The 57,241-nt window shown below is 70.7% G+C and carries 51 protein-coding genes (2 of these 51 running past the window's edge); 24 read left to right on the plus strand and 27 right to left on the minus strand.

Annotation, left to right across the window (positions count from 1 at the left end; genetic code table 11):
* The 3 genes from A6A29_RS02270 to A6A29_RS02280 all read left to right on the plus strand — a co-directional run.
* A protein-coding gene (locus A6A29_RS02270; protein WP_385731289.1) for a hypothetical protein crosses the window boundary here: on the plus strand, positions 1–9 show its final stretch. The gene continues 642 nt to the left of window position 1, outside the view; only the last 9 of its 651 coding nucleotides appear in the window; the start codon falls outside the window, past its left edge; its stop codon occupies positions 7–9.
* A 165-nt stretch (positions 10–174) separates the two neighbouring features.
* Positions 175–729, plus strand: a complete 555-nt coding sequence (locus A6A29_RS02275) for a VanZ family protein (protein WP_073718201.1) — start codon at positions 175–177, stop codon at positions 727–729.
* 90 nt (positions 730–819) lie between these two features.
* Positions 820–1,026 carry a PspC domain-containing protein gene (locus A6A29_RS02280; RefSeq protein ID WP_073718202.1) on the plus strand — a complete coding sequence of 69 codons (207 nt, stop codon included), beginning with the start codon at positions 820–822 and terminating at the stop codon, positions 1,024–1,026.
* Between the two features lie 95 nt (positions 1,027–1,121).
* On the opposite strand, the gene A6A29_RS02285 is transcribed toward A6A29_RS02280, so the two are convergent.
* Both A6A29_RS02285 and A6A29_RS02290 read right to left on the minus strand, forming a co-directional pair.
* Positions 1,122–1,415, minus strand: coding sequence for a hypothetical protein (locus A6A29_RS02285; protein WP_073718203.1), 294 nt, complete (start codon positions 1,413–1,415; stop codon positions 1,122–1,124).
* 133 nt (positions 1,416–1,548) lie between these two features.
* A complete protein-coding gene (locus A6A29_RS02290; RefSeq protein ID WP_073718204.1) occupies positions 1,549–2,703 on the minus strand; it encodes an adenosine deaminase in 1,155 nt (384 codons plus the stop codon).
* Between the two features lie 101 nt (positions 2,704–2,804).
* On the opposite strand from A6A29_RS02290, the gene A6A29_RS02295 reads away from it, so the two are divergent.
* Positions 2,805–3,569: an alpha/beta hydrolase gene (locus A6A29_RS02295; RefSeq protein WP_073718205.1), complete on the plus strand. Its 765-nt coding sequence runs from the start codon at positions 2,805–2,807 to the stop codon at positions 3,567–3,569.
* A gap of 74 nt (positions 3,570–3,643) precedes the next feature.
* Here the strand turns inward: A6A29_RS02295 and A6A29_RS02300 are convergent, their stop codons facing one another.
* The gene (locus A6A29_RS02300) at positions 3,644–4,597 is read right to left on the minus strand and encodes a LysR family transcriptional regulator (RefSeq protein WP_073718206.1); all 954 of its coding nucleotides are present in this window, start codon (positions 4,595–4,597) and stop codon (positions 3,644–3,646) included.
* A 62-nt stretch (positions 4,598–4,659) separates the two neighbouring features.
* Between A6A29_RS02300 and A6A29_RS02305 the strand changes: the two genes are divergently transcribed.
* The 3 genes from A6A29_RS02305 (at position 4,660) to A6A29_RS02315 (ending at position 7,933) form a co-directional block, all read left to right on the plus strand.
* Positions 4,660–5,955, plus strand: a complete 1,296-nt coding sequence (locus tag A6A29_RS02305) for an MFS transporter (RefSeq protein WP_073718207.1) — start codon at positions 4,660–4,662, stop codon at positions 5,953–5,955.
* 172 nt (positions 5,956–6,127) lie between these two features.
* Positions 6,128–6,844: a L,D-transpeptidase family protein gene (locus A6A29_RS02310; RefSeq protein ID WP_073718208.1), complete on the plus strand. Its 717-nt coding sequence runs from the start codon at positions 6,128–6,130 to the stop codon at positions 6,842–6,844.
* Positions 6,845–6,937: 93 nt separating this feature from the next.
* Positions 6,938–7,933, plus strand: coding sequence for a sigma-70 family RNA polymerase sigma factor (locus tag A6A29_RS02315; protein ID WP_073718209.1), 996 nt, complete (start codon positions 6,938–6,940; stop codon positions 7,931–7,933).
* A gap of 309 nt (positions 7,934–8,242) precedes the next feature.
* Here A6A29_RS02315 and A6A29_RS02320 read toward each other — a convergent pair whose 3' ends face one another.
* On the minus strand, positions 8,243–8,632 hold the full coding sequence (locus tag A6A29_RS02320; protein WP_073718210.1) for an STAS domain-containing protein: 390 nt from the start codon (positions 8,630–8,632) through the stop codon (positions 8,243–8,245).
* 299 nt (positions 8,633–8,931) lie between these two features.
* Here A6A29_RS02320 and A6A29_RS02325 point away from each other — a divergent pair, with 299 nt between their 5' ends.
* A complete protein-coding gene (locus A6A29_RS02325; RefSeq protein ID WP_198952997.1) occupies positions 8,932–12,210 on the plus strand; it encodes a S8 family peptidase in 3,279 nt (1,092 codons plus the stop codon).
* Positions 12,211–12,339: 129 nt separating this feature from the next.
* Here A6A29_RS02325 and A6A29_RS02330 read toward each other — a convergent pair whose 3' ends face one another.
* From A6A29_RS02330 to A6A29_RS02360, 7 genes are all read right to left on the minus strand, one after another.
* Entirely contained in the window at positions 12,340–13,617 is a 1,278-nt protein-coding gene (locus A6A29_RS02330; protein ID WP_073718212.1) for a thymidine phosphorylase, read from the minus strand.
* An 85-nt stretch (positions 13,618–13,702) separates the two neighbouring features.
* A complete protein-coding gene (locus tag A6A29_RS02335) occupies positions 13,703–14,128 on the minus strand; it encodes a cytidine deaminase (protein WP_073718213.1) in 426 nt (141 codons plus the stop codon).
* Positions 14,125–15,390, minus strand: coding sequence for an ABC transporter permease (locus tag A6A29_RS02340; RefSeq protein WP_073718214.1), 1,266 nt, complete (start codon positions 15,388–15,390; stop codon positions 14,125–14,127). Before A6A29_RS02340 ends, A6A29_RS02335 begins: the two co-directional genes overlap by 4 nt.
* Complete coding sequence (locus A6A29_RS02345; RefSeq protein WP_073718215.1) at positions 15,387–16,505, minus strand: ABC transporter permease; 1,119 nt, start codon at positions 16,503–16,505, stop codon at positions 15,387–15,389. The genes A6A29_RS02340 and A6A29_RS02345 overlap by 4 nt, the downstream gene beginning before the upstream one ends.
* Entirely contained in the window at positions 16,502–18,085 is a 1,584-nt protein-coding gene (locus A6A29_RS02350; RefSeq protein WP_073718954.1) for an ABC transporter ATP-binding protein, read from the minus strand. The genes A6A29_RS02345 and A6A29_RS02350 overlap by 4 nt, the downstream gene beginning before the upstream one ends.
* A gap of 253 nt (positions 18,086–18,338) precedes the next feature.
* Entirely contained in the window at positions 18,339–19,388 is a 1,050-nt protein-coding gene (locus A6A29_RS02355) for a BMP family lipoprotein (protein WP_073718216.1), read from the minus strand.
* A gap of 160 nt (positions 19,389–19,548) precedes the next feature.
* Positions 19,549–20,787, minus strand: a complete 1,239-nt coding sequence (locus tag A6A29_RS02360; protein ID WP_073718217.1) for an amidohydrolase — start codon at positions 20,785–20,787, stop codon at positions 19,549–19,551.
* Positions 20,788–21,182: 395 nt separating this feature from the next.
* Here A6A29_RS02360 and A6A29_RS02365 point away from each other — a divergent pair, with 395 nt between their 5' ends.
* Positions 21,183–22,532 (plus strand): FG-GAP repeat domain-containing protein, encoded by a 1,350-nt coding sequence (locus A6A29_RS02365; protein ID WP_107468121.1) that lies wholly within the window; start codon positions 21,183–21,185, stop codon positions 22,530–22,532.
* A 108-nt stretch (positions 22,533–22,640) separates the two neighbouring features.
* On the opposite strand, the gene A6A29_RS02370 is transcribed toward A6A29_RS02365, so the two are convergent.
* Genes A6A29_RS02370 through A6A29_RS02385 form a run of 4 tightly spaced genes read right to left on the minus strand, consistent with a single transcriptional unit; the run spans position 22,641 to position 27,396 of the window.
* On the minus strand, positions 22,641–23,690 hold the full coding sequence (locus A6A29_RS02370; RefSeq protein ID WP_073718219.1) for a hypothetical protein: 1,050 nt from the start codon (positions 23,688–23,690) through the stop codon (positions 22,641–22,643).
* A gap of 10 nt (positions 23,691–23,700) precedes the next feature.
* Positions 23,701–24,627, minus strand: a complete 927-nt coding sequence (locus tag A6A29_RS02375; protein ID WP_073718220.1) for an N-acetylneuraminate synthase family protein — start codon at positions 24,625–24,627, stop codon at positions 23,701–23,703.
* A gap of 13 nt (positions 24,628–24,640) precedes the next feature.
* Positions 24,641–25,996, minus strand: coding sequence for an acylneuraminate cytidylyltransferase (locus A6A29_RS02380; protein WP_079182540.1), 1,356 nt, complete (start codon positions 25,994–25,996; stop codon positions 24,641–24,643).
* 20 nt (positions 25,997–26,016) lie between these two features.
* Entirely contained in the window at positions 26,017–27,396 is a 1,380-nt protein-coding gene (locus tag A6A29_RS02385) for a DUF6716 putative glycosyltransferase (RefSeq protein WP_073718221.1), read from the minus strand.
* Positions 27,397–27,583: 187 nt separating this feature from the next.
* Here A6A29_RS02385 and A6A29_RS02390 point away from each other — a divergent pair, with 187 nt between their 5' ends.
* A complete protein-coding gene (locus A6A29_RS02390; RefSeq protein ID WP_073718956.1) occupies positions 27,584–28,567 on the plus strand; it encodes a glycosyltransferase family 2 protein in 984 nt (327 codons plus the stop codon).
* Positions 28,564–29,937: a polysialyltransferase family glycosyltransferase gene (locus A6A29_RS02395; protein ID WP_073718222.1), complete on the plus strand. Its 1,374-nt coding sequence runs from the start codon at positions 28,564–28,566 to the stop codon at positions 29,935–29,937. Before A6A29_RS02390 ends, A6A29_RS02395 begins: the two co-directional genes overlap by 4 nt.
* Positions 29,938–30,156: 219 nt before the next feature.
* Here the strand turns inward: A6A29_RS02395 and A6A29_RS02400 are convergent, their stop codons facing one another.
* Together A6A29_RS02400 and A6A29_RS02405 are read right to left on the minus strand one after the other, a co-directional pair.
* Complete coding sequence (locus tag A6A29_RS02400; RefSeq protein ID WP_073718223.1) at positions 30,157–32,538, minus strand: glycosyltransferase; 2,382 nt, start codon at positions 32,536–32,538, stop codon at positions 30,157–30,159.
* Positions 32,535–34,163, minus strand: coding sequence for a hypothetical protein (locus tag A6A29_RS02405; RefSeq protein WP_073718224.1), 1,629 nt, complete (start codon positions 34,161–34,163; stop codon positions 32,535–32,537). The genes A6A29_RS02400 and A6A29_RS02405 overlap by 4 nt, the downstream gene beginning before the upstream one ends.
* A 262-nt stretch (positions 34,164–34,425) precedes the next feature.
* Between A6A29_RS02405 and A6A29_RS02410 the strand changes: the two genes are divergently transcribed.
* Complete coding sequence (locus A6A29_RS02410) at positions 34,426–35,634, plus strand: acyltransferase family protein (RefSeq protein WP_073718225.1); 1,209 nt, start codon at positions 34,426–34,428, stop codon at positions 35,632–35,634.
* 18 nt (positions 35,635–35,652) lie between these two features.
* A complete protein-coding gene (locus A6A29_RS02415) occupies positions 35,653–36,111 on the plus strand; it encodes a MarR family winged helix-turn-helix transcriptional regulator (protein WP_073718226.1) in 459 nt (152 codons plus the stop codon).
* Between the two features lie 57 nt (positions 36,112–36,168).
* Here A6A29_RS02415 and leuE read toward each other — a convergent pair whose 3' ends face one another.
* Complete coding sequence (gene leuE, locus A6A29_RS02420; protein WP_073718227.1) at positions 36,169–36,834, minus strand: leucine efflux protein LeuE; 666 nt, start codon at positions 36,832–36,834, stop codon at positions 36,169–36,171.
* Positions 36,835–36,913: 79 nt separating this feature from the next.
* A complete protein-coding gene (locus A6A29_RS02425) occupies positions 36,914–38,494 on the minus strand; it encodes an acyl-CoA mutase large subunit family protein (protein WP_073718228.1) in 1,581 nt (526 codons plus the stop codon).
* Between the two features lie 249 nt (positions 38,495–38,743).
* Between A6A29_RS02425 and A6A29_RS02430 the strand changes: the two genes are divergently transcribed.
* The gene (locus tag A6A29_RS02430) at positions 38,744–39,751 is read left to right on the plus strand and encodes a L,D-transpeptidase family protein (RefSeq protein ID WP_385730735.1); all 1,008 of its coding nucleotides are present in this window, start codon (positions 38,744–38,746) and stop codon (positions 39,749–39,751) included.
* A gap of 274 nt (positions 39,752–40,025) precedes the next feature.
* On the opposite strand, the gene A6A29_RS02435 is transcribed toward A6A29_RS02430, so the two are convergent.
* The 5 genes from A6A29_RS02435 to A6A29_RS02455 form a co-directional block, all read right to left on the minus strand.
* Complete coding sequence (locus tag A6A29_RS02435) at positions 40,026–41,171, minus strand: hypothetical protein (protein WP_073718229.1); 1,146 nt, start codon at positions 41,169–41,171, stop codon at positions 40,026–40,028.
* Complete coding sequence (locus tag A6A29_RS02440; protein WP_073718230.1) at positions 41,171–41,902, minus strand: RNA polymerase sigma factor; 732 nt, start codon at positions 41,900–41,902, stop codon at positions 41,171–41,173. The genes A6A29_RS02435 and A6A29_RS02440 overlap by 1 nt, the downstream gene beginning before the upstream one ends.
* Positions 41,903–42,185: 283 nt before the next feature.
* A complete protein-coding gene (locus A6A29_RS02445) occupies positions 42,186–42,779 on the minus strand; it encodes a hypothetical protein (protein WP_073718231.1) in 594 nt (197 codons plus the stop codon).
* A 91-nt stretch (positions 42,780–42,870) separates the two neighbouring features.
* Positions 42,871–43,701 (minus strand): DUF4328 domain-containing protein, encoded by an 831-nt coding sequence (locus A6A29_RS02450; RefSeq protein WP_073718232.1) that lies wholly within the window; start codon positions 43,699–43,701, stop codon positions 42,871–42,873.
* Between the two features lie 136 nt (positions 43,702–43,837).
* Positions 43,838–45,460, minus strand: coding sequence for a beta-N-acetylhexosaminidase (locus A6A29_RS02455; protein WP_073718233.1), 1,623 nt, complete (start codon positions 45,458–45,460; stop codon positions 43,838–43,840).
* Positions 45,461–45,939: 479 nt separating this feature from the next.
* Between A6A29_RS02455 and A6A29_RS02460 the strand changes: the two genes are divergently transcribed.
* From A6A29_RS02460 to A6A29_RS02485, 6 genes are all read left to right on the plus strand, one after another.
* Complete coding sequence (locus tag A6A29_RS02460) at positions 45,940–46,488, plus strand: 2-oxo-4-hydroxy-4-carboxy-5-ureidoimidazoline decarboxylase (RefSeq protein WP_073718234.1); 549 nt, start codon at positions 45,940–45,942, stop codon at positions 46,486–46,488.
* A 249-nt stretch (positions 46,489–46,737) separates the two neighbouring features.
* The gene (sdhC, locus tag A6A29_RS02465; RefSeq protein ID WP_073718235.1) at positions 46,738–47,118 is read left to right on the plus strand and encodes a succinate dehydrogenase, cytochrome b556 subunit; all 381 of its coding nucleotides are present in this window, start codon (positions 46,738–46,740) and stop codon (positions 47,116–47,118) included.
* Between the two features lie 5 nt (positions 47,119–47,123).
* Entirely contained in the window at positions 47,124–47,600 is a 477-nt protein-coding gene (locus tag A6A29_RS02470) for a succinate dehydrogenase hydrophobic membrane anchor subunit (RefSeq protein WP_073718236.1), read from the plus strand.
* 30 nt (positions 47,601–47,630) lie between these two features.
* Positions 47,631–49,385, plus strand: coding sequence for a succinate dehydrogenase flavoprotein subunit (sdhA, locus tag A6A29_RS02475; RefSeq protein WP_073718237.1), 1,755 nt, complete (start codon positions 47,631–47,633; stop codon positions 49,383–49,385).
* Entirely contained in the window at positions 49,385–50,161 is a 777-nt protein-coding gene (locus A6A29_RS02480) for a succinate dehydrogenase iron-sulfur subunit (protein WP_073718238.1), read from the plus strand. Before sdhA ends, A6A29_RS02480 begins: the two co-directional genes overlap by 1 nt.
* Positions 50,162–50,300: 139 nt before the next feature.
* Complete coding sequence (locus A6A29_RS02485) at positions 50,301–50,894, plus strand: hypothetical protein (protein ID WP_073718239.1); 594 nt, start codon at positions 50,301–50,303, stop codon at positions 50,892–50,894.
* 45 nt (positions 50,895–50,939) lie between these two features.
* Here the strand turns inward: A6A29_RS02485 and A6A29_RS02490 are convergent, their stop codons facing one another.
* Complete coding sequence (locus A6A29_RS02490) at positions 50,940–51,449, minus strand: MarR family winged helix-turn-helix transcriptional regulator (protein ID WP_073718240.1); 510 nt, start codon at positions 51,447–51,449, stop codon at positions 50,940–50,942.
* 107 nt (positions 51,450–51,556) lie between these two features.
* On the opposite strand from A6A29_RS02490, the gene A6A29_RS02495 reads away from it, so the two are divergent.
* The 4 genes from A6A29_RS02495 to A6A29_RS02510 all read left to right on the plus strand — a co-directional run bounded on the left by A6A29_RS02495 (position 51,557) and on the right by A6A29_RS02510 (position 54,652).
* The gene (locus A6A29_RS02495; protein ID WP_079182542.1) at positions 51,557–52,939 is read left to right on the plus strand and encodes an MFS transporter; all 1,383 of its coding nucleotides are present in this window, start codon (positions 51,557–51,559) and stop codon (positions 52,937–52,939) included.
* Positions 52,940–53,005: 66 nt separating this feature from the next.
* Complete coding sequence (locus A6A29_RS02500) at positions 53,006–53,440, plus strand: hypothetical protein (RefSeq protein WP_073718241.1); 435 nt, start codon at positions 53,006–53,008, stop codon at positions 53,438–53,440.
* Between the two features lie 5 nt (positions 53,441–53,445).
* A complete protein-coding gene (locus A6A29_RS02505) occupies positions 53,446–53,880 on the plus strand; it encodes a thiol-disulfide oxidoreductase DCC family protein (RefSeq protein ID WP_073718958.1) in 435 nt (144 codons plus the stop codon).
* A gap of 40 nt (positions 53,881–53,920) precedes the next feature.
* Positions 53,921–54,652 (plus strand): TetR/AcrR family transcriptional regulator, encoded by a 732-nt coding sequence (locus tag A6A29_RS02510; RefSeq protein ID WP_241838343.1) that lies wholly within the window; start codon positions 53,921–53,923, stop codon positions 54,650–54,652.
* A 61-nt stretch (positions 54,653–54,713) separates the two neighbouring features.
* On the opposite strand, the gene A6A29_RS02515 is transcribed toward A6A29_RS02510, so the two are convergent.
* Entirely contained in the window at positions 54,714–56,267 is a 1,554-nt protein-coding gene (locus A6A29_RS02515; RefSeq protein ID WP_073718243.1) for an ABC transporter substrate-binding protein, read from the minus strand.
* A gap of 331 nt (positions 56,268–56,598) precedes the next feature.
* Positions 56,599–57,241, minus strand: the 3' portion of a protein-coding gene (locus A6A29_RS02520; protein ID WP_198952999.1) for a metallophosphoesterase. Its footprint extends 707 nt past the window's final position; 643 of the gene's 1,350 nt are visible here — the last part of the coding sequence; its start codon lies off the right edge, out of view; its stop codon occupies positions 56,599–56,601.

Genomic DNA, 57,241 nt, shown 5'->3' on the forward strand with positions numbered 1-57,241 from the left:
CTGCGCTGAGCCACCTCCGGCCGAGCGCCCCGAGCGGACGCGTCGGAGCTGACCGAGCCCGGTGCGGTCGAGCGGGCGCGGTCGGGGCGATCGGGGGCGCGGACCGCTCGCCGTCGCGCCGGGCGCACCTTCCTGCGGTCGCGCGGAACCGATCCTGCCGGTCGTGGCGTCTTGGTGGACGTGCGTCAAGGTTCGGGCGGCCAGACCGTCATCCGCTTCCGCGCGTCGGGGGTCTCTCTCCTCTTCGCGCATCTGCTGCTCGTCGCGTGGCTGACTCTGCGCCCGCTGGATGTGCCCTGGATGACGGCCGCGAATTTCGAGCCGTTGGCCGGTATCAGGGCAGATCTGGCTCTCGGCCCGGTCGAGGCGGCCCGCCGTATCGGTGAGGGGCTGCTCCTGCTGGCCCCACTGGGTGTGCTGCTGCCGTTGGCCGGGGGGCGGCTCTTCGTCTCCCCGTGGGTCTCGCTGGTGCGCACGGTCGCCGCCGGTGCCCTGATCTCGCTGGCCATCGAGCTGGCGCAGACCGCCGTGCCCGGACAGGTGGTGGACATCGACTCGCTGCTGCTGAACACCGCCGGGGTGGGACTGGCCCATCTGCTGGTCGTCCCGGTGTGCCGGGCCCGGCTGCGCCGCCGCGAACAGCCGGGGGTACGAGACGCCCCCCGCCTCAGGGACGAGGCCCCTGGGGGCCCGACCCCGACGATTCCCAGGGTCGGCATCGCACCGTAGAGCGATGCTCCGTACCGCTTCGCCGAGCCACTATGGATACATCGGGAGCCACCCACCGCTCCCCCGGAACGGTTCACGAAGGAGCCCACCATGGCCGCACTTGCCCGCCCCCGCGAAGGACGCATGATCGGTGGAGTGTGCGCAGCGCTGGCACGGCGCTTCGGCATCTCCGCAGGGACGATGCGCATCATCTTCGTCGCCTCGTGTCTGCTCCCCGGCCCGCAGTTCCTGCTGTACCTGGCGCTGTGGGCGCTACTGCCGTCGGAGAAGTCCGCCACGTCCGCGACGGCCTGGTGACGCGCGGACCACGGGGAGCACGCGCAGTGGGGCACACACCCGGACCGGGTGGGTGCCCCACTGGCATGTGCGGTGGTGTGCCGCGGGGGTGGTGATCAGCCGCCGAGCGGGATCCCGTTCGCCGACAGGCCCTTGGTGGGCAGGCCGCCGAGCAGGCCGGTGACGGGGGCGACGGCGTCGGTGGCCTCGCCGCCGAGGACCTTGTTCGCGGTCTCCTGGACCAGCAGGGACTTGGCGACGGTGTCCAGGGCGCTGGTGGAGACGGGGAGCGCACCGGCGACGGCGTCGACCGGCAGCGCGGTGACGGCGGAGGCACTGCCGGCGGCGGCAGCGGCGAAAGCGGCACCGAGGGCGGCGACGCCGAGAGTCCTGGCAGCAGACTTCTTCATGAGAATTCGTCCTTGGGGAAGGGGATGTGAGCGGCTTCGCAACGTAGCCAGCTCATTACCTGTTCCGCAAACATGGCGACACACGAAAAACGGCCGGGACACGAAGACCCCGGCCGTTCCCCCTGAGCTGCTCTCAGCCCACCGGGGACGAAGAACCGCTGGTCGCGGCGGTCTGCCGGAACAGCCATTCGGACTTCAGTTCCGCGTATCCGGGCTTGACGACGTCGTTGATCATCGCCAGACGTTCATCGAAAGGAATGAACGCTGATTTCATCGCATTGACTGTGAACCACTGCATGTCGTCGAGCGTGTATCCGAAAGTCTCGATCAGCCTCTCGAATTCCCCGCTCATGCTCGTCCCGCTCATCAGCCGGTTGTCCGTATTCACCGTGGCGCGGAAATGCAGCTTCCGCAGCAGCCCGATGGGGTGCTCGGCGTAGGAGTCGGCGGCGCCGGTCTGGAGGTTGGAGGTCGGGCACAGCTCCAGCGGGATGCGCTTGTCGCGTACGTAGGAGGCGAGCCGGCCCAGCGTCACGGTGCCGTCATCGGCGACCTCGATGTCGTCGATGATGCGGACGCCGTGACCGAGGCGGTCGGCGCCGCACCACTGGAGGGCCTGCCAGATCGACGGGAGCCCGAACGCCTCGCCCGCGTGGATGGTGAAGTGGTTGTTCTCGCGCTTGAGGTACTCGAACGCGTCGAGGTGCCGGGTGGGCGGGTAGCCCGCCTCGGCGCCCGCGATGTCGAAGCCGGCGACGCCCAGGTCGCGGTAGCGGTTGGCGAGTTCGGCGATCTCCAGGGCGCGGGCGGCGTGCCGCATCGCGGTGAGGAGCGCGCCGACGCGGATGCGGTGGCCGTTCGCGCGGGCCCGGCGCTCGCCCTCGCGGAAGCCCTCGTTGACCGCTTCGACGACCTCTTCGAGGGTCAGTCCGCCGGTCAGGTGCTGCTCGGGGGCGTAGCGCACCTCGGCGTAGACGACGCCGTCCTCGGCGAGGTCCTCGGCGCACTCGGCGGCCACCCGGAACAGGGCCTCACGGGTCTGCATGACGGCGCAGGTGTGGGCGAATGTCTCCAGGTAGCGCTCCAGCGAACCGGAGTCGGCCGCCTCGCGGAACCAGACGCCGAGCTTGTCGGGCTCGGTCTCGGGAAGGTCGTCGTAGCCCTGCTCGCGCGCCAGGTCCACGATCGTGCCGGGGCGCAGGCCACCGTCGAGGTGGTCGTGGAGGAGCACCTTGGGGGCACGCCGGATCTGGTCGGAATCAGGGACATTCAGGGTCTGGCTCGTCATCTTGGCACTCTAGCGCCTACGCGCGTAGAGCGCTTCGTCGATGCGTAACAGTGACCGCGAAGTCGGGTGGAGTACACCTCTCCTTCTGAGACTGTTCTGTCATGGCACAGCGCGCACTTCCCCTGCCTGCTGCGAGGCTGGGACGGGCCGTCCTCACGGCCGGAGCACCACCCGAGGTCAGCGGCGTCGTTCTGCTGCTCCCGGACGGCAGGGCGGACTCGCCCCGCCGTCCTTCCGCCTGGTCGTACGCGGTCCAGCTGCCGTTCGCCCGGACCCTGGCCCGCGCGGGCCGGGACGACGGTCTCGCGGTGCATGTCCTGCGCTACCGCGCGCGCGGCTGGAACGGTGACGCGGCCCCGGCAGCGGACGCCGAGTGGGCGGCCGACGAGGCCGTACGGCGCTACGGCGACGTCCCCGTCTGCCTCGTCGGCCACGGCATGGGCGGCCGGGCCGCGCTGCGGGCCGGCGGGCACACCGCCGTGACGTCCGTGCTGGCGATGGCCCCCTGGCTGCCGGAGCACGCCCCGGACGAGCCCGATCCGGAGCCGGTGAAGCAACTGGTGGGGCGGCGGGTGCTGATCGTGCACGGCACGAACGACGCGCACACGGACCCGGAGCTGTCGTACCGGCTGGCCGAGCGGGCCAAGAAGTCCAACCGGGACACCTGCCGCTTCGAGGTCCACTCCGACGGGCACGCGCTGCGCCAGCACCGGTCCGAAGTGGAGGCACTGGCCGCCGACTTCGTCCGGGGATCGCTGTTCGCCCGGTCCTACGCCCGGCCGGTGGCCGACGCGCTGGCGGCCCCGCCGCCGCTGGGGCTGCGGATGCCGCTGGCCGCCGGGTTCGGCCGCTCGCTGCGCCCGTAGCGCCGGTCGGTCCGGGAGCCGCCCGCGCCCGTAGCGCCGCCCGGTCCGGGAGCCGGCCGCGCCCGCCCTGCCGGTCAGTCCGGGAGCAGGTGGCCCCGACGGGAGAGCAGGAAGCGCTTGAAGGCGGCGACGGGCGGGGTGTCCGGGTGGCCGTCCAGCCAGGCGACGCCGATCTCCCGGGCCGCCCGCGGGGCGGTGACGGTCAGCTCGACGACACCGGGCCGGGCCACCGCGGGGGGCGGCAGGAGAGCCACCCCGAGTCCCGCCGCGACCAGACCGCGCAGGGTCTCGGCCTCCTCGCCCTCGAAGGCGACCCGCGGGGTGAAGCCCGCCTCCGCGCAGAGGTCGTCGGTGATCCGCCGCAGGCCGTAGCCCGGTTCGAGGGTGACGAAGAATTCGTCGGCGGCCTCCGCGAGGCGGACGCGGCGGCGGCCCGCGAGGCGGTGGTCGTCGGGGACCACCAGGCGCAGCCGCTGCTCGTCGAGGCGGCGGGCGACCAGGTCCGGGGCGTCGGGGACGGGTGAGGTGAGGCAGAGGTCGAGGCCGCCCGCGCGCAGGCGCTCGATCATCGCCTCGCCGTAGTTCTGGACGAGCTGGAAGCGGACCTTGGGGTGGTCGACGCGGAAGGCCCGGATCAGGGCGGGCACGGTCTCGGAGCCCATGGTGTGCAGGAAGCCGAAGGCGACCTTGCCCGCGCTGGGGTCGGCGTCCGCCCGTACGGAGTCGGCGGCCTTCTCCACCTCGGCCAGCGCCCGCTCCGCCGAGCCCAGGAAGGTGCGGCCCGCCGGGGTGAGCGAGACGGTACGGCCCCTGCGGGCGAACAGGGCGACGCCCAGATCCTGTTCGAGTCTGACCATGGCCCGCGAGAGCGTCGACTGCGGGACTCCCAGCTCGTGCGCGGCGCGGGTGACGTGCTCGTGACGGGCCACCGCCGCGAAGTACGCGAGCCTCGGCGCGAGTACCGCGCGGATGTCTTCTTCGTAACTGCTCGGTGACAGCCGAGGCTGTGAGCTGCGTTCATGCACCATGGGAACGATTATGACGAGTTCGTGCATTGGACGCATGAAACGCGGAAGCCTACTTTCGACGTATGCCTCCTGCCAGTACCGGGGCATCCACCCTCGCCGTGGATGCCTCAGCCGCGCCGTCCCCCCTCTCCACCACCGACGCCACCACGCGTCTTGAGCCCGGCCGCCCCGGCTACCGCCGGATGAGCTTCGCGCTCTTCGCCGCCGGGATCGCGACGTTCGCCCTCCTCTACTCCACCCAGGCACTGCTGCCCGCCGTCTCCGCCTCCTTCGGCGCCACGGCGGGACAGGCGAGCTGGACGGTCTCCGCGGCGACCGGGGCGCTGGCCCTGTGCGTCCTGCCGCTGAGCGCGCTCTCCGAGCGGTTCGGGCGGCGGCAGATGATGACCGCCTCGCTGACGGTCGCCGTACTGGTGGGTCTGCTCATCCCGTTCGCCCCGTCGCTCGGCTGGCTGATCGCGCTGCGGGCCGTGCAGGGAGCCGCGCTCGCCGGGCTGCCGGCCTCCGCGATGGCGTATCTGGCCGAGGAGGTGCGGCCCAAGGCGCTGGTCGCCGCGATCGGGCTGTTCGTGGCGGGCAACAGCATCGGCGGCATGAGCGGCCGCATCCTCACCGGCTGGGTCGCCCAGCTGTGGGGCTGGCGGGCCGCGCTCTTCTCCGTGGGGCTGCTCGCCGTGGCCTGCGCGGTCGTCTTCCACTTCATGATCCCCAAGGCCCGGCACTTCACGCCCGGCTCGCTGAACCCGAAGGCCCTGGCGAAGACCGTCGGCGGGCACCTCGCCGATCCGCTGCTGCGCCGCCTGTACGCGATCGGCGCCCTGTTCATGACGGTGTTCGGCGCGGTCTACACCGTGATCGGCTACCGGCTGGTCGAGGCCCCGTTCAGCCTCCCGCAGGGCATCGTCGGCTCGATCTTCCTGGTCTACCTGGTCGGCACGGTCTCCTCCGCCGCGGCCGGACAACTGGTCGCCCGGCTCGGCCGCCGGGGAGCGCTCTACCTCGCCGTCTCCACCACGGCCGCCGGTCTGCTGCTCTCGCTGGCCGGCCAACTGCCCGCCGTGCTGCTGGGCCTGGTGCTGATCACGGCCGGGTTCTTCGCCGGGCACGCGGTCGCCTCGTCCTCGGTGAGCCGTACGGCCACCACGGGCCGCGCCCAGGCATCCGCGCTCTACCAGTCCGCGTACTACCTGGGCTCCAGCGCGGGCGGCACGCTCGGTGCGGTCGCCTTCCACGCCGGGGGCTGGGCGGGGACGGTGGCGCTGGGGCTGCTCGCGGTCCTCGGCGTCGTATCGATCACGCTGTACGGGACCCGGGTCGCGCGGGCCGAGCGGCGCGCGCTCGTCCCCGCCACGCGCTGAGCGGCCCGTCGAACCCGCAGAACCCGCTGACCCCGCTGAACCAAGGGCGGCGCGAACCGGCCGGACCCGAACCGGTACGCGATCGCGAGGTCACCCCGCGCAACCTCCACTCCCCTTCGCGCGTCCTAGCAGACGAGACCGACGTACTGCCTGCGAAGGGGAGTTGGCGTACATGAGAGTCACACCGAAGATGCCTGCCGTGCGGCTGCGGCGCGGGGTCGCGCTGTCCGTCGCCGGACTGGTGGCGGCGCCCGCGCTGGTCCTGGGCACCGGCACCGCCGCCCAGGCGGCGTCCTGCACGAAGTCCACCGGGCCGTACCAGAAGAAGGTGGAGAAGTTTCTGAAGCGGCCCGTCGACGGCAAGCAGTCGACGGCCGACTGCAAGGCCACCCAGAAGTTCCAGAAGGCCCACGGGATCACGCCCACCATCGGGTACGCGGGGCCGCTCACCTGGCGCACCATGAACACGATGCTCGACCAGAAGGCCGCCGGGAAGAATCCCAACAAGGCGAAGAAGTGTCCCACCGACAAGGGGCGCGTCGCGTGCGTGGACCTGACGCGGCAGCTGAGCTGGATCCAGGACGGCAAGAAGCTGAAGTTCGGTCCGGTGCCGGTGCGGACCGGGCGCGACGGAGCGGAGACGCGTACCGGCGCGAGCAAGGTGTACTGGCGCGACATCAAGCACTGGTCGACGATCTACAAGGTCTGGATGCCGTACTCCCAGTTCTTCGACGGCGGCCAGGCGTTCCACTCGGTCACCAAGTCCATGTACAACCCTCCGGGCTCGGGCGGCTGCGTCAACATGCGGCCCGCGGACGCGAAGTCGTACTGGAAGCTGCTGAAGAAGGGCGACGACGTCTTCGTGTACGGACGCAAGCCCGGAACGTGAGGGGCTTTGGTGCTTCCCACCCGATTGTCAGTGGCCTGCGGTAGCTTCCAGAGTGCTGGATGAGTGGTGTCACAGCGCAACAGGGGTGGAGCGATGAGCGATCTGACGAAGACGGCCACGGCGAGCGTCGACAGCCGTCTGGAAGGGCACCGGGTCGAGCTGACCGGCTACTGCTACCGGATGCTCGGCTCGGCCTTCGAGGCCGAGGACGCGGTCCAGGACACCCTGGTGAGGGCCTGGCGCAATTTCGACAAGTTCGAGGGCCGTTCCTCGCTGCGGTCCTGGCTCTACCGGATCGCGACGAACGTCTGTCTGGACATGCTGAACGCGGGCAACAAGCGGGCCAGGCCGGTGGATCTGAGCGGACCCACCCCGCTGGCCCGGGCGGCGCTCAACCCGCTGCCCGAGAACACCTGGCTGGAGCCGATGCCGGACGGCCGGATCCTGCCGTCGGTGGAAGATCCCGCGGAGGCCGCCGTGGCCCGGGAGTCGGTGCGCCTCGCGTTCGTCGCCGCGCTTCAGCATCTGCCCCCCAAGCAGCGGGCCGTGCTGATCCTGCGCGAGGTCCTCGCCTGGAAGGCGAGTGAGGTCGCCGAACTGCTCGACACCTCGGTCGCCTCGGTCAACAGCGCCCTCCAGCGGGCGCGGGCCACACTCACGGAGACCGAGGACCGGGCCGCGGACACCGCGAACCCGCTCGACGCGGAGCAGCAGAAGCTCCTCGAACGGTACGTGACGGCGTTCGAGGGCTACGACATGACGGCACTGACCGCGCTGCTCCACGAGGACGCCGTGATGACGATGCCGCCGTTCGATCTCTGGCTGAAGGGGCACGAGGACATCACGGGCTTCATGCTCTCCTTCGGCGCGAGCTGCGCGGGCTCCCGTCTGGTGGCGACCGAGGCCAACGGGACACCGGCGTTCGCGCACTACAAGCCGAACCCCGAGGGGCCCGGTTTCGTGCCGTGGGCGTTGCAGGTCATCGACATCACGGACGGCGCGATCTCCGGGATGCACTGCTTCCTGGACACCCCGCGCTGGTTCCCGCTGTTCGGGCTGCCCGACCACCTCCCCGCCGCTACGGCGTGAGCCGGCGCTCCGGCCGGGTGCGGCGGTACGGCCGGGGAGGGCGATACGCCCTGGTGGGCGGCTGGGCCGTGCTGGCGGCGGGCGGGTGGGGGCTGACCCAGTGGGTGGGTGAGCCGGCCGCGACGGGCGGGCCGGCCCCCCGGCCCTCCGCCGGTGCGGGCGCGGAACCGGGGCCGCAGCCGGAGCACTGGTACGACCACCTCTGCGACGACCCCGCCGCCGTCACCGCTGCCGACGCCGCCCGGCGACAGCGGGACCGCCTACGCGGTGACATGCGTGAGCACCGCCCCGGACTGAGCAGGAGACTCCTCAGGGCACGGACGGTCGGTGTGGCCCTGGAACCCGTTGCTCCGGGTCGTCCAGGGCCACCACATCGGCCAGCCCCACCAGGTGCAGCAGGGTCCGGACCTCCGGCGGTACCCGGCGCAGCCGTAGCCGTCTGCCGCCCGCCCTGCGTGCGACGAGCCCCAGCCGGGCCACCGCCTCGACCAGGGCCAGATCCGGCTGGACGACCCCGCCCACATCGCATTCCACCGCCTCGGCGGGGTCGAGGGAGGCGGCCTGCGGGCTCCGCAGCAGCGACTCCAGTTCCGCGCAGAGCCCCGGCACGGCGGACCGGGTGACGCGGCCCGCGACGACAAGAACGATCGGGTTCATGGCATCCACACCAAGCAGACCGGTGCGGCCGCCGAAACTCATCTGCGGCTGTCGAGAAATCGACGCTGCCGGACCGTGATTCCGCCCGTCCGCCCGCAGTTCCGCGCACTCACCCGCACATTTTTCGTCAACTCCTCACTCATGCACCACTTTCGTGAACCTGTGCGCACGGTTTCCCCTCTTGTTCCCTGAACCTGTGGGCATCGGCAGCACAGCGGTGCCCACAGACCAACGGTTCCCAGGAACCGCCTCATTCTCCAGGGGGAGAGTTGCGCAGACACGTGAAGAGCGCGTGTGTTTCGACGATCGCCGCGGCAGCAGCCGTGGCCATCGCGGCGGGGATGACCACGCCCGCCGCGGCACAGCCGGACAGGGCCGGTCCCGCCGGCTCCCGAGCCGGTGCCGCGGCCAGGGCGACGCACCATCTGACGCTCATCACCGGCGACCGGGTCACGGTCGACGCCAAGGGACGGGTCGTGGGCTTCGAGCCCGCGAAGGGGCGTGCCGGGATACCGGTCCAGAAGCGGATACGCGACGGGCACACGCTCGTCATACCCGCCGACGCCCACCGGCTGATCGCCTCCGGAAAGCTGGACCGACGGCTCTTCGACATCACGGAGCTGAACCGCCCCGAGAACCGCCGCGCCCAGCAGAAGGGCCTGCGGCTGATCGTCGGCTACCGGGGAGCGCAGGCGGCGGCCGCGAAGGCCGACGTGCGTGACGCGGGTGCCACCCGGGTCGGCCGGAGCCTGAAGTCGCTGAACGCGGAGTCGGTGACCACACCGAAGGGGGACGCCAAGGACATCTGGCAGGCCCTCACCAGCAAGCAGGCCCACAGCCCCCAGCGCACCACGGCGGCGGGCGTCGACCGGGTCTGGCTGGACGGGGTGCGCCGGGCGAGCCTGGACAAGAGCGTCGCCCAGATCGGCGCACCGGCCGCCTGGCAGGCCGGGTACACCGGCAAGGGCGTGAAGATCGCGGTCCTGGACACGGGTGTGGACCCCACGCACCCCGACCTCAAGAACCAGATCCTCGCGTCGAAGAACTTCACCGCTTCGCCCGACACCAAGGACCGGGTCGGGCACGGCACGCATGTGTCCTCGATCGCGGCCGGTACGGGCGCCAGGTCCGGCGGAAAGTTCAAGGGCGTGGCCCCGGACGCCAAGCTGCTCGAAGGCAAGGTCCTCGACGACGACGGCTTCGGCGACGACTCCGGCATCCTGGCCGGCATGGAGTGGGCGGTCGCGCAGGGCGCCGACATCGTCAACCTGAGCCTCGGCGGCGGCGACACCCCCGAGATCGACCCGCTCGAAGCGGCGGTCAACAAGCTGTCGGCCGAGAAGGGCGTCCTGTTCGCCATCGCGGCGGGCAACGAGGGCGACGGGGCGGGCACGGTGGGTTCGCCGGGCAGTGCGGACGCCGCGCTGACCGTCGGTGCCGTCGACGACAAGAACATGCTGGCGGACTTCTCCAGCCGCGGTCCGCGCATCGGCGACGGTGCCATCAAGCCCGATGTGACCGCCCCCGGAGTGGACATCACGGCGGCTGCCGCCCCCGGTTCGGCCATCGACCAGGAGGTCGGCCAGAACCCGCCCGGCTACCTGAGCATTTCCGGTACGTCGATGGCGACCCCGCATGTCGCGGGCGCCGCGGCGCTTCTCAAGCAGCAGCACCCGCAGTGGACGTACACCGAGCTGAAGGGCGCGCTGACGGCCTCCACGAAGCCGGGCGCGTACAACGCGTTCCAGCAGGGCTCGGGTCGGATCGCCGTCGACAAGGCGCTCGGCCAGAGCATCGTCGCCGACCCGGTCTCGGTGAGTTTCGGTGTGCAGGAGTGGCCGCACACCGATGACACCCCGGCCACGAAGAAGGTGACGTACCGCAACCTCGGTACGAGCGATGTCACGCTCGATCTGACGGTGGCGGGCACCGGGCCGAAGGGCAAGCCCGCTCCGGCCGGCTTCTTCGTCCTGGGCGCCGACAAGGTCACCGTCCCCGCGGGCGGCACCGCCGACGTGGAGCTGACGGCCGACACCCGGCTCGGCGGCGCGGAGAACGGCGCGTACTCCGCGTATGTCGTGGGCACCGGTGGCGGGCAGAGCGTCCGCACCGCGGCCGCGGTCGAGCGTGAGGGCGAGGCGTACGACGTCACGCTGAAGACCATCGGCCGCACCGGCGGGGCCCCCGCCTTCGCGGAGGTCGCTCTGGACGCGCTCGACGGCCTGGGGGCCTCGGTCGCCCCCGTGGTCACCGACGGAGTGGCCAAGGTGCGGCTGCCCAAGGGCACGTACGCGCTGAACGCCAACATCTACGCGAGCGAGAACCCCGAGGCCGGCGTCGACTGGCTCGCTCAGCCGAAGCTGAACGTCACCGGTGCCACCGCGGTCACGCTGGACGCCCGCACGGCGAAGCCGGTCTCCTTCACGCTGCCGGAGAAGGGCACCAAGGCCCAGGGCCTGTTGACCGAGTACACGGTCTCGACCAAGAACAGCGAGGCGAGCTTCGGCTGGATCCTGGGCGACACGAAGGGCTTCGGCACCGCCCACGTCGGTCCGCAGATCACCGACGGTTCGCTCTCCCAGAGCTGGACGGGCAACTGGACCAAGGGCGCGTCGAGCGAGTACAACATCGCGCTCGGCGGAAAGGTGAAGCAGCTCGCGACGGGCTACAGCCGTAAGTTCACGGCCGGTCAGTTCGCTACGCTGAAGGTGTCCATGGGGGTCGGCGCGGTCTCCAGGAAGACCGGCCAGATCTACGCGTGGGCCTCGCTGCCCGACAGTGAGCAGTTCTTCGGCAAAGCGGCCGAGCAGAAGCTGCCCGGTACCCGCACGGTCCGCGTCTCCACCCTCGACAAGGCCCGTTGGAGCTTCGACTTCCAGCAGGTCGGCGGGCACACCCCGGAAGACTTCCCGCTGACCGAGGCGTACTACATGGTCGGCGACGAGGCCGCGTACAAGGGCGGCAAGAGCTACACGAAGACCGTGAACACCGGGGTCTTCGGTCCCCTGCTGTCCTCGGAGTCGGGCATCTTCCGCAGCGGCAACGACATCGCCGCCGCCCTGCCGGTCCTGGCCGACGGCAAGGGCAACTACGGTTCGCCGGAGCTCTCCTCGGTGAAGACGGTCCTCTACCGCAACGGCAAGAAGATCGCCCAGAACGAGGACCCGCTGACGGGCGGCGAGTTCTTCAAGGTCCCCTCGGCCGCCGCCGACTACAGGCTCACCACCTCGGTGCGGCACAGCGCGAAGATCGGTGCGCTGTCCACCCGGATCGACGCGAGCTGGTCGTTCCGCTCCAAGAAGACGCCGGGCGCCCAGCTCCCGGCGTCCACCGTCCGCTTCAGCCCCGCGCTGGGCACGGACGGCCGGGCCAAGGCGGGCAAGGCCGTCCCGGTGCCGGTGAAGGTGCAGGGCTCGGCCGCCGGAAAGAACCTCAAGTCGCTCACGGTGTACGTGAGTTACAACGACGGCAAGACCTGGAAGAAGGTCACCGTCAAGAAGGGCAAGATCTCCGTGAAGAACCCGGCGAAGGGGAAGGCCATCTCCTTCAAGGCCAATGTCACGGACAAGAAGGGCAACAAGTCATCGGTGACGATCCACAGCGCGTACCTGGGCAAGTGACCCCGGACCGCAGGCGCTGAGGCCCCGCAGGGGCTGAGGCCCCGCAGGGGCTGACGCCCCGTACGACAGCGGCCCGCCGCACGGATCCTCAAGATCCGTGCGGCGGGCCGCGCGTGTTGTCCCGCCCGGTTACGCGATGCGCTCGCGCACCACGGGCAGCGGGGCGAACTCCGTACCGGCCGGGGCGATGTCGTACGCGTCGGGCAGGGCCTTCAGCGCGTAGTCGAACTTCTCCGGGGTGTCCGTGTGCAGCGTCAGCAGCGGCTGCCCCTCGGTCACGGTGTCGCCGGGCCTGGCGTGCAGCTCCACGCCCGCGCCCGCCTGCACCGGGTCCTCCTTGCGGGCCCGGCCAGCGCCGAGGCGCCAGGCGGCGACGCCGATGTCGTACGCGTCCAGGCGGGTCAGTACGCCGGTGGAGCGTGCGGTCACCACATGCTGCTCGCGGGCGACGGGGAGCGCGGCGTCCGGGTCGCCGCCCTGGGCGGAGATCATGCGGCGCCACACGTCCATCGCGGAGCCGTCGGCCAGGGCCTTCTCCGGGTCGGCGTCCTTGAGCCCGGCCGCGTCCAGCATCTCGCGGGCGAGCGCCAGGGTGAGGTCGATGACGTCCTGCGGACCGCCGCCGGCCAGGACCTCCACCGACTCCCGGACCTCCAGGGCGTTGCCCGCGGTGAGGCCGAGCGGGGTGGCCATGTCCGTGAGCAGCGCGACCGTCCGTACGCCGCTGTCGGTGCCGAGCGCGACCATGGTGGAGGCCAGCTCGCGGGCGTCCTCGATGGTCTTCATGAAGGCGCCGGAGCCGACCTTGACGTCCAGGACGAGGGCGCCGGTGCCCTCGGCGATCTTCTTGGACATGATCGAGCTGGCGATCAGCGGGATGGCCTCGACGGTGCCGGTGACATCGCGCAGCGCGTACAGCTTCTTGTCTGCGGGGGCGAGCCCGTCACCGGCGGCGCAGATGACCGCGCCGGTGGTGTCCAGGACGTGCCGCATCTCCTCGTTCGAGAGGTGGGCGCGCCAGCCGGGGATGGACTCCAGCTTGTCGAGGGTGCCGCCGGTGTGGCCGAGACCGCGACCGCTGAGCTGCGGTACGGCGGCGCCGCAGGCGGCGACCAGCGGGGCGAGCGGCAGCGTGATCTTGTCGCCGACGCCACCGGTGGAGTGCTTGTCGGTGGTGGGGCGGGAGAGTTCGGCGAAGCTCATCCGCTCGCCGGAGGCGATCATCGCGGCGGTCCAGCGGGCGATCTCGGTGCGGTTCATGCCGTTCAGCAGGATCGCCATGGCCAGCGCGGACATCTGCTCGTCGGCGACCGCGCCGCGGGTGTACGCGTCGATGACCCAGTCGATCTGCTCGGGGGTCAGCTCGCCTCGGTCCCGCTTGGTGCGGATGACGGAGATGGCGTCCATGGTCTGGAGTCCTTCCGGCCGTGTTGCTCGTACATGAGGGTGAGGGTGGGGCCGGGCACCCGGTGCGGGGGGTGCCCGGCGGGGGTCAGCCGAGGTTCTGCGGCCCGAACGCCTGCGGCAGCATCTCGTCGAGCGTACGGAGGCCGTCCGGGGTCTCCAGGACGAGTTCCGGCCCCCCGAACTCGTACAGCAGCTGCCTGCACCTGCCGCACGGGACCAGGATCGCCCCGGTCCCGTCCACGCAGGTGAAGTGGGTCAGCCGGCCGCCGCCGGTGGCGTGCAGCCGGGAGACCAGGCCGCACTCGGCGCACAGCGAGAGGCCGTACGAGGCGTTCTCGACGTTGCAGCCGACGATCGTGCGGCCGTCGTCCACCAGGGCCGCGACGCCGACCGGGTAACCCGAGTAGGGCGCGTACGCACGGGACATGGCCTCCCGTGCGGCGGTGCGCAGGGCCGCCCAGTCGACCGGCGGCGCCTCGACGGGCGCCGCGGCGTCCGCGGGCGGTGTCACTTGCCTTCGCCCTTGCGATAGGTCACGCCGTCCGCCTTCGGCATGCGCAGCCGTTGCGCGGAGAGCGAGAGGACCAGCAGCGTCGTGACGTACGGAGCGGCGTCGACGAACTGGCTCGGTACCTGGTCGGTCAGCGCGTACCAGGTGAACAGCAGCGCGGAGATGGCCGCCGAGATCACCGCGGCCACGTACTTCTTGCGGTACAGCTGCCAGAACACCACGATCACCAGCAGGATCGCCAGCAACAGCAGCATCGCGTGCACGTTCTCGGCGCCGCCGCGCAGCTTGAGGCTGTCGGTGAAGCCGAAGAGGCCCGCGCCCAGCGCCATGCCGCCCGGCATCCAGTTGCCGAAGATCATGGCGGCGAGACCGATGTAACCGCGTCCGCCGGTCTGGTTCTCCTGGTAGATGCCGGTGGCGACGATCGCCAGGAAGGCCCCGCCGAGTCCCGCCAGACCGCCGGAGACCGTGACGGCGATGTACTTGTACTTGTAGACGTTGACGCCGAGCGTCTCGGCGGCCACCGGGCTCTCACCGCAGGAACGCAGCCGCAGACCGAACGCCGTGCGCCACAGGATCCACCAGGTGGCGGGGATCAGCAGCAGGGCGACGACCGTCAGCAGGGACAGGCCGGTGACGAGTCCGCCGATGATGCCCGCGATGTCGGAGATCAGGAACCAGTGGTGTTGTTGCAGATCCTGCATCCAGTCGGACAACCCTGGAATGGTGATCTTGTCGATCGGATCGATGCGCGGCGACTGCTTGGACGAACCGCCCTCGACGCCGTCGAAGGCGAAGTTGGAGAGGTAGCGGGTGAGGCCGACGGCGAGGATGTTGATGGCCACACCGGAGACGATGTGGTTCACGCCGAAGGTGACGGTGATGACCGCGTGCAGCAGCCCGCCGAGCGCGCCGCCGAGGATGCCGAACAGCACGCCGACCCAGGGGCCCCACTGGAATCCGGCCCAGGCACCGAACCAGGTACCCAGCACCATCATGCCTTCGAGGCCGATGTTGACGACGCCGGCGCGTTCGGCCCACAGGCCGCCGAGCCCGGCCAGGCCGATCGGAACGGCCAGTTCCAGCGCGCCCGCGACCTGACCCACGGAGGTCACGTCGTCGGCGCCGCTGATCAGACGGACCAGGGAGACCAGGGCGAGCGCACCCGCGATGATCAGGAGGACGACGGGCAGGGAGAGCTTGCGGCGCCCGGTGCCCTTCTTGGGGGCGGCGGTTGCGGCGGAGACCTTGCTGGTACTCACAGTGCCGCCTCCTTCTCGGTCGTGAGGGCGTTCCCGGCGGCGAGTTCCTCGCCGACCTTCTGCTGCTGGCGCTTGATGCCGTACCGGCGGACCAGTTCGTAGCTGACGACGACCGAGATCACGATCAGGCCCTGCATGATCGTGGCGATCTCCTTCTCGTACCCGAACTGGTCGAGAGAGGCCGACGACTTGTCCAGGAACGCGATCAGCAGGGCGCTGAAGGCGATGCCCAGCGGGTTGTTCCGGCCCAGCAGCGCGATGGTGATGCCGGTGAAGCCGATGCCGGTCGGGAAGTCGAGGCTGTAGGTGTGCGTGTCGCCGAGCAGGGTCGGCATTCCGGCGAGACCGGCGACCGCCCCGGAGATCAGCATCGAGGTGAGGATCATCTTCTTGGCGTCCACACCGGATGCCTGGGCGGCGCTCTCGCTGGCGCCCGTGGCCCGCAGGTCGAAGCCGAACCGGGTGCGGTTGAGCACGAACCAGTAGACGAGGCCGCAGCCCGCGGCGACGAAGGTGAACCCGTAGATCTCACCGGCTTCGGCGCCCATGGACAGGCCGGGGAACCAGCCGGACTCCGGGAGGTCGCCGGTGGTCAGGTTGTTGGAGCCCGGCGGCTGCTCACCGAAGTTCTTCGGCAGGATGAGCCAGGCGACCAGAGCGGTGGCGATGGAGTTGAGCATGATCGTCGAGACGACCTCGCTGACTCCGCGGGTGGTCTTCAGGAAGCCCGCGATGCCCGCCCAGAAGGCACCGACCAGCATCGCGACGATGACGATCAGCGCGATCTGGAGCGGCCCCGGCAGGCTGACGCTGGCCCCGACGAGCGCGGCCATCATCGCGGCGAGGCGGTACTGACCGTCGACCCCGATGTTGAAGAGGTTCATCCGGAAGCCGATGGCGACGGCGAGGGCGGCGAGGTAGTACGTACCGGCCTGGTTGACGATCAGGACCTGTACGTCGACGTACGACGCCGACTCGAACATCAGCCGGTACGGCTCGAAGGGGTTACGGCCGGAGGCCAGCAGCACCACCGTGGTGAGTGCGATGGCGACGATCAGGGCGAGGACCGGGCCCGCGAAGCCCAGAATCAGCCGGTCCTTGTCGATTTTCTTCATCGGGCCTCGTCCTCCGGGCTTTCGAGGTGACCGGTAGCGGCGCCGGTCATGGCCGAGCCCAGTTCCTCCGGGGTGATGGTGGCCGGGTCGGCGTCGGCGACCAGTCGGCCGCGGTACATGACGCGCAGGGTGTCGGAGAGCCCGATCAGCTCGTCCAGGTCCGCGGAGATGAGCAGGACGGCCAGCCCTTCGCGGCGCGCCTCGCGGATCTGGTCCCAGATCTGCGCCTGGGCGCCGACGTCCACGCCCCGGGTGGGGTGCGCGGCGATCAGCAGCTTCGGGGCGTGGCTCATCTCGCGGCCGACGATCAGCTTCTGCTGGTTGCCGCCGGAGAGCGATCCCGCGGTGACCTCGATGCCGGGGGTGCGCACGTCGTACTCGCGCACGATGCGCTCGGTGTCGACGCGGGCCGCCTTCGGCTCCAGCAGCCAGCCCCGGCTGTTGGGCTTCTCGGTGACATGGCCGAGGATGCGGTTCTCCCAGAGCGGCGCGTCCAGCAGGACGCCGTGCCGGTGGCGGTCCTCGGGGATGTATCCGATGCCGCTCTCCCGCCGCTTGCGCGTGGGGGCGTGCGAGATGTCGTCGGTGTCGAGGGTGATCACCCCGCCGTCCGGGTTCCGCATCCCCATCAGGGTCTCGATCAGCTCGGTCTGGCCGTTGCCCTCGACCCCGGCGATCCCGAGGACCTCGCCCTTGTGAATGGTGAAGCCGACGCCGGCGAGCACGTCGCGGACGGCTCCGTCGGGGTCGGTCACGCTGAGCGCGAGGTCCTCGACACGGAGCATCGGGACGTCGGTCACCGTGGACTCACGGGTCTCGGGCGAGGGGAGCTCGCTGCCGACCATCAGCTCGGCGAGCTGCTTGGTGGTGGTGTTCGCCGGGTCGGCGGTGCCCACCGTCGTACCGCGGCGGATCACCGTGATGTCGTCGGCGACCGACAGGACCTCGCCCAGCTTGTGCGAGATGAAGATGACGGTCAGGCCCTCGGCCTTGAGCTCGCGGAGGTTGTCGAAGAGCGCGTCGACCTCCTGCGGCACGAGCACGGCGGTCGGTTCGTCCAGGATGAGGATGCGGGCGCCGCGGTAGAGGACCTTGAGGATCTCCACGCGCTGGCGGTCGGCGACTCCGAGGTCCTCGACGAGCGCGTCGGGCCGGACCCCCAGACCGTAGGCGTCGGAGATCTCCTTGATCTTCTTACGGGCGGCGGCGCCGATGCCGTACAGCTTCTCGCCGCCGAGAACGACGTTCTCCAGGACGGTGAAGTTGTCGGCGAGCATGAAGTGCTGGTGCACCATGCCGATGCCGCGGGCGATCGCCTCGCCGGGGTTGCTGAACGTGACCTCGTCGCCGTCGATCGCGATGGTGCCCTCGTCCGGCTTCTGCATGCCGTAGAGGATCTTCATCAGGGTGGACTTGCCGGCCCCGTTCTCACCGACGAGCGCGTGAACCGTGCCCTTGCCGATGGTGATGTCGATGTTGTGATTGGCGACGACGCCGGGGAAACGCTTGGTGATGCCGTGCAGTTCTACGGCGGGGGGGCTGCTGGACGCGTTGATGACGCACTCTCCTTGGCCGGACAGGAGCGGGGGCGGAGGGGCTGAGGGGCGGGGTGAAGTTATCGCGCCGGAGGGCTGTCTACACGCGTAGCGCTGCCGAATCGTAAAACACAGGTGCACAGCACGGCCCGGACGCTTCGTTCCGGGCGGGTACGGAGGAGCACTGCGAGAGGCGGATCTTCTTCGAGGTCTTCGTGGTGGGGTACTCCGCAGGCCCGGAGCGGCGGCATCGCGCACGCTCCGGGCCCACAGGAAACCAGCCTGACGGCAGGAACCGTTACGGGGTGGTCTTGACGGTGATCTTGCCGTCGATGATGGCCTTCTTCGCCGTGTCCACGGCGGCGATGACCTCGGTCATCTTGGTGAAGGCCGGGTTGGACGTCGACAGGCCGACGCCGTCCTTGTCCAGGCCGTAGCGGATCTCACCGGTCTCCGGCTTGCCGTCCTTGACCGACTTGATCAAGTTGAAGACCGAGTCCTCGACGTCCTTGGTGACCGAGGTCAGAATGCTCGCCTTGTAGGCGGCGAGGCCCTTCTGCTGGTACTGGTCGGAGTCGACGCCGATGTTCCACTTGCCGGCCTTGGAGACGGCCTCGATCGCACCGGAACCAGCCAGACCGGCCGCCGAGTAGATCACGTCGGCCTTCTTGTCGAGCTGGCCCTGGGCGGCGGCCTTGCCGAGGTCGGGCTTGGAGAAGCCGTCGAAGTTCGGCGGCTGGGTCAGGTACTGCGACTGGACCTTGACCGAGGGGTCGGTGTCCTTGACGCCCTGCTCGTAGCCGGCCTGGAACTTCTTGATCAGCGGGGTCTCGACACCACCGATGAAGCCGACCGTCTTCGTCTTGGTGACCTTGGCGGCGGCGACACCGGCGAGGTAGGAGCCCTGCTCCTCGTTGAAGACGATGTTGGCGATGTTCTTGCCGGTCACCGAGGCGTCGTCGATGATCCCGAAGGTGATCTTCGGGAACTTCGGCGCGACCTTCTTGATGGCGGGCGCGTAGGCGAAGCCGACGCCGATCACCGGGTTGTTGCCGGCGCGGGCCAGCTCGGTGAGGCGCTGCACCTTGTCGGCGTCCGACTCACCGTCGGAGGGCTCCGCCTCGGTGCCCTTGATGCCGAGTTCCTTCTCGGCCTTGGCCAGACCGGCGTAGGCGGCATCATTGAACGACTGGTCGCCGCGGCCACCGATGTCGTACGCGATGGCGGTCTTGGCGTCCTTGGAGTCGGAACCCGCATCCGACGACGATTTTCCGCCACACGCGGTGGCGCTGAGTGCAAGCGCCGCGGACGCAACGCCCACGGTGGCAATCCTGGTGATCCGGCGCAAGGGAAGGCTCCTTCAAACCTGACCGAAGCGCCTCTTCCGGCGCTGGTTTCGCGGCGATCGTAACGCGCGTAGATGTCAGATAAGGACCTGTACGGAAGCCGTTATCGGATCGTCGCGAACAGAAGCGGTCCCACCCGTCCACGAATGGCCCCCGAACAGCTCACGAACGGTTGCCGTCGAGCAGCGCGGCGGCGGTGAAGAGTTCTACACCCACGGTGATCGCTTCCTCGTCCACGTCGAAGTTCCCCCGGTGCAGGTCAAGCCCCCGGGTGTCCCCGGGGGTCCGTACGCCGAGCCGGGCCATGGCCCCCGGCACGTGCTCCAGGTACCAGGAGAAGTCCTCCCCGCCGAGGCTCTGTTCGGTGTCCTCGACCGTGTAGGAACCGCGGCGCTCGGTCATCGCGGCGTCGAGCAGTGCGATGGTCTCGGCGTCGTTCACCACGGGCGGCACCCCGCGCACGTAATTGATCACGGTCTTGGCCCCGTGCATGCCCGCCACCTCGTCGATGGCCGCGTGCACCAGATCGGGCGCCCCCCGCCAGGCGGCCAGATCCAGGCAGCGAACAGTTCCGGACAATTCCGCGTGCTGCGGAATGACATTGCAGATGTGGCCGGTCTCCAGCCGCCCCCAGGTGACGGCGAGCCCCGAGCGGGCGTCGGTCCGGCGGGCGAGCAGCGCGGGCACGTCGGTGGCCACCCGGGCGGCGGCGGTGACCAGGTCGGTGGTCAGATGTGGCCGGGCGGTGTGCCCGCCGGGCCCGTCGAGGGACACCTCCAGCCGGTCGCAGGCGGAGGTGATGGCCCCGATCCGCAGCCCGATCCGCCCGACGTCCACCTTCGGGTCGCAGTGCACCCCGATGATCCGCCCGACACCCTCCAGCACCCCGGCCTCGATCGCGTCGGCGGCCCCGCCCGGCAGGACCTCCTCGGCGGGCTGGAAGATCAGCCGCACCGCGTGCGGCAGCAGCCCCTGCCGCGCCAGCCCGGCCAGCACGAGCCCGGCGCCCAGCACGGTGGCGGTGTGCACGTCATGCCCACAGGCGTGCGCCCGGTCGGGCACGGTGGACCGGTAGGAAACCCCCGCCTTGGTGTCCGGGATCGGCAGCGCGTCGATGTCGGCCCGCAACGCCAGCAGGGGCGTCACCCCGTCCCACTCCCCCACGTCACAGATCAGCCCGGTCCCGATGGAGAGCACCCGCGGCTTCAGCCCGGCCTTCTCCAACCGGTCCTTGATGGCCGCGGTGGTGCGGAACTCCTGGTTGCCGAGCTCGGGGTGCATATGCAGATCACGGCGGAAGGCGATCAGCTCGGCACGGAGCTCCTCGGACAACGTGCCGGGCAGAGCGGCGCCCTCGGGCAGCTCGGCAAGGGCATCGGTGCGGGACGCGCGGGACTTCAACTGGTTCACCTGTTGAAGGGTAGGGCCCCCGCACCCTCAACTGGCCACAGATCAACAAAACTTCAGCCGCTCAGGCGAACAAAAGTTGGCGCGGGCGCGTGTGGTGTGCGTACGCCATGGGTACACTCCGCCGCTTCCTGGTGCCTGGCCGGCCCGCCCCTGCCGCACCGGCCCGGGGTCCGGCCGGACCCGGTCTCCACGAGAAGGGCATCGATCCTCCTCACTTCTGTCCGGCATACCGGAATATGAGGCCTGACAGTCGGTTATCAGCTGGAATGTTTCGCCTTTCGCCTCTAAAGACCTTGATATCGACCATGAAGAAATAACCGGTTCCGGCCCTACCAGGGATCTGCCTAAGATCGCGAAGAATTGATGAACTTTTCGTAAGGAGATCCATGAACAGCTCGCCGGAACCGAGAAGACGGAGCCGGACTCTTTACCGGTCCGTTCTCATCACCGTCGCTGCAGCCATGGGCGCCACCGGCGCCCTCGCCCCCCACCCCGCCGCGGCGTCCCCGGTGAGCGACGCGCCTTCCACCGCGTTCTCCGTGGACCGCGTCCGCCCGGACAAGCCGCCCGTGGTTTCTTCGGAGGAATTCCCCGACGGCGACAACGGCTGGCCCGAGAACACCGGAAACGCGCGGACCCCGGGGACCTTCACTCTGGGGGCCAACGGCGTCGATGACGTCGTCACATACGTCTGGTACACGGATTCCGAACCGCAACTGCGCCAGGTCTCCGTGCCCGCCGGCAGCGAAGCGGCTATTACATACACCCCGCTCAATAAGGGGCTCAGTCGTCTGTACGCCTACAGCATTGACGCAGCCGGCAACCACTCCGACACCATGACCTACCGCTTCTACGCGAACGGCGCCACCGCACCCGATGCCCCCGGGGATCTCAACGGCGACGGGAACAAGGACATCTGGAGCCTCGACTCCGACGGGAACCTGCTCACCTACGCGGGCCGGGGGGACGGTTCCTTCTCGCCGCCCACCAGCGGCGGGCAGACTCTGGCGGACGCGTCGATCGCCTATCGCGGCGACTGGGGGCAGGACGGCTATGTCGACCTCGTGACGCTTGAGTACAGTCCGACTCAGCTGCGCAAGGAGCTGTGGGTCTACTCCAACAGCGGGCTCGGCGTCGCGAGCACCACAGCGAATGTCGGCAAGCAGCCGGTGACCGTCAAGTGCCCGTTCCCGGACGAGGACTCCGGCTGCTTCGGCGGACCCGGCTCCGGGAACGACCACTGGCACGACGCCGATGCGATCGTCGCGCCGGGTGACGTCAACGGTGACGACAAGCACGACCTGCTCGTCCAGGAGGGGTCGCGTCTCTGGGTCTACTACAGAGTGGGATCGACACGTGTGGGCGTGCCCGTCCTCGTCGAAGGCATCGACTGGGACGACTACACCATCCTCGCGCCCGGCGACATCGACGGCGACGGCCTGGCGGACCTGTGGCTGCGCGACAAAGCCACCGGCAATGTCCTGGGCGTGCGCGGCGGCGCGGGCGCCGACGGCAAACTCGACCCCGCCACCTGGGGCGACCCCGCGAACCAGGTCACGATCGCCGAGGGGTTCACCACTGCGGCTCATCCCGCCCTCGGTACCGTCGGGGATTTCGACGGCGACGCAGTGGCCGACCTGTGGGGCCGGGCGCCGGACGGCACCATGACGCTGTGGTCCGGACGGGTCGCGGACGACCAGAGCTTCGGCTTCGCCGAAGGCCGGCCGATCGGCTGATCCGCGCAAGGGCGTGGCGCGCGGTGGCCGGTGACACCCGAAAGGGTGTCTTCGGTCGCCGAGCCGCGCCGCGGGAAGTGACGGGGTGGCTTCCTCAGTCCTCCGTTCTCATGCCTCCGTCACCGCCGTGGCCCGCCACGGTGCCAGGCGTTGTACGTCGCGGGCCGTCTCCGTGACTCCGCTCAGGAAGCCCTGCGCGCGCGGGGACGCCGTGTCGCGGAGCCATTCCGGGGCGATGTCGCAGACCGCGACCTTGACGCCCGTGCCGGCCAGGGCCAGCGGGAGGGTGTGGACGACCGTGGAGGGGAAGCTCAGGACCGTGCGGCCGATGGGGCCCCGGCGGGCGATGAGTTCCAGGGGGAGGTCCGGGCGGACGATCTCCAGGCCGGTGGCGGCTTCCAGGGCGTGGAGCTTCTCCGCGGACTCGCGGCGGTGGGCGAAGTAGCGGGTCGCGCCGTGGGTGCGGGCCAGGGCGGCGACCGCCTCCTGGTACGGGACCGGGTCGATGACGCCCGTCTCGACCAGGGAAGTGCCCACCAGGTCGGCGCCCTTGCTTATGCGGGGCGGGCCGAAGCGGCTGCGGGTCCAGGAGAAGTCGTTGGCGCTGACCGTGATGCCCGGCGGAGCCTCGACCGGCATCGCGGTGAACACCTCGACCGTGCGGTTCGCCGATGGGGTGAAGCGGCGGCGGGCGGTGGCCGTGACCGGGGCCAGGACCAGTTCGCGCGGGCCCTTCCTGCCCCGGCGGTGCCAGCGCACCAGGCGCTCGCCGCGGGCCAGTTGGGCGACGAACTCCATGGTGGCCGTGCCGTCGTCGACCACCGTGAGGCGGGGGGCGCGGACCAGGGTGAGCAGGAGTTGTACGTACCGTGAGAACGGGTCACCGATCACGATGTGGTCCGCCCGCCTGACCAGTCCGGTCAGGGCGCGCAGGGCCTTCAGAGGCGCGCCGGACTCGCCGCGCGCCTCCTGCCAGCGGACGGTGATGCCCTCGTCGCGGGCCAGCTCCGCCATCCTGCGCAGCTGGCCGCGCGACATCGGGTCGACCGGGGGGAGGACGACGACCGTGGTGGCGGCCGGGTCCTGTCCCCCCATGCTGTGGGTCCACTCCAGGACGTTCAGGAGCTGGACCGGGCTCTCGACGAAGGCGAGGTTCACCGGTCGGCGCTCAGACCGCGACCGGCTCGGGGGCCGCGTCGCTCTCGGCGACGACGCCCGCGACGCGGCGGAGCTTCTTCATCGGGCCGAGCTCCGACTCGTAGACCTTCTTCACGCCGTCGCCGAGGGATGCCTCGATGGTGCGGATGTCGCGGACCAGGCGGGTCAGGCCCTGCGGCTCGACGGAGGCGGCCTGGTCGGAGCCCCACATGGCGCGGTCGAGGGTGATGTGGCGCTCGACGAAGGTGGCGCCGAGCGCGACGGCCGCCAGCGTGGTCTGGAGGCCCGTCTCGTGGCCGCTGTAGCCGATCGGCACGTTGGGGTACTCCTGCTGGAGGGTGTTGATGACCCGCAGGTTGAGCTCCTCGGCCTTCGCCGGGTACGTCGACGTGGCGTGGCAGAGCAGGATGTTGTCCGAGCCGAGGACCTCCACCGCGTGGCGGATCTGGCGCGGGGTCGACATGCCGGTGGAGAGGATGACGGTGCGGCCGGTGCCGCGCAGCGCGCGCAGCAGCTCGTCGTCGGTGAGGGAGGCCGAGGCCACCTTGTGCGCGGGGACGTCGAACTTCTCCAGGAACGCGACGGCCTCGGTGTCCCACGGGGAGGCGAACCAGTCGATGCCGCGCTTGGCGCAGTGCTCGGCGATGGTGCGGTACTCGTCCTCGCCGAACTCGACGCGGTGGCGGTAGTCGATGTACGTCATCCGGCCCCAGGGGGTGTCGCGCTCGATGTCCCACTGGTCGCGCGGGGTGCAGATCTCCGGGGTGCGCTTCTGGAACTTGACGGCGTCGCAGCCGGCTTCGGCGGCCACGTCGATCAGCGCGAGGGCGTTGTCGAGGTCACCGTTGTGGTTGATGCCGATCTCGCCGGTGATGTAGACGGGCCGGCCGGGGCCGGCGGTGCGGGTACCGAACGTGCGCAGACGGGAGGTGTTCATGGTGGTGCGTTCCTTACTTGGTGGGGACGGTGGGGACGGTGGGGACGGTGGGGACAGAGGTGGCGGGGACGCCGGTGGGGACCGAGGTGGCAGGGAGGCCCGTGCCGGTGAGCGTGGGGCCCAGCAGCCACGCCGCGATCTCGCGGATGGCGCCGAACCCGCCGGGGGTGGTCGTGACGGCGCGCGCCGCCGCGCGCACCGAGTCATGGGCACTGGCGACCGCGACGGGCCAGCCCGCCAGGTCGAAGCAGGGCAGGTCGTTGACGTCGTTGCCGACGTAGAGGACGCGTTCGGGCGCGATGGACTGCTCGTCGCACCACTGCTTGAGCGCCTCGTCCTTGCGGTCGATGCCGTGCAGGACGGGGACCTTGAGCTTGCGTGCGCGGGCGGCGACGACCGGGTTCCGCTCCGTGGACAGGATCAGGAGCGGCAGGCCCGACCTGCGCAGCGCGGCGATGCCCAGGCCGTCGCCCCGGTGCACGGCGACGGTCTCGCGGCCCTCGGAGTCGATCATGACCCGGTCGTCGGTCTGGGTGCCGTCGAAGTCGAGGACGACGGCGTCGATGTCCGCGCGGGTGGGCAGCGGGGCCGGGTCCAGGAGCGGGGCGAGGGCGCGGGCGCGGGCCAGGTCGTGCGGGTCGTCGACCTCCAGCACCCGGGCCGGGTCGGTGCGCACCAGGGCGGTGTGGCCGAAGAAGCGGTGGCGGTGGGTACGGAAGCCCGCCACGTCCATGGCGTACGCGGCGCCGGTCTCCAGCAGGTCCTGCGGACGGGCCTGGCGCATGGGGCGGACGGCCTTGTCGTGGTTGACGCCGTAGCTGCCCTCCTCCACCGCGGAGCCGTCGCGCCACACGAAGCCGTGGAACGGGGCGACGGTGACGGCCGTGTCGGCGCCTTCGTGGGCGACCGCCCTGGCGACGCCGTCGATGTCCTCGCGGGCGACGAACGGGCTGGTGCACTGGACCAGCAGCACCACGTCGACGCTCCGGCCGCGCAGGGCCTCGTACGCGTCGAGGGCGTGCAGGACGGCCGCTTCACTGGTGGCGGTGTCCCCGGCGATGGCCTCGGGGCGCCGGACGCAGTGCAGCCGGTGGGCGGCGCCGTACGCCTCGGCCGCCGTCCGGGCCGCCTCCGCGATGGCCGCGTCGTCGGTCGTGACGACGACGTCGGTGACCTCGGGGGCGCCGAGGCAGGCGTGGACCGCGCGGGCGACCAGCGGTACGCCGCCGACCGGGGCGAGGTTCTTGGCGGGGACGCCCTTGGATCCGCCGCGGGCGGGGATCACGGCGAGCACGGTGGGCTTCGAGGGGGTCCGGGCGGGCGTCCGCGCGGGGGCCGGGGTGGTCGGGGGGGTCTGGGGCGGCGTCATCGATGCTCCTGGGGTGGTGGTCACAGCTCGCCCATCCGGCGGATCACGGGGGCGACCCGCTGGACGCCCTGGCGGTAGGCGCCGCGCGCCGCGTTGCGTACGGTCTCGCGCACCGCGCCCCGTACCCGGCCGGTCTCCTGGGGGGCCGCCGCGCCGGGCAGCGGGTGACCGTCGGGGGCCAGGTGGTGGCGGGCGAGGATGCCGGGGAGGTAGCCGGGGGCGGTGGCGGGCGTGTAGTAGGGGGACAGGGTGGGGAGCGGGCCGCGGTTCAGCAGGGCGTCGACCCGGGCGCGGGCCCGGTCGTAGGAGCCCGCGTACGTGCCGTCGGCGGCGACGCCCTGGCCGGCCAGCCACTCCTCGTCGGGCCTCGGGCGGATGCCGCCGTCGAGCCGGTCCCAGGAGGTGAGCAGTCCGGAGCCGATGAAGTGGTGGTTACCGAGGGTTTCGCGGACGCCCAGGTCGGTCAGGACGGCGGTCGGGATGCGCCGGTGCAGGGACTCCAGCGCGGCCGTCGAGGAGACGGTGACCAGCAGGTCGGTACGGTCCAGGACCTCACCCATGTGCCCGTACACCAGGCGGAAGTTGGGCGGGAGGCCGCCGGGCAGCTTCTCCGCGAGGCGCTGGTAGGGCAGCTCCTCGATGTGCGTGGTGTGCTCGCCCGGCTTGGAGCGCAGCTTCAGCAGCACCTCGCGGCGCGGGTGCAGCCGGGCGTGCTCGACGAGCCTGCGCAGCAGGTACGTGCGGTCGGCGCGGGAGGCCGGTACGGAGGGCTGGGCGGCGAACACCACGGTGTCGCGGCCCTCCTGGGGCCGGTGCGGCTCGCCGCCGAGGAACGGCAGCGCGGCCTCCGTGACGGCCGAGGCGTCGGCGCCCACTCCCTCGTACACGGCCCGGAACCGCTCCGCGTCGTGGCGGGAGTTGGCGAGGACGACATCGGCGCCGTGCCGCAGCAGGAGTCCGTCGGCCAGCTTCTCGTAGACGACCCCGACATAGCCGGTGACGACCACGGGCCTGCGGTCCAGCCGCAGGGCGGCGAGTCCGTGCAGCATGGCCTGGACGCCGCCGCCGACGAGGGAGAGCACGACGAGGTCGTACGCCTCCTCCCGTACCGTGCGCAGGAACTCGACGGCGGTCACCTCACGCACCCGGTCGGCGTCGATGCCGACCTCGCCGACCTCGGCGAGCTGCCGGGGCGTCGGGGTGGCCCGGCCGCGCAGCAGCAGTCCGCTGATCTCGACGGGGCGCCCGCCGGTTGCGGATGCGGCGGTCAGCCGGCGCGCGGTGAGCGCGCCCCATTTCCACCGGGTGTCGGAGTCGGCGAGGACGGCTACCCGCAGCGCCGCGGGGTCCGCGGCGACGGTTTCAGCCGGATCGGCCGTATTGCTGGTACGTGGGGGCACGTCGTAGAAGTTAGGAAGGCATTTCGATGGGCGGCCCAACGGAGCGGCAACAAAGGGTTAACAGCCCGCCGACGATTGGCGAATCGGCCCCGGAATCGGCCTGATTCATCATTCCGACATTCGCCGTTCACCGACCGTCCCCCGTGGGGACAAGGCAAATGCCGGGGCTCGCCCTAGCGTGATGCGGGTGGTTAAGCTCTCCGTCATCGTGCCGTTCTTCAACGTGCAGACATACGCGCCCGACACCCTCAGAAGCCTACGGGCCAATGCCCGCGAGGACTTCGAGTTCATCCTTGTCGACGACTGCTCGACCGACGGGACGGCGGACATCCTGCGCCGTGCCCAGGACGACATCCCGGGGGTGGTCGTGCTCAGACACGAACGGAACGGGGGGCTGGCCACCGCCCGCAACACGGGGCTGGACTCGGCGCGCGGCCAGTACCTCGCCTTCCTGGACGGGGACGACTGGCTGGCCCCCGGTTTCTACGCCGAACTGCTCGCCCGCACCGAGGCGTTGGGGTGCGACTTCGTCCGCACCGACCATGTCCAGGTGGAGGGCGCGAGCCGTACGGTGCACCGCGTCCCGCACGGCAGGCGCGACAGCGTGACGGACCCGCGCGAGGCGATCCTGCCCGCCGGCCGGTCCACCTCGGTGGACTATCCGTACGCCTGGGCGGGGCTCTACCACCGCAGGCTGCTGGACCGCGGACTGCTGCATTTCACGGACGGGCTGCGCACCGCCGAGGACCGGCCGTGGATCTGGCGGCTGCACCGCAGCGCGGATTCCTTCGCGGTGCTCGGAATGCTGGGAATTTTCTACCGGCGCGGAGTGGCTTCCTCGCTGACCCAGATCGGTGATGTGCGTCAGCTCGATTTCATTCGCTCATTCGACCAGGTCATCCGGGAAACGGCCGAGGACCGCGACGCGAATCTGCTGCTGCCGAAAGCGGTACGTACGTACTGCGCGATCATTTCCCATCACATGGCCTCGATCGAGAGGTTCGAACCGTCCGTGGCCCGCACACTGAAATCGCTCAGCTCGGCGGCGCTCAAGCGCATGCCGCAGCCGGTGCTGGACGAAGCGCTCGACTCCATGGACGTCCAGCGCGCGACCCTGCTGCGCCGGCTGCGGCGGCGGCCCGCCGCCGCGAAGGAGGCGACGGCAGCATGAGCTTCCCCTCGACGCGCCGCACGACGCAGATCTTCGCCGCCTCCACCCTGTACGGCGCGGCCACACTCGCCGCCGCGCTGGACACCGACTGCTTCGGTCCGGCCGACCGCCGCATCCTGCTCGTCTGCAACAACGCCGCGATCCCGGAGACCACCCCGGCCCTCGACGCGATGCCGGGCTTCGAGCTGCTGCGCGGCCGTTTCGACGACGTGGTGTCGTGGAACGAGACGATCGCCCCGTTCCACCCAAGCCATTGGTCCCCGCGCCCCGACGACGTACCCCTGTGGGAACGGCATCTGCGGCTCGTCTGGGGGCTCGGCGACGACGCCGTGGAGCTGACGGTCGAGTCGATCCAGGTCAACCCCGCCATGGCGATCGCCCAGATCTTCACCGGGGTGCCGATCGATGTGTACGCCGACGGGCTGATGAGCTACGGGCCCACCCGCAACAAGATAGATCCGCTGGTGGGGACGCGGGTGCGGCGGCTGCTGCACCTGGATCTGGTGCCGGGTCTGAAGCCGTTGCTGCTCACCGAGTTCGGGGTACTGCCGCAGATCGTGCGGACCGAGGGCTTCCGCAGGGTGCTGGGTGAGCTGGCCGTCGTACCGGCCGGTCTGCCGTCCGTCGAGGCGCCCGCGCTGCTGCTCGGCCAGTACCTCTCCGCGCTGGGGCTGATCTCCGCCGCCGAGGAGGAGAACCTGCATCTGCGGATGATGCGGGGCGCGGTGGCGCTCGGCCACACCCGCCTGGTGTTCAAGCCGCATCCGACGGCCCCGGCCCACTGGTCGAAGGCGATGGAGGCGGAGGCGGAGCGGCTCGGCGCCGAACTGACCGTGCTGGACGCCGGGATACTCACCGCGCCCGTACTCGCGGAGGTCCTCTACGAACGGATGCGGCCCGCACTGGTCGTCGGCTGCTTCTCCACGGCGCTGCTCACCGCGTCCGTGTTCTACGGGCTGCCGGTCGCCCGGGTCGGTACGGAAGTGCTGCTGGACCGGCTCTCCCCGTACGAGAACAGCAACCGGATGCCGGTCACCCTGGTGGACGTGCTGCTGCCCGAGCTCGGTGACCGGGCGGCGGTGCTGGAGCAGCGGCCTTCGGACGGCGCCGAGACGGAGGTGTCCGCCCTGGTCGCCGCGGTCGGGTTCGCCATGCAGCCGAGGATCCATCCGGGGCTGCGGCCGGACGCGGAGCGGTATCTCGCGGCGCGGCTGACGCCGTCGACCTGGCGGTACTTCAAGCGGCGCCGTCTCACGTCGCTGGCGCTGCCGGGGGCGGTGCCGTCCCAGTTCGCTTTCCTGCCGCGCAACGCGACGGTACGCAGGGTGGCGAAGCGGGCGCGGTCGCTGCGGCGGGCGGTGCGCCGGTAGGCACGGTCGCGGTGACGGCCACGAGCGGTGGGGCGGGTCCGGTCGTCCGGGCCCGCCCCACCGTTCGTCGTGCCGTTCGTCGCAACCGCCCCTCGTGCCGCCCGTCGCAACCGGTTCGTCGTACCGCTCGCCGTGCCGTTCGTCGTATCGCCAGGCGTGCCGCTCGTCGCAACCGTCCGTCGTGCCGTTCCTCGTACGACGGCTTCGTGCTCAGGGACCCTAGCGCCCGAGGATCACGCGCAGGTCCGCCGCGTTCGCCTCGGTGACCTTCCACAGTTCCTGCTGGCGGCCGTGCACATCGGCCACCGTCGCCGCGTGGTCGGCCAGCAGTCCGGCCGCCCGTTCGGTGAGGCGGGCGCCGAGGTGCCGGTCGTGGACCGAGATGCCCCACTCGGGCCGCTCGATGTCGGCCAGGAAGTACGCCATCTTGGGGTGCGAGATCAGGCTGATGACCGGCGTCCCGCAGCCGAACGGGATCATGCCCGCGTGTCCGCGCATCCCGATGACCAGCTTCGTCCGGGCGTAGGTGTCCCGGATCGCGTCGTTCTCGAAGTCGTACATCGGGATGACCGGCAGCGAGATGCCGTGTTCGCGCCGCAGGTCGAACGCGATCCGCTCGTCGTCCAGCGAGTGCGCGACGCACTTCACCTCGGCCAGCTCGCCCAGCGCGGTGACGGCGGTGGCCATCTCGGCGAGGAAGTGCCCGTAGTCGTGGCCGAAGCGGAGCCCGGCGCGGTCGTACGCGGCGTTGACCAGGATGGTGTCCTCGCGAGCGGCGGGGTCCCGCCAGCCGTCGACCAGCTGTCGGGTGACCGTGGTCGGGCAGGGCTGGAAGCGGACCTTGTGGTGCAGCTCGGGCGGCAGGAGGTCGCGGACCTTCTCGATGGAGCCGTGGTTGCGCAGCCCGAAGAACGCGGAGCGCTCCACCAGCCTGCGCAGGCTGGACAGGAAACGGTCGCGGCCGTGTCCGTACGCCTGTCCGTCGAAGGCGTTGAAGCCGACCGCGTACACCACGACGGGTACGTCGATCCGCTCCAGCAGCTCGTCGGGCACGTTCCACTGCCAGCCGCTGTTGCCGTTCGGCGCGGTGTCCGGGATGAAGAGTCCGCCGCCGCCGATGACCAGACCGCGGCGGTCGTTGACCCGCTCCAGGGCCGCCTCGTCGAAGAGCCGGTGTGCGTGGACGGAGTGCCAGCGGTCGGGCCCCGTGTCCTGGCCGAAGGCCAGCCGTACGCTCTCGGGCAGCAGCTTGTCGCCCGCGTTGCCCTGGCGCTCCATGTAGAAGGCGACATGGGCCAGTTGGCCGGAGGCGGGGCCCCCGGCCGGCGGGGCGGAGTCGGTGGTGCGCAGGTGCATCAGCCGGTTGGCCCGGTGCGTCGGGTCCACGCCGAGGCCCTGCCGGGCGTATGCCGCGGCCTCGGTGTCGTCGCCGTGGATCCAGGCGATCTGGGCGAGCCGGCCGAACGCGGTCGCGGCCCGGTTCGGCGCCGCGGTGGCCAGCAGCAGCTGGGCGCGGGCCTCCTCGTACCGGGACACGCTCATCAGGGCGTGGCCGAGCACCTCGTGCGGCCATGCCTCGTCGACCGGGATACGGACCCGGCCCAGCAGGTCCACGGCCTCCTGGTACTCCCCCGCGCCGATCCGGGCCGCGGCGACCTTGCGGGCGCTCTCCACGTCGGCGGTGCGCAGGACGTGCGGGGTGCCGTAGTGGACCAGCAGGTCGTGGTGCTTGGGCCCGTTCGCGGCGAGGTACGCGGCGTGGAAGTCGGCGTCGGACAGCTCGTACTCGTGCCAGCGGGCCTCGGCCGCGCCGTACCCCGCCTCACCGCCCTGCCAGGGCTTGTGGCGCCCGGTGAAGTGCAGGATCGCGGTGTCGTCGGGGACCGGGAGGTCGCCCGAGAGCCGCCGCTTGACGAAGTTGTAGCGGGCGTCCAGGTGGACGAAGCCGCCGTCCAGCACGGCGTTGAGGATGCCCTGGTCGTGCTTGTCCAGCTCGTACGAACCGGCCCGGCCGACCTCGTCCAGCTCGGCGCAGAACGTGTCGCTCAGATACTCGCGCTGGATGACCAGCAGCCCGCTGTTGAGCTTGTGCTGCCCGTAGAAGAACTGCGGGACGGCGGCGAGGCCGTCGCGCAGCCGGAGCAGTTCGCCCAGGTCGCCGAGGACCACCATGTCGGTGTCCAGGGTGATCACGGTGTCGTAGTCGCGCACACGGAACACATCGAGGATGAAGTACGCCTTGCGGACCAGGTAGTTGTCCTGGTCGCCCTTGGCGTAGGTGTCGTAGTGCTCGGCGTCCACGCGCCGGAATTCGACGCGTGGGTGCAGGGCGCGGATTCGCGCGACCGAGTCGGGGCGCAGCCCGTCGTGCAGGACGAGGAAGTCCTCGCAGACCTGCGGGTTGGAGAGGGCGAGGCTGCGCAGCAGGGTGAGGAAGCCGGGCAGGTAGTTCTCGTCCACGAAGCTCGCGAACGCGACGCGGCGCTTGCCGGTGAGCGCGTTCGCGGAGGCGGGAGAAGTCACGGGCGCGGAACTCACGGGCGCGGAGCGCGGGGAGCCGGAACGCGGGGAGGTGGAACTCACGGAGGTGGGAGTCGTCATCGCAGTCGTATCCTCGTATCGGTGACGCTCTGGGCGCGTTCCATGACCCACGCCTTTTCGCTGGTGTACTCGTGCACGGACGTGATGGGCATCCGCATGGCCTCGGGCAGCCGGTAGGCGCCGCTCTCGTAGAAGTCGAAGCCGATCAGGTCGATGCGCGGGCTGACGTCCAGGAAGTCCAGCAGCCACAGCATGTTGAACCCGGTGGTGGGTATCGCGGGCCACTCCTCCGTGCCGACGCGCCCGATGTCGCGCATCGGCCAGCGCAGCGACTCGTCGCCCAGGTATGTCTGCGCGCCCGGCACCAGCCGGTTGCGCAGCGAGTGCTTCCAGTCGCCGGAGACGCCGCCGAAGATCAGCCGGGTGTCCACGCGCCGGTCCCAGTTGAAGCCGTGCTTGTGGATGCTGACGTGGATGTCGGTGCGCCCGCCGGTCGCCACCGGGTCGATCCGGTACGAGTTGAAGCGCACGACCAGGTCGTAGGCGTCGATCTCGGCGCCGAGCGAACCGGAGCCGACACGCTGCGAGTTGGCGATCAGACAGATCGACTTTCCCGCGATGCGGTTGCGGAACTCGCCGAGGGTCAGCCAGCGGACACCGCCGAAGGTGGGGTCGTCGACCGGGCCGCGCATACGGAGTCTGCGCTGCTCGGCGTAGAGCGCAGTGAGCTCGGCGAGTTCGGTGAGTTCGGTGAGCTCGGCCGTCTCACCGGGTCCACCGGCTCCACCGGCTCCACCGGGTCCGGAGTGCTGCGAGCGATCGCGGGGCCCGGTTCCGTCGTACGTACCACCGCCGCTGCCGCCGCCCGGGATTCCGGCGGCCTCCCGGGCCAGGCCGAGGTACTGGGACACCGTCTCCTGGACCTCGGTGACCGGAGTGCCGTCGCGGCTCTGGGCCAGCAGCGCGCCGATCAGCCGGGCCCTGGCCCCGGACCGGTCGCCGCGCGCCCGCAGGTCCAGGCCCGCGGCCCAGGACTCGGTGACGGGCCGGGCGGCGAACTCCTGGGCCTCGGGGCAGCTGCGGGCCAGCCGGTGCAGCAGCTCGCCCCGGAGCCGGGCGCCCTCCCGCAGCCCGGCGACCTTGGCGGCCACACCGAACCCGTCGTCCTCGGTGAACGCGAGGTAGCGCTCATACGCGGCGACGGCGGCGCTCTCCTGGCCCGTCGCCTCCAGGATGCGGGCCCGCAGCCGCCAGCCGGCCCGGGAGCGCTTGCGCTGGGTGAGCACGGTGTCCGCGATAAGGAGGGCGAGCTTCCGCTCGTCCTCGTAGTCGCAGTCCAGCGCCTTGTTCCCGGCGGCGAGCAGCGGATCCAGCAGGTCGTCGCCGAGGACGAGGGCCGCGCCCGGCTCCTTGCCCGGCCGCCGCAGCAGCGGAAGCCCGGCCGCCGCGGGGGCCGCCGGGACCGACGCGGCGTGGGCGGCGAGGAGTTGGCGCAGCGCTTCCGCGAGTGCCGTACGACGACGGTCCAGGCCCGCGACGAGCTTTCCGCTGTGCGCGGCGCAGGCGCGCAGACAGGTCTCCAGGTCGGTGGGGGTGACGTCGGCGGCCTCGGGGCCACCGCCTTCGGGCGGTACCTGGACCTCCGCGTCACGTTGCCGTGGCCAGCGGGTGCGGGCTTTCGTCATGGCGCTCCAAGCGTCTGATGCCCGTGGGGGGGAGGGGGCGGGGCGTGCGTAGCGGTGTCCGGGACCTCCCCGTGTCCGTCTCCGGCGGAACGGAGCGGCGGGAGTCCGCAGAGCGGGTTGTGGTTTCGCGCCACCGTAGGAAACCTGGACGGCGCTTGGATGAACTCGCCCTGTCGACCCGGAAAACTGCGTGCCTCCCGGGCGTTTCGGCCCCTCTTCCGGTCCTACGCTGACGCGGCGCACCGGCTGAAATGGAGTGGCCTTGACCATCACACCGCAGGACGCGGGCACGGCGCCCCGCGCCGCCACGCTCCCCCTCCCCGCTCCCCCGGGCACCCCGCGGGACACCCCGGAGGCAACGTCCGGGGCCCTGCCGCGGGAGTCCCCGCCCGCGCGGCCGAGGGTCCGGATGCGTGCCCTGGACGGGCTGCGGCTGCTCGCCGCGCTGATGGTCGCGGGCTACCACTACGGCGGCCGGGGCGGTGACATCACCGAGGCATGGGGCAGTTCCGCGGCCGTGCAGTTCCCGTCCGCCCACACCTGGCTCGCCTATGGGTGCCTCGGGGTGCAGATCTTCTTCGTGATCAGCGGTTTCGTGATCTGCATGAGCGGCTGGGGGCGCTCGCTGAGCGCGTTCTTCGCCTCGCGCGTCTCCCGGCTGATGCCCGCGTACTGGGTGGCCGTCGCCCTGGTGACCCTGGTCTTCGCGCTGCCCTGGGTGGCGTACGAGGCGGTGTCGCCCAGTGACGCGCTGGTCAACATGACGCTGCTCCAGCAGCCGTTGGGAGTGGACCGGGTGCTGGGGGTGTGCTGGACGCTCTGGGCGGAGGTGCGGTTCTACGCCCTGTTCGCGCTGTGTGTCGTGCTGCCCGGGGCGAACCGGCGGCGGGTGGTGCTGTTCTGCGCCGTGTGGACGCTGGCGGCGGCGCTGGCGAAGGCGTCGGGCGAAGGGTTCCTCGATGTGCTCCTGATGCCGGAGTACGCCCCGTACTTCATCGGCGGCATCGGTCTCTACCTCGTCCACCGGGACCGCCGGGACGCCCTGGCCTGGGGCATCGTCGGGGTGAGCTGGCTGCTGGGCCAGCACTACGCGGTGGCGGACCTGTGGCACCCGGACAGCCAGGACGCCTTCTCCTACCGCTCGGCCACGGTGATCGTCCTGGTCGTGACGGCGGGCTTCGCGGCGGTGGCGGCCATCGCGCTGGGGGCCCTGAACCGCGTCGACTGGCAGTGGCTCACGGTCGCGGGGGCGCTGACGTACCCCTTCTACCTGGTGCACGAACACCTCGGATGGGTGGTGGTGGGGGCGCTGCACCGGGGGCTGGGAATTCCGGCGTGGGCGACGTTCGTCCTGACGGTGGCGGCGATGCTGGGCCTGGCCTGGCTCCTGCACCGCTTCGTGGAGCGGCGGTTCACTCCGCTGCTGCGGGACGCCCTCTCACGAACGGCCCTTGACCTCAAGCGCGGTTGAGTTCCTACCGTCGGGGCCATGGACTACTCACACGATGACGCGGGACTCGCCAAGCAGCCGATCGGGTACTGGAGTTGGGCCGCGCACAAGGCGACCGTGACCCACATCCGGGCGGCGCTCTCGGAACAGGGACTGACCCAGCCCCGGTGGTGGGTGCTCAACCAGCTCGCCGACGCGGACGAAACGGGCCGGGTCCGCGAGGAGGTGGTGACGATGCTCAAGGGCTATCTCGATGTCGGGGACGGGATGGAACCCGAGGTCGACACCCTGATCGAACACGGTCTGGTCACCCAGGCCCCGGACACCCGGCTGCGGCTGACCGCCGAGGGGCGCGCGGTGCGCGAACGGGCCGTCGTCCGCGTGACGCGGGCCAGTGCGGAGATCCACACCGACATCCCCACCGAGGAGTACGTCGCGGCGCTCAAGGTCCTCCAGCGCATGATCCACAACGTCGGCGGCAAGGCCTGGCACCACTGAGCCGGGCGCCGGCGGCGACCTGCCGGGCCCGGAAACCGCTGAGCCGGGCCCGGCCGGTCAGACGCTGCTGAGCGAGAGCTTCGCCGCGAATCCCAGGAACAGCACGCCCGCCGCCGAAGTGGCCCCCGCCGAAAGCCGCTTGCGGCGGCGGAAGGCGGAGGCCAGGCGGGTGCCCCCGAATATGAGCATCGAGAGGTACAGGAAGCTGGCGAACTGGAGCAGCGTGCCGAGCAGGAGGAAGGACAGGCCCGGGTAGGCGTAGCCGGGATCGACGAACTGCACGAAGAAGGAGATCATGAACAGGATCGCCTTCGGGTTGAACAGGCTGACCACCAGCGCCCGCCGGTAGGGCCGCTCCATCGCGACGGCCGCCGCCGGCGCCCCGGCGTCGTCCGTCAGCTCGGCCACCCGCCGGTGCCGCTCACGCCACGTGGACACGGCCGCCCGCAGCATCCCGATCGCCAGCCACGTCAGATAGCCCGCGCCCGCGTACTTGACCACCGCGAACAGCAGCGGCGTCGTCTGGAGCAGCGAGGCGGCCCCCAGCGCGGACAGCGTCATCAGGACCGTGTCCCCGGTCCAGACACCGGCGGCGGCCACATACCCGGTCCGTACCCCGCGCCGGGCGGCGACGGAGAGCACGTACAGCGAGTTCGGCCCCGGCAGAAGGACGATCAGCACCAGGCCGGCGAGATAGGTCGGAAGATCGGTGACACCCAGCATGAACGGAGTGTCGCACGGAGGTACGACACCCCGTCCAGGCGTTCCAGCACGGGAGACGTCAGGTTCAGTACGGGAGACGTCAGAAGGCGTCGGTGGGTACGTACGTCCCCCAGACCTGCCGCAGCGCGTCGCAGACCTCGCCCACGGTCGCCCGTGCCCTGAGCGCGTCCTTCATCGGGTAGAGCACGTTGTCCGTGCCCCGTGCCGCCTCCTTCAGCCGTACCAGGGCCGCGTCGACCGCGCCCTGGTCCCGTTCCGCGCGGAGCGTGGCCAGCCGCCGGGCCTGCTGGGCCTCGATCTCCGGGTCCACGCGGAGCGGCTCGTACGGCTCCTCCTCGTCGAGCCGGAAGCGGTTGACGCCGACGACGACGCGCTCGCCGCTGTCCGTCTCCTGCGCGATGCGGTACGCGCTGCGCTCGATCTCGCCCTTCTGGAAGCCGTGCTCGATCGCGCTGACCGCGCCGCCCATGTCCTCGACCCTGCGCATCAGATCGAGGGCGGCCGCCTCGACGTCGTCCGTCATGCTCTCGACGACGTACGACCCGGCGAACGGGTCGACGGTGGCCGTGACGTCCGTCTCGTACGCGAGGACCTGCTGGGTGCGCAGCGCGAGGCGGGCGGACTTGTCGGTGGGCAGGGCGATGGCCTCGTCGAAGGAGTTGGTGTGCAGCGACTGCGTGCCGCCGAGGACCGCTCCCAGCCCCTGCACCGCGACCCGGACCAGGTTGACCTCGGGCTGCTGGGCGGTGAGCTGGACGCCCGCGGTCTGGGTGTGGAAGCGCAGCATCAGCGACTTGGGGTTCTCCGCGCCGAACTCCTCCTTCATCACCCGGGCCCAGATCCGGCGGGCGGCCCGGAATTTGGCGACCTCTTCGAGGATCGTCGTACGGGCGACGAAGAAGAACGAGAGGCGCGGGGCGAAGTCGTCGACGTCCATGCCCGCCGCCACCGCGGTACGGACGTACTCGATGCCGTCCGCGAGGGTGAAGGCGATCTCCTGCGCGGGCGAGGCCCCGGCCTCGGCCATGTGGTAGCCGGAGATCGAGATGGTGTTCCACTTCGGGATCTCGGCCTGGCAGTACTTGAAGATGTCCGCGATCAGCCGCAGCGAAGGCGCCGGGGGGAAGATGTACGTGCCGCGGGCGATGTACTCCTTGAGCACATCGTTCTGGATGGTGCCGGTGAGCCGGTCCGCCGGTACTCCCTGCTCCTCGCCGACCAGTTGGTAGAGCAGGAGAAGAAGCGCGGCGGGCGCGTTGATGGTCATGGACGTGGAGACCTTGTCCAGCGGGATCCCGCCGAACAGGACGCGCATGTCGTCCAGCGAGTCGATCGCGACCCCGACCTTGCCGACCTCGCCCGAGGCGATCGCGGCGTCGGAGTCGTGGCCCATCTGGGTGGGCAGGTCGAAGGCGACCGACAGACCCATGGTGCCGTTGGCGATCAGCTGCTGGTAGCGGGCGTTCGACTCGGTGGCGGTGCCGAAACCGGCGTACTGCCGCATCGTCCACGGCCGCCCGGTGTACATCGTCGGATAGACACCGCGGGTGAAGGGGTACGCGCCCGGCTCGCCGAGCTTCTCCGCCGCCCGCCAGCCGTCGAGTGCGTCCGGCCCGTACACCGGCTCGATGGGCAGCCCCGACTCGGACTCACGCGTCATCTGCTGTACCTCCCCTTCAAGCTACCTACTGGTAACAAACCTCGCGACGGACTGTAGCGGCGGCCTCGCGACCGGTGGAGAGCCATCGGCTGGGACCTTGCTCACAGGACCCGGTCCGGTCTGGACGCGCCGTTCCCATCATGCGCAGGATTCGGCAACCGGGCAGGGCGGGAATCCGTCCAAGGAGACACCGGAACCACCGGGCGAGGCAGGGGGCCGAGGATGACGGACAGCGGCGGAACAACCGGAATGGACGAAAGGGACGGACGGGGCGGGCAGGACCGGCGGCGGGCGCAGGACGGCCGGGGTGGAAGCGGCGGGCGCGGCGGCGCCTCGTCCGGCCCGCGCGGTCGACGTCACCGGGGAACGCGCGCCGCCGCCACCGCCGCGGTCGGGATGCTCGCCGTCACCGCGCTGGCGGCAGGCTGCCGGGCCCAGACCGCCCAGGGTACGGAGCCGACGTCACCGCCCGCCGCGCCCTCCGGCAGCCCGACGGCGAGCGTCTCCCCGCGCCCGTTCGCCACTCCCTCCGACGACGCGAAGCCGGGCGACGCCGCCACCGGAACGCCCTCGGCCGACACCTCGCCCGAGCAGGAGCCGAGCACCGCCGCGCCGACGCCGCGGCCCGCGGCCCTGATGAAGACCGGGTCACAGGGAGGGCAGGTACGGGAACTCCAGGCCCGGCTCCGCCAGATCGGCCACTTCAACCGCACCCCCACCGGCTACTACGGCACCGTCACCGTCACGGCCGTCGAGTCCTTCCAGGGCAAGCGGGGCCTCGACCGCACCGGCAGCACCGACGCCGTCACCTGGCAGAAGCTGCTGGGAATGACCCGGAAGCCGACGGCCGAGGAACTGGACCCGCCGACCGAACGGCCCGTGACCAAGCCGGACGAGCGCTGTATGACGGGCCGGGTCCTGTGCATCAGCAAGAACAGCCGGACCCTGTCGTGGATGATCGACGGCCGGGTCGTCTCCTCGATGGATGTGCGCTTCGGCTCGGAGTACACCCCCACCCGCGAGGGGACGTTCAAGGTGTACTGGAAGTCCCGGCACCATGTCTCGACGCTCTACGACTCCCCGATGCCGTACGCGATGTTCTTCAGCGGCGGCCAGGCGGTGCACTACTCCTCGGACTTCGCGGCCCGCGGATACAGCGGCGCCTCGCACGGCTGCGTGAACGTCCGGGACGAGGGGAAGATCGCGGCCCTGTTCGGCGAGGTGAAGAACGGCGACAAGGTCGTCATCTACTGGTAGCGGCCACGGCCGGCCGCTGCCGGAGGAAAAGAGGCGCGGACGGGACCGGGGGAACGTGTCCCGCCCGCGCCATTGCGCCGAGCCGAAGGTACGGGGGGAACCCCGGCTCAAGCGCTGCCGATGACCAGTCGGCTCACTCCGTACTGCGTCCCGCCGCCGAAAAACGTCACACCTTATCGGTGGGGCCTTCGCGAGCGAGGGGAAAACCGCAGGTCAGCGGGGCGAAGGTACGTTCCGGAACAAGGCGCTACGGGCGCTACGGGGTCTACGGGGTCTACGGAGCCAGGGACGCGTTGGCCGTGCCGTCGCCGGCACCGGCTGCCCCACCGGCCGCCCCACCTGCCGACACGCCGTCCGAACCCGCGCCCGTGCCGATGCCGGGACCCGTGGCGGCCTTCGGCGCCTGGGTGCGGAACGAGATCGACGGGAGCGAACCGCCGCCGCCCTCTCCGTCACCCTTCCCCGGGCCGGCACCGTCGCCGTCGCCGTGGCCGTTCCCGTCCTCCTCGTCCAGCAGCCGGTCGCAGAACCGCTTCAGGTTCTTCTCGCCCTTGGCCAGCTCGATGAGTCGACGCCTGCTGCTGTCGTTGAGCTTCCCGTCGCGGTAGGCCCGGCATGCCTTGACGGACTTCTCGTACCACTTGCCGGAGGTGGCGTCGCCGGAACCGTCGGGCAGGTCCTCGGCGTCGGCGTCCTCCTGCGTGCCGTCCGTGGGCCGGGCGTCGTCCTCGCGGTGCTGGTCCCCGTCGCCCGCGGCGGTGCTGTCCCCGGTGCCCGCACCGTCATCCGTGCGCCGCCGGTCGGTGTCGTCCTCTCCGGCGTCCCTGCCCTCGGGTGAGTCGGAGGGGGTCGGAGCGGTGCCCGGGGCGGACGGGGAGGAGGTGCTGCCGGAGGTGGCGTCGCCGTCCGGCAGCCCGGACCCCAGCTCCCTCGGCGACGCGGCCGAGGAGACGGAGGCCGCCGGTGCCGGGGAGCCCAGGCCGCCGAAGGTCCCGGAAATCACTCCGGTCCCGGCCGCGACGGCCACCCCGCCGAGGGCGCAGCCCGCGAGCGAGACGGCCAGGCCGAAGCGCACGGGACGGCTCCAGCGCGGGCGGCGGGCCGTCGCGGCGGACACGGCGCCGATCCGTACCGGCTCCAGCAGTCCGGGCTGTCCATGGGCCGCCGCCGTACTGGGTCTCTTCGCGGCGCGGCCGTTCGCCGCGGTGCCGTGGGCGGCCTGCCGGAAGGCGGCCAGCACCGTGTCCTCGCCGGGCAGTTCACCGCCGTGCGAACGGGCGGCGGTCCGGGCGTCGCCCAACGCCCGGCTGAGCCGCAGGGCTTCGGTACGGTCGTGATCGTCGACGGGTACGACCGGTTCGCCGCGGAGCAGTCTCTCCGCCGCGTCCTGGTCAAGCCACTCGTAGTGCTCGTCGGCCATCACATGTCCTTCTGCGTCCACGGACGCGAATGCGTCACACCGGGAGTAACACCGGCGGGCGCCACCGAACCATTACGGCCGGGGCGCTGCGCGGGCAGGGCGCCGAGCTCCACTCCCCCGGCTCCGCCCTGACCTGCACCGTCGTCCGGGGCCGGGCCCGGGTCGGCCACCGCTCCCGGATGGTCGGCGCCGAGCAGCTCCGACAACCGCTTCAGGCCACGGTGCGCGGCGGTGCGTACGGCGCCGGGACGCTTGCCCAGGGTCCGCGCCGCGCTCTTCGCGTCCAGGCCGACGACCACCCGCAGCACGACGGCCTCGGCCTGGTCCTGCGGCAGCTGGGCGATGAGCGACATGGCGCGGTCGGTGGCCAGCGCCTCGATGGCGTCGCCCGCGGTGTCCGAATCGGCGGGCCTGGCGGCCAGTTCGGACTCGTCGCCGCCTATGGCGGGGCGCCTGCTGCGCATCCGCAGATGGTCCAGGGAGCGGTTGCGCGCGATCCGGGCCGCCCACCCGCGGAACCGGTCGGCGTCGCCGCTGAACCGGTCGAGGTCACGGGCTATCTGCAGCCACGCCTCGGACGCCACGTCCTCGGCGTCCGGCTCCCCGACCAGTGTCCGTATGTAGCCCAACAACCGTGGCTGCACCGCGCGGTACACAGCACGGAAGGCGTCCTCGTCCCCGTCCTGCGCCGCGAGCACCGCGGCCGTCAGCTCCGCGTCGTCCCCCAGCACTCCCTCAACCCGCCCTGCTGTCCTGAATCGCAGCTGGTCACCACTGCTGCGCCACTCTGCGCGACTCAGCACGCTACGTGCTCGGCGGGTGTCACGTCCATGGCTTGTACAACCCGCAACAGTTCACTGACACAGCGCGGTGTGACAGAAATCGCGGTGGCGGCGCTGAGATGAGTACGGGGTCGTGCTGCGACCCCGTGGAAGACGACCGGGGCCTCTCCTGTGGGGGGTGGCGGCCCCGGTCGTCGTCCCTCGGCCTCCACCCCGGCCCGGCGACGGACCGTCAGCCCTGCCCCCTGGCCCGGCGTGACATCACCGCACGCAGCACCCGTCGGCCCTCGGTCGACAGGACCTGCGCCCGGTGCAGTCCGGCGCCGCTGCCCGGCGTACCGGCGGTCTCCGCGAGGATCTCCAGGATCTGTATCTGCCGACGCAGCTCCCCCGCCACGAGCGGGCCCGCGCCGTCCTCCTCCCCGGCACGGCAGCGCTTCAGCAACTGCTCGTCCTCGTACGCGTCGTACCGCGCGGGCTCCTCCGCCGGGGAGTCGCACCGCAGATGGATCTCCAGGGCGACGAGCGAGCAGGCGTCGGCCCACTCCCGCAGCGGTACGGCGGTGAAGTCCGAGGGGGCCGCGTCGAGCAGGGCGCGTACCCGTGCGCCGGTGGCGTCCGCGTTGCCGTCGGCCGCTGTCGCGGTGCGGGCGGCCGTGAGCCGGGTGGCCCATTCCCGCCCGTCCTGGCAGCTCGCCCAGAGCGGGCGCAGCGGTTCCGGTCCCGCCGCCGGGTCGAGCGGTGGCAGGCAACGGTCCAGGCAGGCGAGCCCTGCGGCGGCGAGCGCCCGCTCGTCGGCCTGCGCGATCAGTTCCAGCAGACTCATTCGACGTCTCCCTCGGTCGTACCGCGTACTGCGCCGGGTGGCTGAAAATCGTCAGTTGCGGCGACAGAGTACGGGTGACGTACGGGTGACTTCAGGCCAGGTGTCTGCCACCCCGTGCCACCTGCGCGGACATCGGCATCGAGCCGAGCGCGGCCCGCTCGCCCTGCATCCGGGTCAGCCGGCGGACGAAGAGCAGGGCGAGCACCGCGGCCACGATGCCCACCACGTCGGACGCCACGACCAGCGTGGCCGCGTCCACGGTCTCCTGCGGCAGCGTGGCCGTCGAGTAGCGCCTGGAGGCGTACCGGCCGAAGAGCATCCAGCAGACCCAGGCCGCCCACCACAGGTGGAGCGGGGCGCGGGAGACGGTGCGCCCGCCGCCGTCGGTACGGGTCCGGGCGCTGGCGGTCCAGACGCCGGCGGCGACCCGGTACGGCAACCAGAGGTTGCCGAACGGCACGAACCAGCCGCCCACGGCCCAGCCCGGCCGCATCGTGTGCGCGCTCGCGTCGAAGATCTCGGCGTTCAGCCGCACCCGGCGGAACCAGATGATGAACACGACGGCGGTGGCCAGCAGGGTCAGCACCTGCGCGCTGCCGGCGAAGTAGTACAGCCGGTCCGCCCGGTCGGCCTCGTCCAGGCGGACGGCCAGGAAGCCGTCGTCGAGGCCCCCGGCGAGCAGGAAGCGCATGTTCAGTCCGGCGGCCACGGCGAGCAGGTCGGTCGCGATGACGGCGCAGAGCAGCACGACGACGGCTTTCGAGAGGCCGAGGGGTGATCCCAGCCGCCCGCCGGACTCGCCCGGCGGCACGGCGTCCGCCGCCATCAGTCCGTCCGGCGGCGCCGGACGGGTGCCGGAGCAGAAGGTGCAGCGGCCGTCGGCGGTGACGGCCGTTCTGATGCGGCAACTGGTGCAGAGCATGATGCGGAACCCCCCAGGGCACGAACGAGGATGCGTGGACCTCGCTCCCCTCCCCAGGGCGCGCGGCAAGCGGAACGTATCTCCGGTGCTCCGGGCTGTCCACGGCGTTCCCCGTCGGCACCGGTGCCCGGAACGCTCAGCCCGGCGCGTCGATCTTTTCGGCCAGCTTCTGGAACTGTGCCCAGCTCAGCGCGGGCTTCCGCGGATCCCAGAGCTTCTGGGCCGTCGCCCGCAGCGGCATCCGGATGCCCTGGGCCACCTGCTGCGCGGTCTGCGCCCGCGGCAGATCGCCCCAGACCGCGAACCTGCCGCCGAGGATCTGCTTCGAGTAACGGGTGGGCACGGGCCGGGTACCGCGCAGGACGAGGGGGGTCCACTGCTCGTAGATCCGCTTGCCGGTCGGATAGACGAAGGTGTTGGGCTGGCCGAGTACGTAGTAGAGGAATTCGTCGTTGAGGTTCACCACCGGGCGCCCCTCGCCCAGGTACTCCTCCGGCGGCCGGGCGCCGATCTCCTTGCCCGTCCAGTACTCGACCTCGATGTCCTTGTCCGCGTGGACGGTGCCGCCGCGGAAGAAGCCGTCGTTCCACGCCTTGGCCGTGCGGCCCTTGGCCCGGACCACCGCCGCGCGGTCGTTGAGCCAGCCGGTGGCCAGGTCCTTGATCGTGGCCTGCGCGCCGTACTTCTGCCGGGCGGCGGTGAGCAGCTGCGGATACGAGGCGGCGGGGTCCCGCACCGTCAGCGCGCGGTACTCGTCCGCGCCCAGCTGCCAGTACGCGCCGCCGAACAGTTCGGTGTACTCGTCGAGGAGTTCGTCGATGAGTTCCGCCGAAGCCGGCTTCGAGATGTCGATGGACCCGGTGGACACCACCCCCTGCGCGTTGCGCAGCTGGAGGTCGGGGTAGGCGCGCAGTACGGCACCGAGGTGGCCCGGTGAGTCGATCTCCGGGACGACGTCGATGTGCAGGCTCGTGGCGAGGCCGACGATGCGGCGGACCTCGGCCAGGGTGAGGTGCTCGGGCGAGACGATCTCGGGGTGCGACTCGGACGCGATCCGGAACGCCTGGTCGTCGGAGAAGTGCAGGCCGAGCTGGTTGAGCTTGAGGTCGGCCATGTCACGCAACCGGGCCTCGATCCAGCCCGCGCTGTAGTACTTGCGCGCGATGTCGAGGTTGAGGCCGCGCTGCGGCCGGTCGGGAGCGTCGCTCACGACGCCCTCCGGCATGGTGCCGTCGGCGCGCAGCGACTGCTTGAGGGTGCGCGTGCCGTAGAAGACGCCTGCCTGGTCGGGCCCGCTGATCCTGACCCGCCGGTCGCGGGTGGTGAGGGTGTACGACTCCGGGGCGCCCTTGCCCGGCGTACCGAGGGCCAGTTCGACATCACCGGCGCGGGCGGCGACGGCGCCCCGGTAGCGGATCTTCAGCTCCCCGGCGAGCAGCCGCGCCTCGTCCGCCAGCACTTCGCTGCCGTCGGCGACGACGACCGTGCTGTCGGGTCCCGGCTTCCAGCCGGGACCCCGGGCGGCGGTGTGCTCGCGTACGGCGGGGATGGTGCGGGGCGCCTCGGACAGCGGGTAGCTGCGGGTGGGGGACGGTGAGGCCGAGGGCGAGGAGGAGGTCCGCGACGACGCCGCGTCGCCGGTGGACGCCCCGGGGCCGGAGTCGGAGCTGTCCGGCCAGACGACGACAACGGCGAGGGCGACGGCGGCTGCGGCCGTGACGGCCGCACCGGCCACGAGGGCACCACGTGGGGGCGACATCGGTCAGAATCCTCCGGATCGGGGGCGGTGGGGGAAGAAGCGAGAGAAGGCGTGGAGAGGGGGACGGAAGGACTTATTGGGGCATTTACGCTCATCATTCACCCATCGGCCGTCGCATGTCGGCCGAGCGACGGACGGTCCCGGACTCCCGACGTCGCACGCCGCCCCCTCACCGGCGGGCGCTCACCGCACGACACCGGGCGTTGGCGTCCGCGCCGTCAGGTGTCCATCACGCGTTCCGAAACTCTCCCATCCGGGTGATTTTCCCCGCGTCCTGCGGACGGCCGTCGCCCGCTCTCGCTAGCGTTGGAACACATTCGTCCCTCCCTTCACTCTGACCCCACGTGCAACCTCGTTGCCCTCAAGCCCCTCTCCAGGGTCACAGATGTCGTTGATTCGAGGAGTCCACGCTGTCCAGGTCCAGCGAGCCCCACGCCGGCCTGCCGAAGCGATCACCGCAGCCGGCCGGGCGGACGGCCATACCCGTCCAGTGCCGCGGCCAGGCACCCTCGCCCGCACCGGTCCCGGCGCCGCCCGGCGACCACGCGACCGGTCTCGGCCGTCTCAACGCCGCACCGCGCGCCTCCGCCGAAGCCGCCCTGCTGGAGTGCTGCGGCAGCCGCCGCTGGGCCCAGCGGATGGCCGCGCATCGCCCGTTCCCGGATCTCGACGCCCTGCTCGCCGCCTCCGACGAGGCGGGCTACGACCTGTGCCCCACGGACATCGCCGAGGCACTCGCCGGGGAGCGCGCCCCCTGTCTGCGCCATGACGCGCCGCGCGCCGCCCATCTGGCGCTGCGGGCCGCGCACGCGGCGTACGAGAGCCGCTTCGGCCATGTCTTCGTGATCGGCCTGGACGCGTCCCGCCCCTCGCGGCAGGTGGACCAGATGCTGGCCGGCATCCGGACCCGGCTGGCGCACGACCCGGACGAGGAGCGGGCCGTGACGGCGGACGAGATGCGACGACTCGCCCGGGGCCGCATCATCGAGCTGGTGACGGCCGCGGGCCGGGACGACGGCCCGTTCTAGCCACCGGGCCGGGCCGTGGTGCGACGGCGGTCCGAGCCGCCGCGACGGCCCGAGCCGGGTACGTTCCTTTTCGTCCGCTCTAGCCCGTCCGTGCCTGTTTGATTGCCACTTTGATCACACCAGAGGCCCCGGCGCGAACGAACCGACAAAGCGTCGCTACGATGGCCGGGGCCGGTGGACCGTACCCGGCCGGGTCAGACCGACAGTCAAGCCGGCCGACCCCAATCCCCGCTCCCGGAGGGTTCTTCCGTGCCGGCTGGAACGCTGTACCGCGGCCGGGAAGGCATGTGGTCCTGGGTGGCTCATCGAGTCACCGGTGTCCTCATTTTCTTCTTCCTGTTCGTACACGTCCTGGACACCGCTCTTGTCCGTGTCTCCCCCGAGGCCTACGACGAAGTCGTGGCCACGTACAAGACATGGCCTGTCGCGCTCCTCGAATACGGCCTCGTGGCCGCGATTCTCTTTCATGCGCTGAACGGTCTCCGCATCGTCGCCGTGGACTTCTGGGCCAAGGGCCCGCGCTTCCAGAAGCAGATGCTCTGGACCGTGCTGGGCATCTGGACCGTGCTGATGGTCGGGGCCCTGTACCCCGTTCTCGGCCACGCCGTACGCGAACTCTTCGGGAGCTGAGGCCCATGTCCACCGAGACCTCTTCCGCGATCGGTGACGTCGAAGGCGTGAGCCTGTACGACGTCGACCACCCGGCCCCCGTGATCGAGCCCCCGCGCAAGCGGACGGGCAAGACCCCCAAGGGTTCGCGCACCAATTTCGAGATGTACGCCTGGCTCTTCATGCGCCTGTCGGGCATCGTCCTGGTCGTCCTGGTCATCGGCCACCTGCTGATCCAGCTGGTGCTCGACGGCGGTGTCTCCAAGATCGGCTTCGCCTTCGTGGCGGGCCGCTGGGCCTCGCCGTTCTGGCAGGTCTGGGACCTCACGATGCTGTGGCTCGCCATGCTTCACGGCGCCAACGGCCTCCGTACGGTCATCAACGACTACGCCGAACGGGACAACACCCGCTTCTGGCTGAAGATGCTGCTGTACACCGCCACGGTGTTCACCGTCCTGCTGGGCACGCTGGTGATCTTCACCTTCGACCCGAACATCCGCTAGGCGCCGGGACAGAGGGACCAGAGGAAAACCATGCAGATCCACAAGTACGACACCGTCATCGTCGGCGCCGGCGGCGCCGGCATGCGCGCGGCCATCGAGTCGACCAAGCGCAGCCGTACCGCCGTGCTGACGAAGCTGTACCCGACCCGCTCCCACACGGGCGCCGCGCAGGGTGGCATGGCCGCCGCGCTCGCCAACGTGGAAGAGGACAACTGGGAGTGGCACACCTTCGACACGATCAAGGGCGGCGACTACCTGGTCGACCAGGACGCCGCCGAGATCCTGGCGAAGGAGGCCATCGACTCGGTACTCGACCTGGAGAAGATGGGCCTGCCGTTCAACCGCACGCCCGAGGGCAAGATCGACCAGCGCCGCTTCGGCGGCCACAGCCGTAACCACGGCGAGGCCCCGGTCCGCCGGTCCTGCTACGCCTCGGACCGCACCGGCCACATGATCCTCCAGACGCTGTACCAGAACTGCGTCAAGGAGGGCGTGGAGTTCTTCAACGAGTTCTACGTCCTGGACCTCCTGCTCCAGGACGTCGACGGGGTCAAGAAGTCCGCGGGCGTCGTCGCCTACGAGCTGGCCACCGGCGAGATCCACGTCTTCCAGGCGAAGTCGGTCATCTTCGCCTCCGGCGGCACCGGCAAGTTCTTCAAGGTGACGTCGAACGCCCACACCCTGACCGGTGACGGCCAGGCCGCCGCGTACCGCCGCGGTCTGCCGCTGGAGGACATGGAGTTCTTCCAGTTCCACCCGACGGGCATCTGGCGCATGGGCATCCTGCTGACGGAGGGCGCCCGCGGTGAGGGCGGCATCCTCCGCAACAAGGACGGCGAGCGCTTCATGGAGAAGTACGCGCCCGTCATGAAGGACCTAGCGTCCCGTGACGTCGTCTCCCGCTCCATCTACACGGAGATCCGTGAAGGCCGCGGCTGCGGTCCGGAGGGCGACCACGTCTACCTGGACCTCACCCACCTGCCGCCGGAGCAGCTGGACGCGAAGCTCCCGGACATCACCGAGTTCGCGCGTACGTACCTCGGCATCGAGCCCTACACGGACCCGATCCCGATCCAGCCGACCGCGCACTACGCCATGGGCGGCATCCCGACCAACGTCGAGGGCGAGGTGCTGGCCGACAACACCACCGTCGTCCCGGGCCTGTACGCCGCCGGCGAGGTCGCCTGTGTCTCCGTGCACGGCGCCAACCGTCTGGGCACCAACTCGCTGCTCGACATCAACGTCTTCGGGCGCCGGTCGGGCATCGCCGCCGCCGAGTACTCCGCGAAGAACGACTTCGTCGAGCTTCCCGAGAACCCGGCCCAGCAGGTCATCGACCAGGTCGGGCGGCTGCGCGACTCCAACGGCACCGAGCGGGTGGCCGTGCTCCGTCTGGAGCTGCAGGAGTGCATGGACGCCAACGTGATGGTCTTCCGCACCGAGCAGACGATCAAGACGGCGGTCGACAAGATCGCCGAGCTGCGCGAGCGCTACCTGAACGTGTCCATCCAGGACAAGGGCAAGCGGTTCAACACCGACCTGCTGGAGGCCATCGAGCTGGGCAACCTGCTCGACCTGGCCGAGGTCATGGCGACCTCCGCGCTGGCCCGCAAGGAGTCCCGCGGCGGCCACTACCGCGAGGACTACCCGAACCGCGACGACGTCAACTTCATGCGCCACACCATGGCGTACCGCGAGGTCGCGGACGACGGCACCGAGTCGATCCGGCTCGACTACAAGCCCGTCGTGACGACCCGCTATCAGCCGATGGAGCGTAAGTACTGATGGCTACCCCGACACTGGACAAGGCCGGCCCCGCCGACAAGCCCGAGGCGGGCTTCGCCGACTCCCCGTACATCACGGCCACGTTCCGGATCCGCCGCTTCAACCCCGAGGTGTCGGACGAGGCGCAGTGGCAGGACTTCCAGATCGAGATCGACCCGAAGGAGCGTGTTCTCGACGCCCTTCACAAGATCAAGTGGGATGTCGACGGCACGCTGACCTTCCGGCGCTCCTGCGCGCACGGCATCTGCGGCTCCGACGCGATGCGGATCAACGGCAAGAACAGGCTCGCCTGCAAGACGCTGATCAAGGACATCAACCCGGAGAAGCCGATCACGGTCGAGGCCATCAAGGGCCTCACGGTCCTCAAGGACCTCGTGGTCGACATGGAGCCGTTCTTCCAGGCGTTCCGCGACGTCATGCCCTTCCTCATCACCAAGGGGAACGAGCCGACCCGCGAGCGTCTGCAGTCCGCCGAGGACCGCGAGCGCTTCGACGACACCACCAAGTGCATCCTGTGCGCCGCGTGCACGTCGTCCTGCCCCGTGTTCTGGAACGACGGGCAGTACTTCGGCCCGGCCGCGATCGTCAACGCGCACCGCTTCATCTTCGACTCGCGCGACGAGGGCGGCGAGCAGCGCCTGGAGATCCTCAACGACCGTGACGGTGTGTGGCGTTGCCGCACGACGTTCAACTGCACGGACGCCTGCCCGCGTGGCATCGAGGTCACCAAGGCGATCCAGGAAGTGAAGCGTGCGCTGATCACGCGTCGCTTCTGACCTTCCCGGTCCACCGGCCGTACCCCAAGAGGCCCCGTTTCCCGCAGTGTTGCCACGGGAAGCGGGGCCTCTTGCTGCGCTGTCCGGGTGTGGACGGTACGGTCATGCGGAGCTGAAGACCGAAGAGAACGGGGATCTCGTGACCGAGCCCAATCCGTACGCGGACGACTCATACAAGTGGGGCCCGCCCCAGCAGCCGGGCCACCCGCCCACCGTGGCGGACGGGCAGGGTTACGGGTATCCGGCACCGGGCGCGGCTCCCGCGTACGGGTATCCGCAGCCCCTGCCCGACTCCGCGACCCAGCCGGGTCCGGGGTACGGCTATCCGGGTCCCGGCCAGCCGGCCCCCGGCCACCACCTCCCGGTGCAGCAGGGCATGCCCGGCGGCGGGGTGCCGATGCTGTCCTTCGGCGACATCACCGTCATGAACGACTCGATCGTGACGCCGTCCGGGACGATGCCCCTCAAGGGCGCCGTGTGGACGGCGACCGACATGTCGCGCACGGAGGAGAAGATCCCGCCGGTCGCGATCGTGCTGGCGATCGTCTTCGCCCTGCTGTGCCTGATCGGCCTGCTCTTCCTTCTGATGAAGGAGAAGAAGACCACCGGCTTCATCCAGGTCACGGTCACCAGCGGGGGCCGGCACCACTCGACGATGATCCCGGCGATGGGTCCCGAGACGTTCCCCATGGTCATGGCGCAGCTCAACACCGCCCGTTCGATGAGCGCCTGAGTCTGCCGGGACGCCGGTAGCACCGGCGTCCGGCTCACTCCGGGCTCACTCCCGGCCGACGCCGTCCCGGTCCTCCGCGGCGACCATGATGCGCCGCAGCATGTCGTTGAGCCGGGTGCGTTCGCCGGGGTCGAGCACGCCGAGCAGCCGGTGCTCCTCGTCGCCGAGGAAGTCCATCGCGCCCCGCCAGGTCGAGCGGCCCGCCTCGGTGAGCTCGACGACGACCCGCCGCCGGTCCGTGGTGGACTGCGTGCGGCGGACGAACCCGCGCTTCTCCAGCGCGTCGAGGCGGCCGGTGACGGAGGCCGGGGCGAGGTCGAGGTCGGCGGAGAGTTCGGAGGGCGCCGCCACGCCGCCGCGTCCGGCGAGCTTGTGGAGCGTGTCGAACTCCTGACGGTCCAGGTCGAGGTCGACGAGCGACTGCTCGCGCGCCCGGCGCAGGTGCACGGAGATCTTCTTCATCCGGGTGACCGCGCCCTCGACCTCGGGATCGAGACCGGGCAGGACCGGCTTCCACCGCTCCACATGCCCGTCGGTCCAGTCGCGTTGCTCCATACCGAAATCGTACGCCCGCCCCCCTGTCCGGTCCCCGGCGTCCGACACCCGCCCGCCCTCAGGTATTTCGTTGACGAATTATTCGTTTCCGAAATACATTGTCGCTCATGCCCCACCCCCTGCGCACGCGCGCCTTCCGCCTCCTGTTCGTCGGACGCACCCTCTCCCTCCTCGGCGACGCCGCGATCCCCGCCGCCCTCACGCTCGCCGTCTACGAGGCCACCGGATCGACCGGGGCACTCGCCCTCGTCCTGGCCTGCGCGATGGTCCCCAAGCTGCTCCTGCTGCCGCTCGGCGGCGTCATCGGCGACCGCTTCAACGCCCGTACGGTCGCCCTGCTCACCGACCTCGTCCGGTGCGCGACCCAGATCTTCGTCGGCGTCGAACTGCTCGGCGGATCACCGGAGCTGTGGCAGATCGCGGTGGCCGAGGTGTTCGGCGGCGCGGCGGGGGCCTTCGCCATGCCGACCGTGTCGCCGCTGATCCGCTCCACCGTCGCCCCCTCGGGGCTGCTGCGCGCCAACTCCCTGATGGCGGTGGCCGTCAGCGCGACCCGGTTCGGCGGCCCCGCACTGGCCGGGACGCTGGTCCTCACCGTGGGGCCCGGCTGGGCGTTCCTGCTGGACGGTGCGACCTTCGCCGTCAGCGCCGCGCTGCTCGGCGCGATCGACATCGAGAAGGTGTCGATTCCCCGGAGGTCCTTCACGGCGGACCTCAAGGAGGGCTGGGGCGAGGTCCGCTCCCGCGACTGGTACTGGACCAGCCTCGTCGCCCACGCCGCCTGGAACGGCGCGGCGGCCGTCCTGGCGACGCTCGGACCGGCCCTCGTCGTCGGCGGGCAGGGCGGCAGCGGCACCTGGATCGCCCTGCTCCAGGCCGGGTCGGCCGGGCTGCTGCTCGGCTCCCTGCTCGCGGGCCGGGTCCGGCCGCGCCGACCGGTCCTGGTCGCCAATCTGGCCCTCGCCACGTACGCCTTCCCGCTCGTCCTGCTCGCCGCCGACGCCCCCCGCTGGCTGACCATCGCGTCGTACGGCGTCGCGCTGGCGGGCCTGGGCTTCCTCGGTCCCGTGTGGGACACCGCAGTGCAGTCCGCGATACCCGCCCACGCGCTGGCCCGGGTGACCTCGTACGACTGGCTGCTCTCGCTGGGCGCGATGCCGCTGGGCTACGTACTGGCACCGCTCGCCGCGTCCGCCTGGGGCCCGGAGACCCCGCTCCTCGTCGCCGCGGTCGCGGTCGGGGCCGCGTGCCTGGCGACGGCAGCGGTGCCGGGCGTACGGAAGTTCGGGCCACCGGCCCCGGAGCCGAAGGCGGCGGAAGGGCCGGAGAGTTCGGAGGGATCGAAGGGAGCCAAGGGGTCGGAGGGTTCGGAGGGGGCCAAGGGGTCGGAGGGTTCGGAGGGGGCCAAGGGGTCGGAGGGTTCGGAGGGGGCCAAGGGGTCGGAGGCTTCGGGGAGTTCGGTGGCGGAGCGCACAGGGACCCCGTCTTGAACATGTTCAAAGTCAGGTCTACAGTCCATGACAACAGCTTTTGAACACGTTCAAGGGAGCCGGGGCATGGACCTCACCGTTGTCGCGTACGTCATCTATCTGCTGATCAGCGTCGCTCTCACCATCTGGGTCGCCCGCACCCTCAGCCGCAACGGCAAGGTGTTCCTCGCGGATGTGCTGCACGGGAACGAGAAGCTCGCCGACGCCGTCAACCACCTGCTGGTGGTCGGCTTCTACCTCGTCAACCTGGGCTTCGTGACCCTCTATCTGAAGAACGCCGACAGTGTGGCCGACGCCCGCGGACTCTTCGACGCCCTCTCCACGAAGGTCGGCGTCGTGCTGCTCGTGCTCGGCGGAATGCACCTCGCCAACGTCTACGTACTGAACAGGATCCGCCGCCGCGGCATGATGGAGCGCGAGCAGACCCCGCCGGTGCCGCCGCAGGGCTGGACCGGTCCCACCCCGCAGGGCCCGTGGGCCGCCCCCGCCACCGGACGGTGAGCCGGATGGCCGCAGCCGGAGCCCGTACCCCGGTCGCACGCCTCACCGTGCTCTACGACGCGCAGTGCGGGCTCTGCGTCCATGTACGCCACTGGCTGCTGAAGCAGCGTCAGCTCATACCGCTGGACCTCGTGCCGGCCGCCTCCGAGGAGGCGCGCCGGCGCTTCCCCGGCCTCGACCACGCGGGGACGCTCGACGAGATCACGGTCATCGGCGACCGGGGACAGATCTACCGCGGGACCGCCGCCTGGATCGTCTGCCTCTGGGCGCTCGCCGAGCACCGGCCCAAGGCCCACTGGCTGACCACCGCGGCGGGCCGGCCGTTCGCCCGTGCGACCGTGCTCGCCGCGGCGAAGTACCGCTCGGTGACCGCCCCCTCGTGCGGCGACGGCGGCGGGGCCTGCGAAGTCCCGGTCATGGGCGCCGAAACGGGCGGATAGCCTGGGGACCGTGGCGAGCGAGAAGAAGGACGAGCAAGGCGTGAAGAGCGATCCGGGCGCGAAGGACGGCAAGCCCGCCAAGGTCCTCAAGAGCGAGCAGACCCGCACGCTCATCCTCGAAACCGCGCTCCGGCTCTTCCAGGAGCGGGGTTTCGACAAGACGACCATGCGGGCCATCGCCCAGGAGGCCGGGGTCTCCGTCGGCAACGCCTATTACTACTTCGCCAGCAAGGAGCACCTCGTCCAGGGCTTCTACGACCGGATCGGCGCCGAACACGCGGCGGCGGTCCGGGAGGTCCTGGACAACGAGACGGATCTGGAGACCCGGCTCGCCGGAGTGCTGACGTGCTGGGTGGACGTCGCGGCGCCGTACCACGAGTTCGCGGCCCAGTTCTTCAAGAACGCCGCCGACCCGGAGAGCCCGCTCAGCCCCTTCTCCGTCGAGTCCGAGCCGGCCCGCGAGGTGTCCATCGCCATCCACCGCGAGGTACTGGCGGGCTCCAAGGCCAAGATCCCCGCCGAACTCGCGGACGTCCTCCCCGAGCTGATGTGGCTCTCCCAGATGGGACTCGTCCTGTACTGGGTGTTCGACCGCTCACCGGAGCGCGAGCGCAGCCGCCGGCTCGCGGGGCGCGGTGCGCGGCTGACCACCCGGGGTGTCGCGCTCGCCCGGTTCCGGGTGCTGCGGCCGCTCGTCCACGAAGTGCACGAGCTGTTCACGGACTTCCTGCCGGGGATGGCCGAGACGGCCACCGCCCGCAAGCGCTCCTGAGGGCTGCCCCGGTCGCCGTCATGACCCGGGAGGACCCGGGAGGACCTGACGGCGGCTGCCGTCAGATCCAGCCCAGTTCCCACAGCCGCCAGATGCCGGTGCCGTCGGAGAGGTACTGCGACCCGGAGACGTCCGTCTTGGCGACGACGTAGTCCTTCTTCTGCCACAGCGGGACCAGCGGGACGTCCTCGCCGACCAGCTGCTGGAGCTCCTTGAAGTCGGCCGAGGTCCTGCCGCGGTCGCTGTACTGGAGCGTGGCCGTGATCAGTTCGTCCATCTGCTTGCTGGCGTAGCCGTTGTGGAGGCTGTTGTCACGGCCGACGAGCGGCTGGCTGAAGGTGTCGGGGTCCGGGTAGTCGGGAAGCCAGCCGATGGTGTACGCGTCGTAGGCGCCGTCCGCGTAACCCTTCTGGAAGTCCGTCCACTTCACGGCCTTCACCGAGACCTTGAACAGCCCGTCCTTCTCCAGCTGGCGCCGCAGCTCGGCGGTCTCCTGTGTGTACGCCTCGTCGGCCTTGTAGGCGAAGTTGATGTGCAGCGGAGTCTGCACACCGGCCTCCGCCATCAGCTTCTTGGCGCGCGCGGGGTCGGGCGACGGGTACTTGTCGAAGAACGGGGTGCTGTGGCCGATGTACCCCTGCGGGATCAGCGAGTAGAGCGGTTCGACGGTGCTCTTGTAGACATCGCCCACCAGCGGACCGCGGTCGATGATCGACGCGATGGCCTGGCGGACCTTCTTGTTCGCGAGCGGGGAGCCCTCACGGACGTTGAAGACGAGGTTGCGGATCTCCGCGCTGTCCGCCTCGGTGACGCGCAGGTCCGGGTCGCCGGGGTTCAGCTCGGCGAGCCGGGCGGGCGGCAGCTGACGGTGCGTGACGTCGAGGTCGCCGCTCTTCCAGCCGGCCATCAGCTCGTCGGAGGTCTTGTAGTACCGGATGTCGACCGGTTCGCCGGTCTTCTTGAGAGCGCCCTTGTACTTGATGTTGGGCACCAGCTCGGCCCGTACGCCCGGCTCGTAGGACTTGAGGACGTACGGCCCCGACCCGTCGACCTGCTTCCCGCTGCGGAGCTTGTTATCCGGGTACTGGGAGGGATCGACGATCGACCCGGCTCCGGTGGCGAGCTTCTGCGGGAAGGTCGCGTCGCGCGAGGAGAGGTTGAAGGTGATGGTGCGGCCTTCGGTCACGACGTTCTTGAGGCTGGGGAACAGCGCCGAGGGCCCGACGTCGGTCTTGATCCTGAGCATCCGCTCGAAGGAGTACTCGACATCGGCGGCCGTGATCTTCCGGCCGTTGGAGAAGGTCAGATCGTCCCGCAGTTTGCACTGGTACGTCTGGAGCTTCTGCCCGACGAAGCCGCAGCTCTCGGCGGCGTCCGGTTCCGGCACGATCGCGCCGGACTTGAACGTCATCAGCGACTGGTAGAGATTGCTGTAGATCGCCCACGAGCCCGCGTCGTACGCACCGGCCGGGTCGAGCGAGGTCACCGCGTCCGTCGTGCCCACCGTGACGGGATCGTTCTTCTCCTCGCCCGAGGGAAGAAGTTGCCAGGCGCCGACGCCTGCGATGACCAGTACCGCGAAAATCGCGAGAATCCGTATCCGGATCGACCGCATTGCCGTGCTCTCCCTTACCAGCCCCACCACGGCATTGCGCTCAGACACGCACATTGCCGCATGCTCGCACTTACCCAATCACACGATTTTCACAACTGGAAGAGTAAATGGGGCACTCACAGGGATTTGTTCGCCGCTTGGAACACGGGGTGCCCGAAAAGACAGCTTACGGCCTCCCACCTGCAGTTTTTCGTAGCAGACCGTGACGCTTCGGTGCGGATTTCAAGAGAACCCCGAACGGCCGTCATCGATCGTGCTAGAGGCTGTCCCGATCATGGAGCAGCCGCCATGGGCTGTCCCGAAGTCCCTGGCGGGCACGCGACGACAGCCCTCAGGCCTGTCGGGAGGCGAGTTCCACGACGGTGATGTCGGAGGCCGCCCCGACCCGCACGGGCGGCCCCCAGGCCCCGGCGCCGCGTGAGACGTAGAGCTGGGTGTCGCCGTAGCGTTCGAGCCCGGCGACGGTGGGGTTGGCCAGCCCGGCGATGAGGCTGCCGGGCCAGAGCTGACCACCGTGGGTGTGGCCGGAGAGCTGGAGGTCGACGCCGTGCTCGACGGCGTCATGGATGACGACCGGCTGGTGCGCGAGGAGGACGGCGGCACGGGCCCGGTCCCGGTCACCGAGCGCCCGTACGAAGTCGGGGCCCTGGCCCTCGCTCTCCCCGGCGATGTCGTTGACCCCGGCGAGGTCGAAGCCGTCGAACTCGACCCGGGCGTTCTCCAGCGGGTGCAGACCCAGCTCGCGCACATGGTCGACCCACTGGGCGGCACCGGAGAAGTACTCGTGGTTGCCGGTGACGAAGTAGCTGCCGTGCCGCGCTTCGAGCCGGGCCAGCGGCTCCGCGGCGGTGCCCAGGTCCGCCACGGACCCGTCGACCAGGTCACCGACGACGGCGATCAGATCGGGCCGGGTCGCGTTGACCGCGTCGACGATGCGCATCGTGTGGGCGCGGCCGAGGATCGGGCCGAGGTGG

The organism is Streptomyces sp. TSRI0281 (assembly GCF_001905125.1).
Classification (GTDB): Bacteria; Actinomycetota; Actinomycetes; order Streptomycetales; family Streptomycetaceae; genus Streptomyces.

Coding starts and splice junctions, on each gene's coding strand:
- A6A29_RS02280 (WP_073718202.1), top strand. CDS start 820: ATGGCCGCACTTGCCCGCCCCCGCGAAGGACGCATGATCGGTGGAGTG.
- A6A29_RS02285 (WP_073718203.1), bottom strand. CDS start 1,415: ATGAAGAAGTCTGCTGCCAGGACTCTCGGCGTCGCCGCCCTCGGTGCC.
- A6A29_RS02290 (WP_073718204.1), bottom strand. CDS start 2,703: ATGACGAGCCAGACCCTGAATGTCCCTGATTCCGACCAGATCCGGCGT.
- A6A29_RS02295 (WP_073718205.1), top strand. CDS start 2,805: ATGGCACAGCGCGCACTTCCCCTGCCTGCTGCGAGGCTGGGACGGGCC.
- A6A29_RS02300 (WP_073718206.1), bottom strand. CDS start 4,597: ATGGTGCATGAACGCAGCTCACAGCCTCGGCTGTCACCGAGCAGTTAC.
- A6A29_RS02305 (WP_073718207.1), top strand. CDS start 4,660: ATGCCTCCTGCCAGTACCGGGGCATCCACCCTCGCCGTGGATGCCTCA.
- A6A29_RS02310 (WP_073718208.1), top strand. CDS start 6,128: ATGAGAGTCACACCGAAGATGCCTGCCGTGCGGCTGCGGCGCGGGGTC.
- A6A29_RS02315 (WP_073718209.1), top strand. CDS start 6,938: ATGAGCGATCTGACGAAGACGGCCACGGCGAGCGTCGACAGCCGTCTG.
- A6A29_RS02320 (WP_073718210.1), bottom strand. CDS start 8,632: ATGAGTTTCGGCGGCCGCACCGGTCTGCTTGGTGTGGATGCCATGAAC.
- A6A29_RS02325 (WP_198952997.1), top strand. CDS start 8,932: ATGACCACGCCCGCCGCGGCACAGCCGGACAGGGCCGGTCCCGCCGGC.
- A6A29_RS02330 (WP_073718212.1), bottom strand. CDS start 13,617: ATGGACGCCATCTCCGTCATCCGCACCAAGCGGGACCGAGGCGAGCTG.
- A6A29_RS02345 (WP_073718215.1), bottom strand. CDS start 16,505: ATGAAGAAAATCGACAAGGACCGGCTGATTCTGGGCTTCGCGGGCCCG.
- A6A29_RS02365 (WP_107468121.1), top strand. CDS start 21,183: ATGAACAGCTCGCCGGAACCGAGAAGACGGAGCCGGACTCTTTACCGG.
- A6A29_RS02375 (WP_073718220.1), bottom strand. CDS start 24,627: ATGAACACCTCCCGTCTGCGCACGTTCGGTACCCGCACCGCCGGCCCC.
- A6A29_RS02380 (WP_079182540.1), bottom strand. CDS start 25,996: ATGACGCCGCCCCAGACCCCCCCGACCACCCCGGCCCCCGCGCGGACG.
- A6A29_RS02395 (WP_073718222.1), top strand. CDS start 28,564: ATGAGCTTCCCCTCGACGCGCCGCACGACGCAGATCTTCGCCGCCTCC.
- A6A29_RS02400 (WP_073718223.1), bottom strand. CDS start 32,538: ATGACGACTCCCACCTCCGTGAGTTCCACCTCCCCGCGTTCCGGCTCC.
- A6A29_RS02405 (WP_073718224.1), bottom strand. CDS start 34,163: ATGACGAAAGCCCGCACCCGCTGGCCACGGCAACGTGACGCGGAGGTC.
- A6A29_RS02415 (WP_073718226.1), top strand. CDS start 35,653: ATGGACTACTCACACGATGACGCGGGACTCGCCAAGCAGCCGATCGGG.
- leuE (WP_073718227.1), bottom strand. CDS start 36,834: ATGCTGGGTGTCACCGATCTTCCGACCTATCTCGCCGGCCTGGTGCTG.
- A6A29_RS02425 (WP_073718228.1), bottom strand. CDS start 38,494: ATGACGCGTGAGTCCGAGTCGGGGCTGCCCATCGAGCCGGTGTACGGG.
- A6A29_RS02430 (WP_385730735.1), top strand. CDS start 38,744: ATGGACGAAAGGGACGGACGGGGCGGGCAGGACCGGCGGCGGGCGCAG.
- A6A29_RS02435 (WP_073718229.1), bottom strand. CDS start 41,171: ATGGCCGACGAGCACTACGAGTGGCTTGACCAGGACGCGGCGGAGAGA.
- A6A29_RS02445 (WP_073718231.1), bottom strand. CDS start 42,779: ATGAGTCTGCTGGAACTGATCGCGCAGGCCGACGAGCGGGCGCTCGCC.
- A6A29_RS02450 (WP_073718232.1), bottom strand. CDS start 43,701: ATGCTCTGCACCAGTTGCCGCATCAGAACGGCCGTCACCGCCGACGGC.
- A6A29_RS02455 (WP_073718233.1), bottom strand. CDS start 45,460: ATGTCGCCCCCACGTGGTGCCCTCGTGGCCGGTGCGGCCGTCACGGCC.
- A6A29_RS02470 (WP_073718236.1), top strand. CDS start 47,124: ATGTCCACCGAGACCTCTTCCGCGATCGGTGACGTCGAAGGCGTGAGC.
- sdhA (WP_073718237.1), top strand. CDS start 47,631: ATGCAGATCCACAAGTACGACACCGTCATCGTCGGCGCCGGCGGCGCC.
- A6A29_RS02480 (WP_073718238.1), top strand. CDS start 49,385: ATGGCTACCCCGACACTGGACAAGGCCGGCCCCGCCGACAAGCCCGAG.
- A6A29_RS02490 (WP_073718240.1), bottom strand. CDS start 51,449: ATGGAGCAACGCGACTGGACCGACGGGCATGTGGAGCGGTGGAAGCCG.
- A6A29_RS02495 (WP_079182542.1), top strand. CDS start 51,557: ATGCCCCACCCCCTGCGCACGCGCGCCTTCCGCCTCCTGTTCGTCGGA.
- A6A29_RS02500 (WP_073718241.1), top strand. CDS start 53,006: ATGGACCTCACCGTTGTCGCGTACGTCATCTATCTGCTGATCAGCGTC.
- A6A29_RS02505 (WP_073718958.1), top strand. CDS start 53,446: ATGGCCGCAGCCGGAGCCCGTACCCCGGTCGCACGCCTCACCGTGCTC.
- A6A29_RS02515 (WP_073718243.1), bottom strand. CDS start 56,267: ATGCGGTCGATCCGGATACGGATTCTCGCGATTTTCGCGGTACTGGTC.